Origin of the sequence: Pseudactinotalea sp. Z1748, assembly GCF_049725185.1 — a bacterium.
Taxonomy (GTDB): domain Bacteria; phylum Actinomycetota; class Actinomycetes; order Actinomycetales; family Beutenbergiaceae; genus CALKWS01.
This window is the reverse complement of sequence record NZ_JBMPQB010000002.1, coordinates 1-56,251: the sequence shown is the minus strand read 5'-3', so window position 1 is coordinate 56,251 and position 56,251 is coordinate 1. Positions and strand designations below refer to the sequence as shown.

Below are 56,251 nucleotides of genomic sequence, written 5' to 3'. Positions count from 1 at the left end.
ACCTCTGCTGCTGGCCTATGGTGCGGCGGTGGTGGGGAACGCCGGTGCGGTGCTCATCGCGAGCCTCGCCGGGGGCGCCGTGGCCAACCGGCGGCACAACAAGCCTGCCGCATCCGACTCCCGCCGGGCCCGGGTCGTGGCCCGCACCGACAAGTACGGGGTACCGCTGGCCTCCCTGCTGGCCCCGACCGTCCTGGCCATCTCCCTGACCACGTTCATCATGGTCAGCGTCGGCTACGCCCGCACCCGTGTGGTGATCTGGCAGATCATCGCCGCGATCGTGTGGGGCGGTCTGGTTGCCGGCAGCCTGGCCGGCGTGGGATTCCTCACCGGGTGGGGGCCCCTGGCGGGGTGAGGCCGCCGTCGTCCAGCCGGACGCCGGGCGGCTACTCCTTCACCGCACCCGCTGTCAGCCCGCCCCGCCAGTAGCGCTGCAGCACGATCATGGCGATAGCCAGGGGAATCACCGACAGCAGCACCCCACCGGTGGTGAGTTCATAGAACTCCGGCAGTCGATCCACCTGCGCCAGCCAGTTGTTCAGCCCCAACGTGATCGGGTAGAGGTCCTGGTCGGCCAGCATCACCAGCGGCAGGAAGTAGTTGTTCCAGATACCCACGAGCTGGAACAGGAACACGGTGACCAGTGCCGGCACCATGGCCCGCAACCCGATCACGTGGAAGATCCGCAGTTCCCCCGCACCGTCCATCCGGGCGGCCTCCATCAGGGAATCCGGCACCGTGGCCGTGGAGTAGATCCGGCACAGGAACAGCCCGAACGGAGAGACCAGGGAGGGGATGAGCACACTGGCGTAGGTGTTAGCCATCCCCAGTTGGCTGAACAGCAGGAAAAGTGGCAGGGCGGTAGCCGTTGCCGGCACCAGCACCCCACCGAGCACGATCCCGAACACCAGTTCCCGGCCCGGGAAGACGTACTTGCCCAGGGCATACCCACCGGCGGCGGCGAAGTAGGTGGCGATCAGACCACCGACACCGGAGTAGAAGACCGAGTTCGCGAACCAGCGCACGAAGATGCCGCCGTCATAGGTGAGCACCTGGGTGATGTTGGACAGCAGGTTGATGTTCTCGGCGAACCAGAACCCGTTGGTAGCGAACAGGTCCTCGGTGCTCTTCGTGGCTGCCACGACCACCCAGTAGACCGGGACCAGGAAGTACAGTGCCGCCACCACGAGCAGGCCCGTGACGATGATGCGCGACTGCGGGGTGCCGCCGGGCTTGGCCTTGTTCTTGGCGCGGTCCTGGCGCCGGGCCGTGCGCGCGGAGGTCGGGGCGAGCGCGGTCATCAGAGCTTCTCCTTCCGGTTCACCAGGCGCAGGAAGGTGAAGGACAGCACGAATGCTGCCAGCGCGATGATGACTGACTGGGCCGCCGCCACCCCGTAGTCGTTGTAGTTGAACGCGGAGTTGTATGCCGACAGGTTCGGGGTGTAGTCGTTGTTGATCGCCGGGGAGACGCTCTGCAACACCTGAGGTTCGGCGAAGAGTTGCAGGGTGCCGATGATGGAGAAGACGGTGGCGAGCATCAGCGCCGGCCGGATCATCGGCAACTGGATGGACCCGGCGATCCGCCAGGTGCCGGCGCCGTCCATCCGGGCCGCCTCGTAGATATCACCCGGGATGGATTTGAGTTGGGCGACGATGATGAGCATGTTGTAGCCGGTGTAGGTCCAGGTCACGATGTTCGCGATCGACCACAACACCACTCCGGGGCCCAGGAAGTCGATGGAGATCCCCACCGCCTCGGCCACGTCCACGACCGGGCTCAGACCGGGCAAATACAGGAACGACCACAGGATTGTGGCGATCACCCCCGGCACCCCGTAAGGCATGAAGTACGTGGCCCGGAAGAAAGCCGGCCATCTCGCCGAGGCGGTCTCCAGCAGCAGCGCCAGCACCGTGGCGAACACGATCATCACAGGTACCTGCACCACGCCGAACAGCAACACCCGCCCGATTGAGGCGACGAACTCGGCGTTGTCCAGGGCCGCCGCGTAGTTGCCCACACCGGCGAAGGTGGAGCTGATGCCCTCCTCCCCGAACAGGCCCTGGCGCTCCACCCGGACGAAACTCTGCACCACCGCGTAGGCGATCGGGAGCAGGAACGCGAAGAAGAACACCACCACGAACGGGGCCAGCAACAACCACGGCGCACGCCGCATCTGGGCGTTGCGGTGGGTTCGTCCACCACGGGCCGGGCGCACACCTGCGCTCCGCTCACCGGCCGCGTCCTCGCGGGCGCTCGGGCGCTCCCCGGTCGCGGTGCCCGATCCGCCCGGCCCGGTGCGCCCCGGTTCGGCGCGCTTCATGCCGACCTCACATTCAGGCCGGTATCGGCGAGCACCTTCACGGTGGCTTCCTCGGCCTCGCGCATCGACGTCACGAAACTCTGCCCCGCCGTCAGTTTGCGCCGGAACCCGTCGCCGAGGATGTCGAAGACGCGCTGCGTCGTCGGTGCCCAGGTCCACTCCAGGTTCTGCTCATCGGAGGCCGGCACGAAGACCTCCTCGTTGTAGTTCTGCCCGCCGAAGAACTCCGACGGCTCCATCCGGGAGGAACCGATGAAGTCCGGAGACGGCGACCAGCCGATGCCGCAGTGCTCGATCATCGCGTCGATCCCCTCCTCGGATGTGGTCATCCAGATGCAGAAGTCCAGCGCCTCGGCCGGGTAGCGCGTATTGGCCATCACCGCCGCGGTGGACCCACCGAGGTAGGTCGACCCGAAGCCCTGGGCCCAGTTCGGCATCCGGGCCACCTGCCACAGTCCCTCGGTGGCGGCTACCCCTTGGATCAGGGCATCGGCCCACGAGGCGCCGGTGGCCGCGAAGATCTGATCGTTACCGGCCGCGGCGAACCATCCCGGGGAGTAGGGGCCGAAGCCGGTGTGCAGCAGGTCCTCGTCCACGGCACGGTCGAAGAAGTCCGCGACCTCCAGGGTGGCCTCATCGGTCATGTTCACCACCCAGGAATCGCCGTCGATCTGCCACCAGTTCGCTCCCGCCTGGGTGGCGTAGGCGGCGAACGGGGAGGTGTCCCCGACGTCGAAGGCCTCCAGGTACGCCCCGGTGGCGCGGACCTCGCGGGCCAGTTCCAACCATTCCTCCCAGGTGCCCGGTGGTTGCGCGCCGATGGAGTCGAACAGGTCGTGGCGGTAGTAGAAGCCGACGGGGCCCGAATCCTGGGGCACCCCGAACATTCCGTCGTTGAAGGTGATCTGGTTGATCAGGGCCTCGTCGTACCGGTTGGTGACCTCGCCCATGCCGTACCGCCCGATCTCCACCAGGCCGTTGACCAGGAGGAACGCGGGAATCTGACGGAACTCCACCTGCCCGATGTCCGGGCCGCCGCCGGAGGCGAGGGCGGAGAAGAGTTTCTGGTACCCACCGGCGTTGCCGCCCTGGATCCAGACCGCCTCCACCTGCACGTCCGGGTTGGCCTCGTTCCAGATGTCGCAGACCACCTGAAGGTCCTTCAGCCAGGACCAGTACGTCAACCGGATCGGACCGTCCGCGGGGGGCAGCGTCGGGCCGTCGTTCGGGTTGGACGTGGCGGGCGCGCACCCAGCCAGCCCCAGCGCTGTGCCGGCCCCGAGCCCCAGACCCAGTCCGAGGAGGTGTCGTCGAGAAATGTCAGGGGAGATCATGACCCGCCTCCGTCGCCTTCCGTGCCATGGCCGTCTGGTGGACGATATCGCCGGGCACTTCCTTACGCACGGCGAGCACCCGGCACCTCACTCGCCGCCCCGCAGCCGTAGGCTTTCGGCGTGAGCGACATGACGGACGAACTGGTGGACCTGCTGCGCGGCAGGCAGTGGACGGCTCTGACCGGTGCGGGGATGTCCACCGACTCCGGAATCCCCGACTACCGGGGCCCGGACTCCCCGCCGCGGACCCCGATGACCTACCAGCAGTTCGTGTCCGACGACGGCTTCCGCCGCCACTACTGGGCCCGGAACCACGTGGGCTGGCGGCACATGCGCACCACCGAACCGAACCGTGGGCACCGGGCACTGGCCGCCCTGGAGGCCACCGGACTGGTCAACGGGGTGATCACCCAGAATGTGGACCTACTGCACCAGGCCGCCGGCTCGAAGCGGGTGATCGACCTGCACGGTCACTACGACGCCGTCATCTGCCTCACCTGCGGCCATCGGATGACACGCACCGAACTGCACCGCGAACTGGAAAAACTCAACCCTGGTTTCGCCGATGACGTCAGCGTCGCCGACGTGGAGATCGCCCCGGACGCCGACGCGGTGATCGAGGCCACCGAGGGCTTCCGCGTGCTGCCCTGCCCGGTGTGCGGGGGGATCCTCAAGCCCGACATCGTCTACTTCGGGGAGAACGTCCCCAAGGACCGGGTCGCCCGTGCCTACGCGATGGTCGACGACGCCGAGGCCTTGGTGGTGCTCGGCTCCTCCCTGGCGGTGATGTCGGGTCTGCGGTTCGTGCGTCACGCCGCCAGGAACGGCCGACCGGTGGCGATCGTGAACCGCGGCAGCACCCGGGGTGATGCACTGGCCGACGTGCTGGTGCCCGCCGGCACCTCCGAGACACTCACGGCGCTGGTGGCCGCGCTACCGGCCCCCTTGTAGCGGACCGGACCGGCCCCATTGCTCGCCTCTGGGAAAGCGGGCCGCTCAGCGCCGCTCGGCGAAGAAGTCCCGCAGCAGTTGGGCGCACTCTGGGCCGAGCACGTCACCGGTCACCTCCGCTCGGTGCGGCAATCTGGAGTCGCGAACGATGTCACGGGTGGATCCGCACGCGCCCGCCTTTGGGTCCCAGGCCCCCAGCACCACCCGGGCCACCCGGGCCAGCACCGCCGCCCCGGCGCACATCGCGCACGGCTCGAGCGTCACCACCAGCGTGCACCCGGTCAGGCGCCAACTGCCCATCGCCCTCCCGGCCGCGCGCAGGGCGAGGACCTCGGCATGAGCCGTCGGGTCGGCACTGGCCTCCCTGGCGTTGTGCCCGACGGCGACCACCTCACCCTCGGGGTCGAGCACCACCGCCCCGATCGGCACGTCACCGGCGGCGCCGGCCGTGGCTGCCTCGCGCAGGGCCAGGCGCATCGCGGCCGCATCGCCGGGCCGGGGAATGGATGGATCGGCAGTGGGATCGGCACCCGGGCTGCGGCTGCGTCCCGCACCCCCACGCCTGCCGGCCGCACCCCCATCGCCGCGGTCGGCACCACCCCCACGACTGCGGTCGGCACCTGCACCCGCGGTCGGAGCGGTGCCGGTGTGATCCGAACCTGATTGCTGAGGGCCCGTTGTCATGGTGGCCAGTGTGCCTGGTCGGTAGGTTGGGCGTCATGCGCCTGCACGTAGTCGAGCACCCATTGATCGCCCACAAACTCACGGCCCTGCGGGATGAGCGCACGCCGTCTCCCACGTTCCGCCAACTCACCGAGGAGCTGGTCACCCTGCTGGCCTATGAGGCCACCCGGGAGGTGAGCACCGAGCCGGTGCGGATCTCCACCCCGGTCACCTCCACCATCGGTACCAGGATGGCCGATCCACAGCCGATCGTGGTGCCCATCCTGCGCGCCGGACTGGGCATGCTGGAGGGGATGACCCGGCTGCTGCCCACCGCGGAGGTCGGGTTCCTGGGCCTGCAGCGCGATGAGGACACCCTGGAGGCGATCACCTACGCCAACCGGCTGCCCGATGACCTCACCGGGCGGCAGTGCTTCGTGCTGGATCCGATGCTGGCAACCGGCGGCACCCTGGTGGCCTCGATCGAGTACCTGTTCGAACGCGGTGCCCGCGACGTGACCGCAATCTGTCTGCTCGCCGCACCCGAAGGGCTGGGCGCGGTGGAGGATGCTGTGGGGGATCGCGCGGACGTGACGATCGTGACTGCCGCGGTGGACGAGGGCTTGAACGAGAAGGCCTACATCGTGCCCGGCCTGGGCGACGCCGGCGACCGCCTCTACGGCGTCGTCTGACCCGAGAGCCCGCTGACTTCGCGGCATCCACCGTGATCGCGCGCCACCTCGCACCCGAGGTCAGGGCATCTGCCGCGAAGTCAGCGCAGGGCCTGGTCGAGGTCGGCGCGCAGGTCCGGCACGTCCTCGAGGCCTACCGACAGGCGCACGGTGGCGGGGGTGACCCCGATCGCGGCCTGACCGGCCGCACCCAGCTTGCGGTGCGTCGTCGTGGCCGGGTGGGTGGCCATCGACTTCACATCGCCCAGGTTGTTGGACAGGTCCACGATCCGCAGGGCGTCCAGGACCGCGAAGGTGCGCTCCTTGACCTGCTCGGCAGCACCGGCGCCGTCGGCGGCCACATCGAAGGTGACCACGGTCCCACCGCCGCTCATCTGTTCCTTGGCCAGCACCTGCTGGGGGTGGGAGTCCAGGAGCGGGTACCGCACCGAGGCCACCCCGGGATGCCCCTCCAGCCACGTGGCCAGTTCCCGCGCCGCCGCGCTCTGGGCCCGCACCCGCAGGGCGAGCGTCTCCAAGCCCTTCAGGAGCACCCAGGCATTGAACGGGCTGAGGGTGGGACCGGTGTTTCGAATGAAGTCCTGCACCGGGCCGCAGATGATCTCGCGCGGGCCCAGCACCGCCCCGCCCATCACCCGGCCCTGCCCGTCGATGTGCTTGGTGGCCGAGTACACGATGATGTCGGCGCCGAACTCCAGGGGCCGCTGCAGCACCGGAGTGGCGAACACGTTGTCCACGATCACCAGCGCACCGGCGCGGTGGGCCAGCCGTGAGACCGCAGCGATATCGACCAGGTCCATCATCGGGTTGGAGGGGGTCTCGAACAGCACCAGGTCAGCCGGGGTGGCCAGGGCCCGCTCCCAGTCCTCGATCCGGTGGACATCGACGTAGTCGGTGCTGACCCCCCACTGGCCCATGATCTGGTCCAGCACCACGAAGGTGGACCCGAACAGCGCCCTGCCGGCCACGATCCGCCCGCCCTGTTTCACCAGCGGGGCGATCGCGGCGAACAGCGCGGACATCCCGCTGGCGGTGGCGTAGCAGGCCTCCGCTCCCTCCAGCAGGCGCATCCGTTCCTCGAATGCGGCAACGGTGGGGTTGGAGTAGCGGGAGTAGGTGAAGATGTCGAGTTCACCGGCGAAGGCCGCCTCGGCGTCGGCGGCCCGTTCGTAGGCGTAGCCCTGGGTGAGGAACATCGGCTCAGCGATCTCGCCGAACTCGGTGCGCTGCTGGCCGCCGCGCACGCCCACGGTGGCCGCTCCCACACCCTCGGGCAGGGAACATCGGGGTTGTGGATCGCTCATGGCTGCCTCCATCGTTCCTGGCGGTAGCACCGTCCGTGCCGGCGGGGGTTGCTGCAGCGTCGTCGAGCCAGATCTCTCGGCTGCTCTGGATGGTCGCGCGCCACGCTACGTCCCGACACCGGGCCGGCCAACGTCGACCCCGGGCCGTCCCACACTGCGAGACGCCCAGAGTGCACGACGCCGGCAGGCCGCGACGCCGGCTGCGCGTCACCCCCGCAGCGCGCGTGAACCCCGCGTCAGCGCATCCCGCCGAAGAAGTCCTCGAACGGCATCGCCAGTGGCTCATCGTGGGCGATGATCCCGTACAGGTGGCGCAGCAGCGGGAACTCCGCGGCCCCGATCACCTCGCGCTCGGTGAGCTTCTCGATCGCCGCCCCGATCACCTCGATCGCGGCCGCCCCCTCCAAGGTGACGCCCTTCATGTGCTGGTCGCGCACCTCCGAGAACGGCACCCCCGACCCCACGTAGCGACCGGCCCGCACGTTCCGTCCACCCATGGAGGTGACGAACATGTCTCCCACACCGGCCAGACCGGTGGTGGTCTCCCGGTCCCCGCCGAGCAGTTCGATGAACCGCAGCATCTCCCGGGTGCCCTGGGCGAACACCGCGGCTCCGTAGTTGTACCGGCGGTATTGCGCGGCGCCCATGCCGGCGGCGTCGAGCAGCCCCTCCATGAACCCGGCCGCGAAGGCGTAGACATTCTTGGTGGCGGCGCCGACCTCATGCCCGATGAGGTCGGTGGACGTCCACACGTGATAGGAGTCGGTGCGGAACATACGCGCCAAGGAGTCCAGGGACTCCTGATCGGTTCCGGTGAACACCACGGCGGTGTCGTGCTCCACCGCGACCTCCCCGGCGATGGAGGGTCCCACGATCGCCGACCACGTCACCTGTCCGGACAACTCGGCGCCCACCTGCTCCATCAGCACCTCGGGGAGGATGCGCAGGTTCCCCGCCTCATCGGCGTCCATGCCCTTGGTGATCGAGAGCACCCGCATCCCGGGCCGCAGCAGAGCGCTCAGTTGCTGCCCGGCCCAGGCCACCCCGAAGGAGTTCACCCCGCTGATGGCCACCTCGGCCCCCTCGAACGCCTCCCGCGCCTGCTCCAGCTGGAAGGCCGTGACCCCCTCCGGTAACGCGATCCCCAGGTGCGGGTGCACGCCGGTGCGCTGGATGGAGTCGATGATCTCGGTGTCCAGGTGGGTGCCCACCAGGTGGACCCGATGCCCGTTGCGGGTCAGCGGCACGGTGAGGGCGGAGGCCATGATGCCGGCCCCCAGGATCGCCACAGCACTCATGCGTTATCTCCTCCTCGGTCGCGGCACTCGACCCCGCGTGCGCGTGCCGAGTTCTGGCTGGAACCAGCGTACTCACCACCCGCCCGCGGCTCAGGTGTGAGGATGGGGTGGTGAGCACCTCTCCCGATACCTCGTACCCGGCCGACGACGACGGGGCCTCCGGTGATGAAGGCACCTGGGTTCCCGACGTCCTCGGAGAGCCCTGGCGGGCGCGCACCCTCAGCCTGCGTCCCGACGGCTGCGGAACCCCGGTTGCCACCCTGGTGCGCCACCGGGCGGGGCCAACGGACCGTCGCCGTCACCCTGAGGCGGCGGTGCTGTATCTGCACGGGTTCGCCGACTACTTCTTCCAGGCCGAGCACGGCGCTGCCTGGGCCGCGCGTGGATACCACTTCTACGCCCTGGACCTGCGCGACCACGGCCGCTCCATCGGCACCGGGCGCCGGCCCGGCTGGTCCAACGGGATCGGCGTACACGCCGAGGAGATCACCGCCGCCGTGCGTACCATCCACGCCACCGGGGTTGCTCAGGTGGTGCTGGTAGGCCACTCCACCGGCGCCCTGATGGCCGCGCTGTACGCCGACCGCAACCCCGCCCTGATCGACGCGGTGGTGCTGAACAGCCCGTGGTTCGACCTCAACCGGCCGGCACCGGCGCGCCGTCTCCTGCGGCCGCTGGTGAGGATCCTGGGCCGGGTCGCCCCGCACCTGGTGGTCAGCACCCTGGACGAGGGTTACGGGCGCAGCGTGCACGCCGAATCCGATGGCGAGTTCGACTACAACCTCCACTGGAAACCGCTCGCGGCCTTCCCGGTGCGCGCCGGTTGGCTCGCGTCGGTGGTCCGGGCCCAGCACCGGGTCCGGCGCGGTCTGGACATCACTGCCCCGGTGCTGGTGTGCACCAGCGGCGCCTCCGGTCATCCCACACGCCCGAGCCCGGAGGACCTGGCCCGTACCGATGCGGTGCTGAAGGTGGAGGACATGACACGCTCCGCCCCGCTCCTGGGCACGCATGTGCGGGTGCACCAGTTCGAGGGCGGTCGGCACGACCTGGCGTTGTCCGCCGAACCCGTGCGGACCGAGTACACCCAAGCCGTCCTGGACTGGACCGACGACCAACTCCGCCGGCCACGCTGGACCCGCTCACCGCCGCAACGAACGGTGCGAGACGGTCGTGGTTCCGTGCGTCGCTAGAGTCACCCGCATGGCCCAGCACGCCGATCCCAGCGCAGATCGCTCGGCGCCCCACACCCGTGCCACGGTGCTGCTCGGGTTCGACCTGCTGCGCAACACCGGCGCGCTGCTGCGCCACCATTGGCTGCCGCTGACGCTGATCGCCCTGGCCGCGCACCTGGCCCAGCACTACCTGATGGAGTTGGTCATCCTGATCGCCCGCGCCGGAGCGGTGCCGGGGCTACTGGCGCTCTCACTGGTGCCATTCGTGCCGATGCTGGCGGTGGTGGGCATGTTGCTCGTGCTGCGCCGCCGGTCCGGCCACGCCTCTCCGCTGGCGGACCTGATGGCAGCGGTGGCCGCTGTCCTGGTGCCGTTCCTGGTGGTCTACCAGAGCGGCGGCGGCCTGGAGGACGACATGCGTGCCTACGTCAGCAGGGGATTCGACGACGATGTGGGCCGCACCGAGGATCTCGCCGATCTGGACACCGTCAGCCGTCTCCCGGTGGCGGAGTCGGTGACGGTGCTGCTGGTGGTCTTCACCGCCGTGCTGGTGCGGGTAACGGGGATCCGCCTGGTGCGGACCCGCACCCTGTGGCGCAGCAACAAGGACCGGCGCCGGATGGGCCTGCAGGTGGTGGTGGGCTACGCCGAGATCGTCTGGATCGTGCTGGGTGCCTACGTGGTGACCTACGTGGCCTCCGAGTTCCGGGCCTGGTGGAGCGGGCGCCAGGTAGCACAGTGGTTGCGCGATATCGGGGGCTGGATCGAGGGCTTCTGGCCGGCATTCGGTCTGGTGGCTCCCGCAGCGCTGGAGTGGACCCAACTCGTCCTCGCCGGGGCGGTCACCGCCATCCTGGTGCCGGTGTCGTGGCTGGCGATCGGCGTGATCGTCTACGGGGTGCAGGCCACCGACGTGGTCGGGGTCCAGGACCTCATCCGGCTGCGCCGCACCAGCGCCGCCTTCGCCAGGGTGGCTGCCCGGGTGGGGATGGCGCCGATCGTGCGGGCCTGGAAACTTCTCGGGGCCGCCGATGGACGGTTCACCGCCCTGATCGGTGCCACCGCAATGATCCTCAAGGCCGGATGGACGCCGGTGCTGACGTTCTGCCTGGCCTACGTGAGTATCTCTCAACTGCACTACCTGGTGTGGGGTGTGGCCGGACGAGTTGCTCCCCCCCTCGACGGTGCCCAGTGGCGCTCGCTGTCCGCGCCGATCGCCATGCTCAACGACACGCTGGTGCTGATCCTGTCCACCGCGCTGCTGGCCGCGAGCGCCGATGCGTTGCTGACCAAATTCGGGGCGCCCTCCTGGCTGCGGTTGCCGCCGCGCTCCCCCACCTGGGCCACCGACCTGGCCCGGCTTCCGCGGCCCGAACCGGCCGAACTCCTTTCCGGCGGTCCCCCGCGGCCGGTGCCACCACCCCCGCCGTCGGAGCCGGCGCGCCCGGAAATCCCACCACCGGCCACATCGGCGCCGTCCCCCGGCTAGCCCGCTGGTAACTCCACGTAGTCGGGGTTGAGGTGGAACTGGCTCTGCACCCGGATGTACCGGGGCTGGGCGTCATCGGGGATCAGGACCATGAAACGCTGAACGTCCTCGACCTCACTCGTGCCGTCCTCGTCCTGACAGGTCGGCACGGAGGTGTAGCCCTCCACCCCGGTGGGCACGTGCCGGCCGATCTCGTAGAGCCGGCCCTGCGTGTCCTCCACGTATACCCGGCAGTTGGCCACCTCGCTGTGCTCGATGTGCAGTCGCAGCGCGATGTGCCAGTAGTTGTGCCCGTCCATGGGGCTGACCTGTTCGGACCAGGTCTGCACCGACTCCAGCAGCGCCACATCGGCCACGGAGGCACGCAGCCCGTTGGCCTCGGCGACACCGTCCTCGTCGGGCACCACCGCCACGCGCGGCCGGGAGTCCCAGGCGGCCCGGAAGTGCGTACTGGTCTGCCACGCGGCAACGAGGGCGACGATCGCCAGCAGAGCACTCATGACGCCCACCGCCCGGCGCGACCACACCCGGCCCGCCCTCATCGCCGGCCCCCCGGCAGCAGCTCGCGGCGCGCCAGTTCCACCGGACCGGGCTCGACGTCACCGGGGTCCAGGTACACCTGCGCCCGGCCGAACCGGACCGGGGCATACAGCCAGCGCGACTCGACGTAGATCTCCAGGGCCATCTCCCCCAGGGCGTCGGCAGGCACCTCGAAAGCGACCTCACCGCGCTGCCACAGGTCCGGTTCGGCCAGCCACAACCCGGTGGGGGCTCGCCCGGATACCTCGAACTGGCGGCCCTGGTCATCCACCAGCACCATCGAGCTGACGAAGACCTCCCGCTCGTCGGTGGCATAGGACAGGTCCAGCACCACCCACAGCCCCGAGGTAGCGAGCGTCTCGCCCCCGGAGCCGGTCAGGGCGGCCACCGGGCGCGCCTCGTGCAGGTGCACCGTGACCGGGTGCACCCGGGAGTCCTGGCCGAACTCCACCGTCGTCGGGATCTGTGCGGTGGAGACGCGGCCCTCCTCCCACGCGTTCACGACCATCCCGGCGGCCACCACCGCGAGCGCCAGTAGGGCGGTGAGCAGCGCGCGTCTCACCGTTCCTCCTCCTCCACCAGCGCCGGGGGCACCGAGCCGGTGCGACTCAGGTGCACCTGACCAACGCGTTCGCGCTCGTACCAGGTCTCGGACTCCAGTAGGAAACTCCAGGCCGATTCCAGGTCGGTGAGCTGCACCGTGATCTCATCCGGGATCGCCTCGGCATCAGAGACCGCGATCAGGCTCACCACCTGAACCTCCAGCCCGGGCGCGAATCTGGTGGCCAGGCGGCCGTCGTCGACGCGCAACACCTCACTGTGATTGGGGTGGGCCACATCCTCATCGGGGGTGACCACGCCCAGACCCTCGGGCAAGGTGGTGACGCGGCGGTTCAACGAGACGGCCTCGGTGTGGGTACCGCGCACGGTGAGCACCAGCCCCAACCACGCGTCGGCACCCTCCGGCAGGTACCGGGAATGTACCTGGTCGGAGACGAAGTAGGTTTCCAGCGCCAGGTCATAGGGCCCCACCGCAATCGGCTCGCCGGGCGGGAGGGCGGGAAGGTCACGCACCGGGGCGGGGGCGAACCCGCCCACCAGGCCGGCCATCAGTGGCACCACCACGACCATCCCGATCAGCACACGCCGGGGCCACGTGGCCACCAACCACCCGATGAGTTGGCGCACCGAGATGTCCCCATCGATGGCGGCCAGATCCTGACCCGACACATAGTGCAGGGTAGAGGATCGCTCCGCTGCGCGGAGCCCTATGATGGGCGCACACACGACCATCTGGGACGAGGAACGTGAGCCGAAAAACCGTCGTTGAGTTCATCGACGACCTCGATGGCAGCCATGCCCACGCGACCGTGCGATTCGGGCTCGAGGACCAGGTCTATGAGATCGACCTGTCCGAGAAGAACCTGGCTGCGCTGAGGTCTTTCCTGGGCCCCTATATCGCCTCGGCCCGCAAGGTCCGCGACGGCGTCGCCGAGCCCGACCTGGTGCGCATCGAGACGAAGGTCGACCCGCAGGCGGTGCGCAAGTGGGCGCGCTCGCGCGGGATAGAGATCCCCTCCCGGGCCCGCATCCCGCAGGAGATCATCGATCAGTTCCGCGCCGCCGGGTACTAACACGCCCCGACTCCCTCAAGCCTGGGGCACTTCGGCGGGACCGGTGTAGGGCTCACCGGTCCACTCGGCCGGGCCGCTGCGCACCGACAGCACGGTGGTTGTTCCGCTGCCGAACCGGTAGGTGTGCCCGTCCGGATGGCGTCCGGTGAAGGCGATCCCGTCAGTGGAGTCCTGCTGGATCACCAGTTCGGTGAAACCGAACCGCTTCCCGGTCCTGGCCACCGTGTCAGCGGCCGAGCGCCGTAGCGAGGCCGGATACGCGCCGTCGAAGTAGATCGTGCCCAAGGAGACCGTCTCGGCTTCGGGGCGGTCGCCGTCGTCGGCCGCTGCCCGGGTGAAGGCGGGCACATTCGGTGCCACCTGCCAGTCCCTCGGGCCGAACCTGTGCCCCAACTCCTGCAGGATCGCGGCCCGAAAGCGGCTCAGGTGAGTGATGACCTGCTCCATCGAGTGCCCTTGCACCTTCGGTGTCCTCTCCGCGTCCGCGTGCCCGCCATCCATCGCTCTCACCACAACGGCCTACTGAACCAGTCACCGATGCCGCGGCCGTGATGCTGCACGGCGTGCTCGGATTGCCCGGCCAGGATCTGGGCCAGGTTGTACTGGCTGGTGGAGCCCTCGGCGAGGTAGGCGTTATGGCCCACCGACTCCGAATAGGTGGTGCCGCCGATCTCCTCCTCCAGCGCCGACAACCCGGTTACCCCGTCCATATGGGAGGGGTCGCGACCGAACCAGCCGGTGTCGGCGACCACGTCGCGACGGGCCTCGATCATGTAGGTGGAGCCCTCCGGCACGTCTAGGTCCCCCACATCGGAGGTGCCGATACCCGGGGAACCGAACATCACCGCCGCGTCGGCGCCGGTGGCCTCCTGCAGCGCGTACCCGGTGACCACCGACCCATAGGAATGGGCCATCGGCACCAGGTGCGCCGGAGTTTCCCGCGAGGCTTGCACACCGCGCATGAAGGACGCCAGGTCCTGCGCACCGGCCTGGGCCGGGCCGGCCGAGACCACGCTGCGGGAGGGCAGCAGCAACCCCAGGTCCGCCTGGGGTGCTTCATAGCCCAGCCAGGTGACGGTGGCGACGGAGTTCACGTTGCCCTGGCGCAGCGACTCGGTGGCGGCGACCTCGGCCAGGGAGGCCATCGAGGAGTCGTAGCCGGCCAGGGAGTCGCGCACGCTGGAGGTGAACCCGGGGGTGAAGACCCCCACGGAGTCGGCGGTGTCCACATCGCCCACGGCCACCGCCGCACGCAACTCATGATCACCGGTGATGTCGAGGGTGAGCAGTTGGCGCCGGCCCCGGGTCAGCACGGAGTCGATCGCGTCCACGCCGTCGAGCATCTTCTGCACCCGGGCCGCTTCGATGAAGAAGGCGGGGTTGGAGGGATTGGCCAGGGCCAGGTCCAGCAGCCGGTCATAGGAGGCGGCCAGTTCGCTCCGGTAGTGCGGCAGCAGCATCCGGTTGGCCTCGTCGCGGGCCCAGCCCGGGATCCCGTCCAGGTTGCCGACCCACGCCGGGTGTTCGACCAGGACGTGCTGCTGGGCAGCCGGATCCATCTCGTTCCACCACCGGGCCACCTCCCGCTCATTTGCCCCTGCCGGCGGCGGTGCGACCTGCGGGGCGCTCGCTTCCGGTCCGGAGGTCCCGAGCGAGGCGGCCGCGGCGTGCAGGGCCCGGGCCAGGGCCGCATCGGACTCCGCGGCGTTGCTGAGCACCTGGGTCAACCTGTCCGCGACCTGCTGCACCGGCGCCTCGTCGGTGTCGGGGTGCACCATCCCCGTCACCAGGTCCACCCGGCACCCACTCCCGGTGGCGTAGTCGAGGGTGTCGGACAGCTCACCCAGCACCGCAGTGACTTCATCGGCGGCAGCATCAAGCGCGGTGATGACACCGGAGAGTTCCTGCACCAGCTGCTCCAGGGTGTTCTCCAGTTCCCGCTGGGCGGTAGTGGCCGCGGCTGCGGCCCGGCCGGTCCAGGACGACGGCGGCGACGCAGCGGCAAGGTCATCCAGGCAGCCGAGCAGCATCCGACGCCGAGCGGTCAGCCCGTCAGCCACGCCGGCGAGGGCATCGGCCCGCCAGGTGCGCACCTGGCCCGGAGTCAGGCTCATTGCGGCATCGGGCCGGTGAGCCGGGCGCTCAGGTGCTGCTGGGTTTGTGCGCTGGCCCGGTCCACGTCGTCGTAGTCGCCTGCGGCATCGGTCAGGTTCTGGCTGTGGGCGGTGGCAGCCTCGGCCCACCGGGAGGTCGCATCCTCCCAGGTGGTGGCCAGTTCCCCGGCGACGTCGGCGGAGCGGCTGCCGGGCAGTGCCTGGGCGATGGCGGACAGGTGGTCGTGCACGCGGGCGACCCTCAGCATCTGGGCGACCTCGTGCACCTCGCCGGCGGTGCTGCGGACCTCACCGGCGTCCACCTGCACCTCGGTCACGACCAGCCTCCCTGGTAGCCGCCTAAGGGAAAAAGTGATCCTGGGCGGTCGGGGGGTCGCCCAGGATCAACTTGCTCCGAGAGTATGGAACACGTCCCGGAACGGGTATGGGTAGAACTACCCATGTGCCGCCGATTCCCTGGCTTTGCCTCAGTTCGGAGGTTCTCGAGGCGGCAGATACGGCTTGGCAGCACTCCCGTCGCGCCCTCGGGTGCCGTGGCACCACGCCACTTGGCATCAGTCCTGCACACGGCCGAGGGAGCCGTTAACGTGTTGGTGTGAGTACCGCACCCTTGGTCATCGCCCACCGCGGCAATAGTTCGGTGGCGCCGGAGAACACCCTGGCCGCATTCGAGGCGGCCTGGCGTGCCGGTGCCGACATGGTCGAACTCGACATCCACCTGTCGTCGGACGGGCAGGCGGTGGTGATCCACAACGACACCCTCGATGAGACCACCGACTCCACCGGTCCGGTCTCGGTCCGCACCGCCGACGAATTGCGCCAGACCGATGCCGGATCCTGGTTCTCCCCGGCCTTCGCGGGGCAGCGCCTGCCGCTGCTGGCCGATGTGCTGGCCTGGCTGGCCGAGCGCCCGCAGATCGGGCTCCTGCTGGAGTTCAAGGGTGAGTGGGATCCCGCGCCGGTCAGCACGGTGGTCGACCAGATCGAGCAGGAGCGGATCTCCGGACGCGTTGTGGCGCAGAGTTTCGCGGTGGACACCGTGAGAGCACTCGCGGATGTGGCGCCGGACCTGCCGCGTGGACTGCTGATCGATGCGCTGCAGGACTCCACCTTCACCACCTGCGCACAGTTGAAGGTCGCCCAGTGCAACCCTTCGGGCCGGATCCTGCTCGAGACGCCACAGGCTCTCGCCCAGATCCGCGAACGCGGGATGCAGGCCATGGTCTGGACCGCGAACGAACCCCAGCACTGGGACGGCCTGGTGCAACTGGGTGCCGATGGCATCATCACCGACCGGCCGGATCGCTTGCGCGGGTTCCTGGCCGGACGCGGCTGAGGGTTCGGCGCACCTGCACCACATCAGGCGAGACCGCGCCGCAGGTGGGCCGCTCCCGCGTGGGCAGGCGGCTCAGCCGACCGAGCGCACCGGGCTCGGGATTGCCTCCACCATCTGCTGCAGGAGCGAGCGCAGCGACTGGGTGCGGTCCGGGCCGAGTGCGTTCACCAGATGGTCCGCGATCCGGATCCGCATGGCATAGACCTGGTCGAGGATCACCAGCCCGTGCTCGGTGACCACGAAGCCCTGCCCGTCATCCCCGCGGGTCACCAACCCGCGCTGCTCCAGGTTCGCCGGCACCCCCTGTTCCAGGTCACCTGGCGTGCCCGTACCGGTGCTCCGGTGGTCATCGTCGGCTGCAGCCCCGGCCGAGCGGGGCCGGTCATCGGCGGCGGGGGCCTCAGCCAGCCGGGCCAGCACATGCAGGTCACGGTGGCTCAGCCCGAGGTGGCGCTCCAGGTACTCCACGACGAGGTCACCAACCTTGCCGAGTTGGCTCAGCTCCTCGGCCAGACCGAGCACGTCGTCATCGGTGCGATGCGGTGGGACATGGGCGGTGCGCGGCTGCGCAGAGTTACTCATATCGTGGTCAACCACGCACGCTTCCTTGATGTTCCCGTGAATCTGGACCACATGCGGGCAAGTACCACCCAAGAACAGCCCGCCCTACCGCTCGCTGCCGATGCTGTGGCTACCAAACACAGGGGCGCCGTCACCGGCGGACCAGGCCGCCAGCACCGCTGCCCGTGCCTCGTCGTCCTCGGTGCGCAGGGCCATGGCCAGCCCGTCGGTGAGGACGTCGGCGATCCGGACCCGTTGACGGGTCCTGGCCGAGCGCACGGCCGCTTCGACCATGGCCAGGGAGGCGATGTTCTCCCTGACCTCACCCAGCGGCTTCTGCCCGGACACCAGCGCGCTCAGGAAGACTTCCAGGGCCCCCTCGATCCCCTCGGCGGCCGGGGGAACCGGGACGGCCTCGCCGTCATCGGCGCCCTCCCCTGCCCCGGTGTGCACGGTGACCTGCGCCTGCCCGTCCCAGCGGATCGTGGAGCCCGCGCCGACGGAGCGCCACCGGGCGTTCCAGGAGGTCTCGGCGCCCGCTGCGATCCAACTGCCGGTGTACAGGTAGCGCGCTGCGCCGGTGAACTCGAAGATGGCGCTGGCACTGGCATCGTGGTCGAACCAGCTCCAGTCCTGGTTCGACTCATCGCAGTACACCGCCACCGGGTCCGCGCCGGTGAGCAGGCGCGCGGTATCGAAGGCGTGGATGGCCATGTCCACCAGCAGCACATGCCGCATCCGCTCCCGGAAGCCACCGAAGCGCGGCGCGCGGAAGAACTCACTCACCAACAGCCCGGGGCTGCCGCCCTGGTGGGCGCGGATCGCCTCGAAGAAGGCTGCCACGCCCGGGCCGTAGCGCCGGGACTGGGAGACCATGAGCAGCCGGCCGTGGACCTGGGCGGCGGCCGCCATCCGGATCGCCTCGGCGATGGTCGGTGCCGCAGGCTTCTCGCACAGCACCGCCATGCCGCGTTCCAGCGCGGCCACCGAGACCTCCAAGTGCGCCTGCGGAACCGTGGCATTCACGATCGCGTCCGCTCCGCCGTCGAACTCCGGGATCGTCCGTGCCACGGACACGTCGGCGCCGGCCGAGTGCGCCAGGTCGCGTGCTCGATCCAGGTCCAGGTCCACCACGCCGACCACCTGCACCTGCGGGTGGGCGGACAGCACCCGCAGCCAGGCACCGCCCATCCCACCGGCACCGACCAGCACGATCCGCGCCGGATCGGTGGCGCTCATCGCTGCATCGGCCCCCGGTAGCCGTGGCCGGTGTAGAAGTCCTCGGCGTCGTAACGCAGTAGCACGGGCAGTTCCCGCTGGGGAAGTTCGGCGGCAGCCCACTGCACACCGTTGGCGAGCACCCGCCGCACGTGCTCGTTGAAGTAGACCGGATAGTCCTGGTCACCGGGGCTGAAGAAGAAGATCTTGCCGCGCCCGCGCCGGTAGGTCATCCCGCTGCGGAACACCTCCCCGCCGGTGAAGGTGGAGAGGAAGATCAGTTCGTCCGGGGTGGGGACGTCGAAGAACTCCCCGTACATCTCCTGCTCGGGAATGATGAACGGGTGCGGTACACCCTGGGCGATCGGGTGGTCCGGAGCGAGTGTCCACACAAGTTCACGGTCCGCGGCGCTGCGCCAGCGCAAGGTGCAGGTGGTGCCCATCAGCGTGGTGAAGATCTTCGACCAGTGGCCCGAGTGCAGCACGATCAGACCCATCCCGGCCAGCACGTGCTGGTGCACCCGCTGCACCACCTCGTCGCTGACCTCGCCGTGGGCGGCGTGTCCCCACCAGAGCAACACATCGGTGTCCTGCAGTCGTTCGTCAGTCAGGCCGTGCTCGGGTTCGTCAAGGGTGGCGGTCGAAACGCTCACCGCGTCGCCGAGCAGTTCGGTCAGGCCGTCCTTGATGGTGTTGTGCATGCCGTCGGGGTAGATCGCACGGACCTTCTCCTCGACCTGCTCGTGCCTGTTCTCCCCCCACACGATGGCTCGGACCGGTTCGTTCTTCTCTGTCATGTCACGTCCTTCATCACTCATAGGTTCAATCATCATTCAATCGACTGGGGCTGGGCGTGCGAGCGCACGAAAATTGTGTGCTCGCGCTCAGTGTCCGGCAGTGTTTGGCAGTGTCACAGTCGGTCGGGGTTGACCCCGCACCCGCGCAGCGGCACGGCGCTGTCGTGGATCGGGCCGGGTGTGCAGATCGGGCCGTGGTCGTCAGAGCGGGTACACCTTCGTCTGTCACGACGCCGCAACGGTGACACCACCGGATGCCACCGAGCCGCTGCTAGCGTCAGAGCCTGACGACGACGGGCTGAGGTGGTACGTGGGCAGGCAGTGGGGCGCGGGCACAGCGGGAGGCGCCGGCCGGTGGGCCCCGTTGCTGGTGGCGTTGATCTTCCTGGTCGCAATGAACCTGCGTGCGCCGATCACCTCGGTGGGCCCCTTGCTCCCCCAGATCAGCGCCGACTATGGTCTGAGCGAGCCGATGGCCGGCCTCCTGGGCGCGATGCCCCTGGTGGCCTTCGCACTGATCTCCCCGCTGGTGCACCACGCCTCCGGCCGCCTCGGCGCGGACCGGCTGCTCGGGCTCGCGCTGGTGCTGCTGGCCGCCGGGATCCTGGTGCGTTCCTACGGGGCCGCCCCGGGGCTGTGGCTTGGCACCATCGCGCTGGGCTGCGCCATCGCGGTGGGCAACGTGCTCGTGCCCGTATTGATCAAGCGCGACTACCCGGGGCGGATCTCGGTGGCGACCGGGATCTTCTCGGCCTGCATGGGTACGGTCGCCGCCGTGGCTGCGGCGATGGCGGTTCCGGTGTCCAACGCCTCCGACTGGCCCACCTCCCTGGCGATCTGGGCGGTCCCGACAGCCCTGGTCGCACTGCTGTGGATACTCCGGCTACGACGTCCGGCCCACGCCGTCGACCCGGTTCCCACCCCGACCACGCCGCAGGTGAGCGTCTGGACGCAGCCGGGAGCATGGTTGGTCACGGCATTCATGGGCCTGCAGTCCACCTGCTTCTACATCCTGATCACCTGGCTACCGACGATCACCACCGCCGCCGGCTACACCCCCGAACGCAGCGGCTTGCACGTGTTCGGCCTGCAGATGACCGGGATCGTGGCCGGGGTCCTCATCCCGCGTCTGATGCGCCGACCGGACAGCCAGGTCGCAGCCGCCGTGACCGCCAGCGCACCGGTGATCATCGGCACGCTCGGGCTGCTGATCGCGCCGGGCCTGAGTGGGCTGTGGGCTCTGGTGGTGGGAGCGGGCACCGGCGCCTCACTGGTGGTGGCGCTGAGTCTGATCAGCCTGCGCGGGCGCACCCAGGCTGAGACCACGCAACTGTCCGGGATGGCGCAGTCGGTGGGTTACCTGGTGGCCTCGGTGGGCCCGGTGACGGCGGGTCTGCTGGCCGAGCGTACCGGCGGGTGGCAGGCCCCGCTGCTCCTCCTGGCGGCGTTGGCAACCGCCCAGACACTGGTCGCGATCGTGGCCGGCAAGGACCGAGGGATGCGCAGCGGGACGTGAGAGCGGCTCGGCGGGCCAGGGCGATCTCTTTGGGCCTAGGTTGGGAGGATCCGACCCCGACGTAGGGAGCCCAGATGAGGTTGACGCAGGCGGCCTACCAGTCCGATCCCGGAGGCCCGTTGGATGCCGACCGGGAGCTATACCGGCGCATCGGCGAGGAGCAGGACGGGCGCGAACTCGTGGACTCCTTCGTCGTCCCGATCCGCTCCGGCCGAGCCTGGCGGGTGCCCGCCGGTCACGTGTGCCGCATCGTGACCATCGAGGGCCCCCAGGTCGCGGACCTGAACCTGTGGAACGCCCACGACCCGAGGGAGCGGATGTGGGCCTCGCGCACCCGCCAACTCCAGGCCGCGCATGTGTCTGTGTTCGACCGACTGTGGTCCACCCTGCCGTTCCTTCGCCCGATGGCCACCATCACCGGCGACTCCCTGGCCGGGTACGGCACCGACGCCGAGGGCGGCCGGGTGCACGACCTGCTCGGCACCAGGTGCGATCCCTATGTGAGCCAGATGCTGAACGGCGTCGGGTTCGACTACCACTGCCACTCCAACCTGACCCGAGCGATCAGGCCCTGGCACCTGACCGAGTTCGACGTTCACGACGTGCTCAACGTCTTCCAGTGCACCGGACTGAACGACGACGACGAGTACTTCATGAAGTCATCTCCGGCCCGGAATGGGGACTACTTCGAGTTCTTCGCCGAGATCGACCTGCTCGCGGCCGTGTCCACCTGCCCCGGTGGCGACCTGTCGGTCCCGATGTTCGGGCCCGACGCCGGCGACGCCGAATCGGTGTGCCGGCCGTTGGGGATTGAGGTCCACAAGGCTCACACCGGGGTCCTGCAGGGGTGGGAGCCGCCGCAGCCGGCCGACTACGGAGGCGGTCACGGGCTGACCGCCCGGCCGCGGTCGTAGCCTCCAGCCCGGCAACCGGCCCGTGGCAGACTGTGCCGGTGCCACATGTCGCCGCGCTGTATCGGTACCCGGTCAAGGGATTCACTCCCGAGGCCCGGGAGCAGCTCACGATCCAGCCCGACGGACGGGTGGCCGGCGACCGGGTGCTCGCCTTCCGGTTCGCCGATGCCGCCGAGCCCGAGGACGCCGACGGCTTGGCGTACTGGCCCAAGCAGCAGGGTCTGGCGCTGGTCAACTTTCCGAGTCTGGCGCGGCTGCGGCTGACCTTCGACGGGCAGACGCTGCGTATCGACGACGGCGCCGAATCGCTCGTGACCGCTGGCCTGGACCGGCCGGGCAGGGCCCTGATCACCGCGCGGATCACCGAGTGGCTGCAGCAGTCCCCGGACGCACGGCGGCTGCGCCGGCCGGGCGTGCTTCCACTCGTCCTGGTAGGCGACGGCGGCACGTCACGGTTCCAGGACCGTCCACGCGGCTACGTCAGCGCACACGGTGCTGCCAGCACCCGGGCTCTGGGGCAGGTCCTGCCCGGTGGTGGGGACGATCGCCGCTTCCGCTCCAACATCGTGATCTCCGGTACGCAGGCCTGGGAGGAACTGGAGTGGACCGGTCGGGTCAGCATCGGCACCGTGCAGTTCGAGGTGTCCGGGCCGATCGGCCGCTGCCTGGCTACCCACGCCAACCCCGACAACGGGCGACGCGACGCCGAGGTCCTGACCGCGCTGGTCACCGGCGTCGGTCAGAGCGAACCGAGGCTCGGTGTGCTCCTGCTTCCGGCGGCCGGTGGCGGCACGATCAGCGTGGGCGATCCGGTGACGACCGGCTGATCACGCGCTTGCGCTGTCATACACGAGCGCGGCCAGGGCCAGGTCCTCCCAGGACATACCCACACCGGTGTACAGGGCCGGGCGGCCGAGTTCGCGCGTGAACTCCCCGGTCACCAGTTCGCGGATGTTGGGCGGAGCAATCTCGCGCCATTCGCTCTCACTGCGCACCTGGGCCAGGTTGCCCGACTCACGCCAGGAGGACTCCCGGCCCTCCACGAACACGTCGGCGCGCAGCACCAGCGTGGCATCGACCTCGCGTGCCTCGAGGCCGTGCTGGCCCACCGAGGCGATCACGGCGTGATCGGGAGGCAGGGAACCGTCGAAGACCGGCGTGGGTGAGGACGTGACGCACAGGATGATGTCGTGCCGGGCCGCATCTTCGGCCCTCGCGCGGGACACCTCGACATCCTGGGCGGCGAGTGCCTCGATCAGGTCATCCACGCGCGAGGGGGTGCGGCCCACCACCGAGAAGGTGGCGTCGGGGTAGACGCTGCGGGCCGCCAGGATGTGGTTGACCGCCTGGACACCGGCCCCGAAGACCAGCACCTTCGGCGCCGCCGGGAAGTCCGGGTCGGCTGCAGTCAAGTGCTTCACGGCCGTCAGTGTGGCCGCCGGGGTACGCACGGCAGTGAGCTCGGTGCCGTCCATCAGCGCGATCGGCGAGAGGGAGTCGGAGTCGAAGAGCACGTACAGGCCCTGGATCTTCTCCAGCCCCTTGGCCGGGTTGTCCGGGGCGATCGTGACCACCTTCAGGCCCGAGCGCGGGGTGGCGCTGGTGGGCATCAGCAGGAACTCACCACCGGGCGCGGGGCTGAACAGCCGCGGGCTGTCGTTCTCGGGGTCCACGCCGCCACGCAGGGCGCGCTCCATGCCGGCGATCGCGGCGTCGAACGGCAGCGCCGCCCGGACCTGCGCCTTGTCGAAGTAAGGAAGAGACACAGTAAGTGAGCCTTTCGTCACGAGGACTCTGTACCATATCACCGCGCACAGGTCGGCCACAGGCCCGCACGCGGCGCCACCACCCCGGTGGCGCTCGTGGCTACCGCATTGCCCCCGTCCCGCGCCCGGAACGCCCCCGGGGGCGACCCTGCGCTGGTAATCTCAAGAGTCCCAAAGGCGGGGACAATCGCGGCAATTCACGGAGGAATCGGATGGGCTTCATCAAGGCTTTCGCTGGTGCGCTCGGTGGCACCATGGCTGACCAGTGGAAGGACTTCCTCGTTCCGCCGCGCAGCCTGGCCCCCACGGCGGCAATCTTCCCCGCGGTCGCCCAAGGGCAGAACGCCGGGCGCGGATCGAACACCAAGGCCTCCGAACACATCATCACCAACGGCAGCAAGATCGTGGTGCCGGAGGGTTTCGGACTGGTCACGCTGCAGGACGGTCAGATCACCGGTTTCGTGGCCGAGCCCGGTGGGTTCATCTACTCCTCCGATGATCAGAACTCGAAGTCGGTCTTCGCCGGGGACGGGATCGTCAGCCCCACCGTGACCACCTCCTGGGAGCGGTTCAAGTTCGGCGGTCAGCCCGGCGCGCAGCAACTCGCGTTCTACGTCAACCTCAAGGAGATCCCGAACAACAGGTTCGGCACCCAGTCGGAGATCTACTGGGACGATGCCTATCTGGGCGCGCAGGTGGGGGCGATCACCCGTGGCTCCTACACGATGCGGATCGTGGACCCGATCCTGCTGATCAAGCAGTTCGTGCCGCAGACCTACCTGGGCACCTCCCCGCGTGTGTTCGACTTCTCCGACCTCGACAACGACGCAGCCAGCCAACTCTTCAACGAGGTGGTCGGCTCGCTCGCGCAAGCCTTCTCCCTCTACACCAACGATCCCAGCCAGGGGAACCGGATCAGCCGGATCCAGTCGGACTCGGTGGGCTTCGCCCAGTCGCTGAGCCTTGCGGTGGAGCAGGGTTACCAGTGGACCTCCGACCGCGGTCTGGCGATCGTCAAGGTCGCGATCCAGTCGATCGAGTACGACGAGGACACCCGCAAACTGCTCAGCGACGTCAAGAAGGCGGACGCCCTCGGCGGCGCCCGCGGCAACGCCTTCATGCAGCAGGCCGCTGCTCGCGGGTTCCAGGCCGCCGGTGAGAGCGGCGGCGGTGGTGGTGCCGGCATGGCCTTCCTCGGGATGGGCATGAACGCGGCCGGCGGCGCTGCCTCCGGTTTGCAGCAGCCGGTCGCTCCGGGCCATCAGCAGGGCTACCAGCAGGTGCCACCCCAACAGGGCTACGGGCAGCCGCCCCAGCAGGGTTATGGCCAGCCGCCCCAGGCTCCGTCCGCACCCGAGGCGCCCGCCCCGGCCCAGGAGGACCCGGTGGCCAAGCTCGGCCAACTCAAGGCGATGCTCGACCAGGACCTGATCACCCAGGCCGACTACGACGCCGCCAAGGCGAAAGTGCTCGGGCTCTAAATGACTGTGCCGCAGAACCCGAACCCCGGGCCGGGCGGCCCGGGGCCGGGTGTCCCGCCGCCGCCTCCACCCGGCCCTGCGCAGGGGGCACCCCAGGCAGCGGTCCCGCCGCCGGTGGCACCTCCCGATGGCCCTCAGATCATCGCCACGGACTCCTCCGCGAAGGATGGCCTGGTCAAGTGCCCCCGTTGCGGCGCCACCGAGATCGCCCTCAACACCGCCAGCGGCCTGCTCCGGTGCGGATTCTGCCGGCACGAGTGGACCGGCCAGGGCGGTGACGAGGAACTATTCATCAACCAGGACATCCCCTCCCTGAGCGGCATGGTCCTGGGCTCCGGCTCGCAGGACATCGTCGCCTCCACCGAGGATGTGCTGACCTTCAAGTGCAGCGCGTGCGGAGCCGAGGTGGTCATCAACACCGCCGAGACCACCCAGGCGCGCTGCCACTGGTGCCGGAACAAGTTGTCGATGAACCAGCAGATTCCCAACGGCGCCGTTCCGGACATCGTCCTCCCGTTCACCATGAAGAAGGAGGACGCCGTCGAGAAGATCCGGGCGTTCGTGAAGAAGCGGCGGGGTTTCGCACACCCCCGCTTCCTCAAGGAGTTCGCCCCGGAGAACGTGATGGGGGTCTACCTGCCCTACATGGTGGTCGACATCAACGCCCACGCCCGGTTCGCCGGTGAAGGTGAGCACCGCACCCGGACCTACACGATCGGCAGCGGTGACAACAAGCGCCAGGTCCATGACGCCGACGTCTATTCGGTACGGCGCGAACTCGATGTCTACATCAACGACCTCACGGTCGAGTCCTCGTCCGAACGCCGGGATCAGGATGCACGTCGCAACACCAACAACATCATCAACGCGGTCATGCCGTTCGACGTCGAGAACTCGGTTGGGTACGACTCCAACTACATCGCCGGGTTCACCTCCGAGCGGCGCGACACCAACATCGATCAGGTTGCCCCGCTCGTGCAGCGTCAGGCCGGAGACATCGCCCGCCACAAAGTGGCGGAGGAGACCTTGGGCTTCTACGACCGTGGCGTGCGCTGGGAGGACCAGCAGGTCGACATCCGCGGGCAGCGCTGGGCGGCGGCGTACCTACCCGTCTGGCTCTACAGTTACCACCAGCAGCGCTCCAACGGGAAGTCGTTCCTGCACTACGTCGCGGTCAACGCCCGGACCGGCAAGACGATGGGCAGTGTCCCGGTCAACCAGCCGAAACTCCTTGCGGTGGCGGCGGCCGTGCAGGTGGTCGGGATGATCATCGGCACCATCCTCATGGTGGTGCTCTGATGTTCACCTCCATGATGGCCGCTGCGAGCGGCGGGCCCTTCCTGGCGATCGGTTCCAACGGAGACGGCAGCTCGATCGGGCTGCTGTTCTTCCTCTCCGGGTTCATCTTCTACGGGTTGATGTACCTGCGGTATCGCAACGTCGACAAGCGTCACATGCACGCCCGCGAGACCGAGGCCGAGATCGACAACGTTCGCGCCGCCGACGACTTCGTCGGCCGGCGCACCCGGCAGCGCAACCGGCGCATCGCCGGTGCGAACGAACGACATGTCGAAGGCGCCCAGAACGGCGGTTTGGCCGCCGGGCTCCTCAATAGCACCTCCGGGCACTCAGTTCGCAACATCCTGAACGCCTTCGACAAACGCTGACCCCTGCGCTCCACTGAGAACTGAGCACCGACCGGACCAGGCATCGCATCGACGAGGCACGCTGGTTGGTCGCGAGGTCCGGGGGGACGCCGGGTCAGGCCATTGGCAGGAACACCGAGGTCTCTTCTCCGTCGTCACGGATGAGCGCCGCGGGCGGGAGTTTGACGAAGGCATGAGCCTGCAGCACGTCCCCGACAGAACCGGCGACATTGAGCACCAGGACAACGTAGATCGTGAGGAAGAAGCTGGTCGGCAGGGTCCTGAGTAGGTCAAGCAGGACCAAGGTGTAGAGCACAAGGGGCGTCAGGGCGACGACGACGGCCGTGCTCCGGGTGAGGACCGCCTGGCTCCCGGTGACGAGGTAGGGAAAGCGGACGGCGACGGTCGGGGGTTCCCGCGTCAGCCACCAGTGGAGGACGGCGTGGGTCAGTTCGTGCGCGACGATGTAGGCCAGGCATGCGGCCACGGTGATCGCTGTGAGCACGCCGGCGTTGAAGGCACTCTCGAACGGCAGGTCCAGGACGAGGGCCAGGACGATCATGGCGGCGACAATCAGGGCGAACGAGACCTTTGATGGTGGTGGCGGCCCGTGCATCCTTCTTGAGGTCGAGGGTCGAGTGCAGACGATAGTTGTCGGGAAGGTCGGTCCCTCGCGGCCTTACGCTGCGGTACGCCATGGTGTCCACCTCGTTTGGTCACTCCCACTCTCCCTCTTCGTGGATACGCCAGGAAGAGACGAAGGTCCCTCGGGTGTCGGCCCTATGCCCACCGCCGTCACCCCATTGACGTTCTGCTTGACGACGGCGGTCGGCTCACGGGGTTGCATCCTCGCGCACCTTGCGCGCCAACCTAGCCGGTGTAGCCGACGTCTCGCTGAGTTATGCGTCGTGGAAGTCCTCCGGCTCCGGAGCAATGCGTCTGGGCATGAGACAAGACTTGTTGCCCTCCGGGTCCGCGAGCACGTGCCAACTTCCCGACGGGACCACGTCAGTCGGCGTCGCCCCCAGCGCCAGGAGACGTTCCAACTCTTCCCTCTGGCCGCTGTCTGTCGGAAACTCGTCGCCGATCGTTCACTCTTGCAGTTCCCTCGGGGAGAGGCATACCTCAGCCACCTCTCTGATCTGGGTTGTCTTCACGAATCGCGGAGAGCCGTCAATGATCACGTTCCCCGTGTCCGCGGTCTGGTTGGAGGTGGTAGTCGTTGGGTTGGGTGCTTTGTCCGGGTTCGACGATGAGGAATTGGCCCATCATTCCCTGGTCTTCGTGTCTGAGGGTGTGGCAGTGGTACATGTAGGGCCATTGGGTGCTGGGGTAGTCGGTGAAGGTCATGATGAGCCGGATGTGTTGGCCTCCGGGTAGCCACACGGTGTCTTTCCAGCCGCGCAGATGCGGTGGCGGCTCCCTGCCGTCGATGTCGAGGATCTGGAACTGGACATCGTGGATGTGGAAGTTGTGCGTCTGGCCATCGAGGTTGGTCACGTTCCAGATTTCGGTGTCTCCCAGGGTGATGACCTCATCGATGCGTGCCATATCCATCTCCTGGCCGTTGATGGAAACCCCCGACAAGTCGAAGTCTCGTGTCCTGGCAGCAGTGGATTCATCGATGCGGGGCACCTCAACCAACTCCCTGGGGACCTGCTGGACTCCACCGAGGTGGTCCCCGGCACGGAACTGGAGGATGTCGAGGTGGTCGGCGCCCCCGGCGAGGCGATCCCCGGTGTCGCTGGGCCCGGATTGGAGGCGGACCTGTTCGCCGGGTTCGAACGCCACGACGATCTCGGCGCGTTCACCGGCGGAGAGTTGAACCTCGTGCAGGTCCACTGGGGCATCCAGTAGCCCGCCGTCGGTGCCGATCAGGGCGAAGGCCCGGTCGTCTTCGAAGGCGAAGTTGTAGGGGCGGGTGTTGGAACCGTTCAGGATCCGTAACCGGACCGTGTGCGTGGTGACGTCGAAGTAGGGCCCGGGGGTGCCGTTGACCAGCACCGTCTCCCCGGTGATCCCGGCCGACTGCATGAACGAGGTGGAGGAATCCAGGGTGGCGTCGTCGTGGAACTTCTTGTCCTGGACGATCAGCGGGAGGTCATCGACACCGTAATCGCGAGGCAGGTCAAGGCCCGCCTCGTCCTGGTCGTCGATGATAAACATCCCCGCGAGGCCCTGATAGACATGCCTGGCGGTCTGCCCGTGCAGGTGCGGGTGGTACCACAGGCTCGCCGCCGGTTGATCGATCCGCCAGTGCGGGGTCCAGGTCTGCCCCGGGGCGATCATCTGGTGCGGCCCACCATCCATCTGCGCGGGCAGGTGCATCCCGTGCCAATGCAACGTGCTGGCCTCATCCAGCCCATTACTCACCCGGACCTGGACATCCTCTCCCCGCTCGGCCCGCAGAGTAGGGGCCAGATGGGTGCCATTGATACCCCACGTCGGCGTCATCGAACCCTGCCCCAAGTCCGTCTCCCCAGCCTGCATCGTCAGATCGAAGGTGCGCACCCCGCCCTCCAGGTGAGACTCCGCTAACGGGGGAACGTCGAGAGCGCGATCGAAATCGACCTCACCGACGGTGTCGACAGCCATGTTGAAGTAGGACACCGCAAACCAAGCGAGAACCGCAGCGGCGGCCACGAGGCCGGCCGCTACGATCCCGGCGATCCACGTCAATGCCCTCTTCGTCGGAGATCGAGCGTTCTTGCTGGCAACGGCAGAGTTATTCATGAGCCTTCTCTCGTGGGGCCCGGAGAGCGGGCGGGGTGGGAACGCGATAGCCATACTGTTCTGCGGTGGCCTTGGCGCCCATGCGCAGGAACATCGGCAAGGTGAGGTCGCGGAATACGTTGCCTGCCGCCGAGGAGACCTTGCGGTCGCCAAGCTGACGGCCAAAACACGCGATCTTCTCCGTTCGCACCTTCCGTTCTTCGGTGAACCCGGCGAACGCGGCGCCGGGGCGGGTCTCGTGCTGCATCCAGCGGGCGAGGACCGCGGCGTCTTCGATCGCGAGGCTGGCGCCTTGTCCGGTGGATGGGCTGACCGCGTGTGCCGCGTCGCCGACGAGACACACGCCCTCGTCGTGCCAGGCGTCCACAGTGGGCATGTCGTAGAGCGGCCAGGCACCCAGCGTGTGTCGCGCAGCATTGAGGATCGCTTGCACCGGAGCGGGGTCGAGTTCGTGAAGTCGGCGGATGCTCGCTATCCAGTCGCCCTGGTCGAGGTCGGCGAGTTCGTACCGGCCCGGTTCGTCGTGCCGAGGCACATTGGTGAACCAGTAGGCGACCTTGTCGTTGACTGTGTATCCGAAGAACGCCCGATGTCCGAAATACATCTGCTGGCGGGCCGTGTCAGGCAAGTCGACTTCAGTCCAACTGCCGCAGTCCACCATTCCGGTGTAGGAGGGTCGAGGGGCTTCGGGCCAGGTGAGCCGTCGTACCGTCGACCAGATCCCGTCCGCCCCGATCACCGCGTCGGCGATCAGCGTGCGTCCGTCTGCGAATACTGCCTCGACTCCTTGCGGCACGGTGCGCAACTCAACCAGCCGGGCGTTGAACAGGAACGTCGCCCCGGCGGCCTGTGCTCGTTGGGCGACTTCGGCGTGCAACCGCGCCCGCCGCAGCACCACACCACGCGCGCCGTACCGGGCCAGGTCCTGTTCACCGGCAAGTTCGGCGATCTTGCGTCCGCGGGCGTTGTGGAAGTCCAGACCGTACGCCTCGAACCCCCCGGCGGCAGCAGGGGCGTCCCCGAGTCCGATCGCGGCCAAAGCGTTCACACCGTTCGGCGCGAGGTAGAGGAAGGCTCCGCCGGTGTCGCGCTGACTCCCCCGGGCTTCAGCGACCACGGCCTCACGTCCCGCGCGACGCAGAGCGAAGGCAAGTGACGATCCAGCGATGCCGCCGCCGATGATCAGGGTCTTCATGGGCCCTCCTCGTTTGGGTTCTTGCGTCAGTGAGGAGTGGGACGGGCGGAAGGTCCGCGTACTCCCTCTCTCGTTCGTTCGGACGAACGAACGACGGTGAAGGTAGCATGGGTTTCGTGAACCGGGCAAGATCGAAGGAAGCCAGCCGTGATGAGGTGCTCACCGTGCTGGCGGCTTCCGGCCGTGAACTCAGCACAGCGATGATCCAGTTCCACACGAACCTGTCTCGGCGCGTCGGTCTTGGACCCACGGAGGAGAAGGTTCTCGAACTCGTCCACAGACACCAGCACGCAACCGTCGGCGAGTTGGCCAAGCACGCCGCCATGCCCAAGAACTCCCTCAGCGACATCCTTGACCGGCTAGAAGAAAAGGCATTCATCCAACGGCAGCCGCACCCCAGCGATGGGCGCAAGGTCTCCATCGTCGGTACCGACGCTGGCGCCCGACGCATCGGTGCGCTCTTCGACGGTCTGATGTCCCGACTCGCCGAACTCAACGGCAACTACTCCACCGAAGAACTAGCGGTCGTCGCGGACTATCAACGTCGCGCCGCTGCGATCCAAGGGGCCGAAGCACGAGCCCTGGCCACCGACGCCGCCTCCCTCCGTGGTGGGGCGTGACACCGGACGAAGAAGCGGCCTCTGTCCGCTAAGGGCGTTGACGGGTGGGCACACACTGGGTGCACCTGCGCACCACCAACCCCATCGAGTCAGCCTTCGCAACCGTGCGGTTACGTCAGCGCGTGACCAAGGGTCCCGGTTCGCGGGCCGCCGGGGTGGCGATGGCCTTCAAACTCCTCCAAGCCGCCCAAGCCCGCTGGCGGGCCGTCAACGCCCCACACCTGGTCGTACTCGTGCGAGCCGGCGCGACATTCAAGAACGGCAAACTCCTCGAACGACCTGACGACCACGGCCCCGAGAGAACCGAGGAGGCAGCCTGAAGACTCACCATCCACAGGTCTCGACAATTCCTCCCGAATGAGGGAACGCGCGGATCAAGTGGACAACGGGGACGGGCAGAAGGCTCTCTGCCCGCCCCGAGGCCCGCTACGGGTACTCGATGATTGATTGGGCGCTCAGGTTTCCATGGGCAGACCGGCGTCGGCGGCCTCGTCGAACATCGCGTCGATGTGCACCACGTCCTTGCCGGCACGTTCCAGCAGGGAGGCCGCCACCCCCGAGCGGTAGCCGGTGGCACAGTGCACCCACAGCTTCACGGCCGGGACCTCGTCCATGCGGGGGATCAACTCGTGCAACGGGATGTGCACGGCACCGGCGATATGGGAGGACTCGTACTCCTCGGCTCGGCGCACGTCCAGGATCGTGTCCTGGTCCGGGCGGTCAGTGAGCACCTCGGCCCAGCCCGCCCGAGGGTAGGAGGACACGGTCGCCCCCGGGGCCAGCTGCTGAGGGTCCTCGCCAAGGCCCGCGTCCGGGGAGTCGATCCCGATCCGCGACAGGTCGCGGATCGCGTTCTCCACATCGTCCCGGGAGCCGACGAGGGTTAGTTGCCGGTCGTAGGGGAAGAGCCAGCCCAGGAAGGTGGTGAAGTTTCCGCCGTCGCCGTACTCGAAGCTGATCGTGCCCTTGAGGTGGTTGGCGGAATACGCCACCCGGTGGCGCAGGTCCACCACCCACTCCCCGGCCTCGAGGCGGGCCTCCAGTTCGGCCGCGTCCAGGGAGTCGGGCACCTCGAGGTTCGGCTCGGAGGGACCGGCCGCGTTGGCCGGGCCCATATGTGCGTAGTAGTTCGGGTAGGCGCTCAGGTTCGCGATCAGCTCGGAGACGAAGTGCTCCTCGTCCGGATCGGTGTAGACGTGGTTGGTGGCGAATTGCTCGCCCAGGGTGGACTCGGAAGCCCCGGTGGCCGGGCCGGAGGAGCAGAAGGAGCCGAACCCGTGGGTCGGGTACAGGGCGGCGTGCTCCTTGGCCTCCTTCGCCAGACGGCGGGCGGAGACCCACTGGTCGTGGGTCAGGCCCACCGTGTGCTCGGAGCCCAGCAGGTCGGTCCGTCCCACGGAGCCGTAGAGGACGCTTCCGCCGGAGAACACGGCCTGTTCCTGCCCGTGCTCGACGACGAAGGAGAGGTGGTGGTGGGTGTGCCCGGGAGTGGCCACGGCCTTCACACTGAGCTCGCCGACCTGCAGGGTCTGCCCGTCGGCAATCGAGGTGCGCTCGAAGGAGACCTCGTCGGCGGCGTTGACCAGGTAGGCGGCCCCGTGCTTCTGGGCTAGGACGAGTCCGCCGGTGATGTAGTCGTTGTGGATATGGGTCTCGGCCACGTGGGTGAGTTCCACGCCGGCCTCATCAAGCAGGGTCTCGACGCGGTCGATGTCGCGCTGGGCGTCGATGACCAGGGCCACCTGCCCGTCGTGGACGAGGTAGCTGCGGTCCCCGAGCTGCGGGGTGTCAATGACGGTAACGTCCATGGTGTTCCTCCTGAGGGGGTAGTGCGTTCTGCGCACCATTCGGGTTGGGATCGAAGTGGTGTCTGGTGCCGGTGGATGTGGGCCGCGGGTGCGGGCGGTCAGCGCGGCGCGGGGGCCTGCTGCGCAGCGAACTGGGCATGGACGGGGGCCATGTCTAGGTCCTTCACCGCGGTGAGGACCTGCTCCAGACCAGTGGCCGGCAGGGCACCGGGCTGTCAGCTTCGGTGAGGTCGGTGGTGGCCATGGGCATCTCCTTGTCGGTGATCGGGGACTCGATGGTGGTAGATGGTGCGGAAATCCGGTGACGGTCAGATCGTGGGTGTGCGCAGCGGGCACTTCGGCACGGCGAACCAACACACCGCAGCAGCCAAGGCCGCAGCAACGGCGGTGATCGCCACGGCGGTCCCGGCCGCGTCGGGCAGCTCCTGGATCAGGACGAACACGCCCATCGCCAGGACGAAGACTCCGAAGCCCTGACGCAGTGCGGCCTCGGGGAACCGCCCGGCCAGCCGCGCCCCGGCAACCGAACCCATCACCGCGGCTGTGGTGACGGCGGCGACCAGGGCCCAGTCCAGGGTCACGGTGGTGAGGTAGCCGGTCAGTCCGGCGAAGGACTTCATGGCGATGACCACCAAGGAGGTGCCAACGGCCACGGGCATCGACAGCCCGCCCAGCAGGGCCAGGGCCGGGACGACGAGGAATCCGCCACCGGCGCCGACCAGGCCTGTGACCAGCCCCACGACCAGGCCCTCGGCGATCACCTTGCCCACGGGCAGCTCGCCGTCGTGGGCTTTGGCGGAGTTGTTCTTGCGTCCGCGGATCATGGCCAGGGAGGTGGCCACCATCATCAGGGCGAAGGCGATCATCAGAACGGTGCCGGGGATGTGCCCGCCCAGGATCCCGCCCAGGAACGCCCCGGCCATGCCGGCCGCACCAAAGACCAGCCCGGTGCGCCACTTCACCCGCCGGTGGCGGGCGTGGGTGATGGCACTGAACGCGGAGGTTACCCCGACGACGAACAGGGAGGCGGCGATGGCCTCCTTAGGGTCCAGCCCGGCCACGTAGGTGAGGATCGGGACGGTAAGGATGGACCCGCCCCCGCCCAGCAGGCCGAGCGAAAGTCCGATCATCACCGACAGCAGCAGGGTCAGCGCGAGCGTGAGGGTTATGGGGGTGTCCTTGTCTTCCGGCTCAGCAGGCAGGTCTCAACGGGTGGTCAGGCCCCCGGCCATGGTGTCGGCGGTGCAGCCGGCGCCGTTGAGTGCATCAGCCACCCGGGCGCTGCGGTTGCCGCTGCGGCAGACCACGATGATCGGGCGGGCTTTCTCCACCTCAGGAGGCGGGTGTTCAGCTGGCCCATGGGGATGTGGAGGGCGCCGGGGCATCATGCCCTCGGCGACCTCGAAGTCCTACCGGACGTCGAGGACCTGGTCCTGGGTGCGGCGCTGATCGGCGTCGGCGATGGTGATCTCTGACATGACTGCTCCTTGGGCTGCTGAAGGTGCGGGGGTGCCAAACGGGCTGGCCCTGGGATCAGGCGGTGGGGATCTGGTTGATGGTCGTGGCGGCGGTGGGCTCCTCCGCCGTCTTGTTCCAGGGCATGGCCGCCAGGGCCCTGCCCATCGCGCAGGTGTTAGAGGCGGCAGAGAAGGTCAGCCCGATGCCGATGATCCCGGCCACGGTGCGCAGCTTCGGGGAGAGGAACCGGCCCCCCGCCAGCCCGGTGAGGACCAGGGAGCCGGCGACCATGCGCACCTGACGCTCCAAGTCCCAGCGCTGCGCCCCGCGCACGACGTCACCGCCGGCGTCGGCGAAACCTGGGGCTCCACCGGTGAGCACGTAGGCGGTGTCGATCCCGGCGCCGGACAGTTTCTGGCGGGCCTGCTCGGCCCTCACCCCGGACTGGCAGACCAGCACGACACGCTGACCCAGCCGGGCTGCCAGATCGGAGGTGTGCTCGGACAGCAGGGGCAGGGGCACGTTGTAGGACCCACGGATGTGCAGGGACTTGAACTCGGCCGCGGAGCGCACGTCGATGATCACCAGGTCCTGGTGCTCGGTCATCCACTGGCGCAGGGTCGTCGGCTCAAGGGTGGAGATGGTGGTGGAAGCGGTGGTCATGAATCTCTCTCCGAAGTGTTCTGAGAATCAGGGCGTCGCCAAGTCTTACAGATACCTCGGGGGGTATGCAAGGCACCCCCGCAGGTATAAGCTGGGGTCACGCCCCGCACCACCTCGGGAGACCCCCGTGCAACTGGACATCACCGAACTGACCCCCGTGATCAATCGACTCAAGCGCGCCCAGGGACAGTTCGGTGCAGTGGTGCGCATAATCGAGGAGGGCCGCGACTGCAAGGACGTCGTCACCCAACTCTCGGCGGTATCCAAGGCCCTGGATAGGGCCGGTTTCGCGATCATCGCCAGCGGCCTCGAACAGTGCCTGGCCAATCCGGACGAGACCATGGACAAGAAGGATCTGGAGAAGCTGTTCCTCTCCCTGACCTAAACCCACGGGGAGCCTGAAACCCTGAAGCCGCACGCCGTCGACGATCTGTCGAAGGAGTTGACCATGGCCTACACCCACACCGTCACCGTCCCCTGTCCTACGAGCAGGCCGTGGAACGCACCCGCACCGCTCTAGCAGACCAGGGTTTCGGCATCCTCACCGAGGTCGACGTCAAGGCGACCTTCACCACCAAGCTGGGTGAAGAGGCCGGCCAGGCCGTCGGGGACTACGTGATCTTGGGCGCCTGCAACCCCGGTCTGGCCAGCAAGGCCCTGGCAGCCGAACCGGAGCTCGGTGTCCTACTGCCCTGCAATGTCGTGGTCCGCCGCGGCAACGACGACGAGCAGACCACCGTGGAGGCGATCGACCCGCAGACCATGGTCCAGCTCAGCGACAGTCCCCAGGTGCGCGAAGTCGCTGACGACGCCGACGCGCGACTGCGCGCGGCGCTGTCCACGCTCAGGGACACCGGCCCCGCAACCCGCTGAGTTCCTCCGTCACGGCCAGTCACCAGCACCGTCATTCACAGGGGCAGTGAACGCCAGCATCGCCTCCAACCACTCCACCTGCGCCAACGCAGGGCGCGCGAAGGACTCCATCGCTTCGCGGCCGCGCTGCAAAGCACTGTCCCGATCGGCCGCTTCCCACGTTGGGTGCTCACCTACGCCCGGGTTCTGCCTGCCCATGTCTTGCATCGGCCCCCCGGGCCCCCGGTGATGGTGCCCCTGCCCGCCACCCTTGGCATCCTGGTGCTGCTTTCCCTCGCGGGGGCCCTCAGCGACCGCCGCGGACTGCTGGGCCAGCGACTCGGCGTGCTGCGAAGGCCCGTGATCGTCGCCGCTGCAACCGATCAGGATGGCTGCACCGACGAGCACCGCAACCGCGCCCCACCCCACACGTCCCTTCGGACCAGGCTTGGAGAGCCTCGATTCCCGCTGTGATCTCATCGTTCACCCCTTTCACCCTTCGGTTGACCCACCGCAGGACCCGATGACATGCGACCAGCAGCCCGGTGGCGCCCTGGTCGTTGCAGCCACGGGCCCGGTCCTTCGCCCGCCAGTAGCACTTCCAACGGGTCACTTACTGTGACACGGTCCTCGGCGACACCGGTAAACGCCCCCGGATCATCACGGTCTTGATTGGCGCCTCCGGTCGCGCCGACGGGCCGCGAACTGAGCCGCCGCCGTTGCTCAGCACCCCGGGCAGCCAGCCGTGCCCGGTGCCAACCGGTCACCTTCGCGGCGATATCGAACACGAACCCCCCAGGGCTGCCCAGGTCGCAGTCATAGCGGTACGCCGAGCGCCATCGGGATCCACCACTCGGCGGCGGACATACCCCGCCAGGTCATCAACCTCGCCCAGCAGCACGTCCACTACCGGGCTGGGGCTCTGGAGCATCCTCACCGCTGCTTCTCCTGCCGCCATCAGGCGACCTTGTCCGGCGGGCGGACCTCGGTCGGATCAGGTGGAGCGGACACATCCTCGGTCCGTTCACATTCCGGGCATTCCTCCACCCCGGTCTGCGGCTTCCCACCACAGCCACCCGTGGCCACACCCCGGCACGCCGATGCCACTCGTTTGCGAACCGCCGGACCCCGGCGCTCCGAGGCGCGTTCTGGTACGCCGGGTATGGGCGCACCACCGGCCGGAAGCGGCCAGCGCCAGGGCTCTCGGATGATTGCGCCGGCCAGATACGCCGTGCGGTTCCCAATCCGGTGACCCATCCGGACCCCGAGAAGCTCAGCCTTCGCTGCCTCAAGGTCGACCAGGCCAGCATCGATCCCAGCAGCGCGCACCCGGGCCTGCAAGTCGCTCGCAACCACTGCGCCCTGCACTGACTGCCCGCTCGCGGTGCCAGGCGAGTTGCCCGCTGAGTTCGGCAAGTCGCCTAGCGGGTGAACTCGCGCGTATGCTCGGCGACTCCCAACCCTATTGGGCGCGACGACTCTCCGGTCGAGTGGCCATGGACATCGATGACCTGGGCGCTCTTGCCGAGGTGCTCGGTGTGCCGATGACTCAGTTCGTGGCCACGGCGGGCACACAGAACCCCCGCCAGAGAATGTCTGACGGGGGTTCTGGTTCGCTGTCTCAAACGAAGCGCGCCCGGAGGGACTCGAACCCCCAACCTTCTGATCCGGAGTCTGAGGTCCACCTCGCACCCGTCATCGGCCTCGCCGACTACCGCGAACTTCGACAAGCGGCAGGAGCATGAGTCCCCCAACACGGCGCGAGGATGAAATCCGGGGCCGACAAGGTAGTCGGCCACCACATCTGGCCGCAGGCGTTCGTGCGGCTACTCCGCTGCACCCGCTTCTCGGAGGGCATCATGGGTCCGCAGCGCTACCGGATGTGGGCGTCGCGCCGGTGCGGAACGGAAACCACTAGCGAGGCCTATCCACAGATTTTGCCGAGGTGCATCCTTATCCACAGGTGCCCGTCCTGATGGATCTCTATCCACATTCCACCACCAGAAGACGCCGTGCATGCGCCCACCCAGCGATAGTGCGACGTGGCCCCCATTCCCAACCGGCCACACCAGACGCATGCATTCACTTCCACCAGTTTGGACAGACGCCCTCGCACAGTGGGTCACCGCTCTGCGAGCGGCAGGTCGTGCTGAAACTACGATCGGCTCCTACCTCGAGCGAGTAGCACTACTGGCCAAATGGGCCGCGCGATCGGGCCAGGGCCCCTGGTCCCTGAGTGCCGACGACCTGATCGGGTTCAGCGGATCACAGCGCTGGGCCACCGAGACCCGCCGCGGTAGTCGGAACGCCATCACCGGCTTCTACGCGTGGGGGCACGGCACGGGACGTATCGCGCACGACCCTTCCTCGGCACTACCGCGAGTGGTGGCAAGCCTGAACTCACGTCGACCTGCTCCAGACAGCGCAATCCTCAAGGCATGGGAGCACGCCAGCCTCCGGGAGCGGCTAATCTTACGGCTCGCCGGCGAACTCGGATTGCGACGTACCGAGATCGCGCTGGTGCACAGTCGTGACCTCGTCGAAGACCTCGACGGCTGGTCCCTTCTCGTACACGGCAAAGGGAACCGCAACCGCATACTCCCGCTCAGCGCGAGCCTGTCCGTTGCAATCCGCGAGGCCACCCTCAGCGGTGGCGGCTACGCCTTCCCCGGCAACGACAACGGCCACCTCAGTCCACGATGGGTCGGCACACTGATCTCCCGGATCCTGCCCCGCGACGTGACCTTGCACCAACTCCGCCACCGGTTCGCCACCCTCACCCACCAAGAAACCGGTGATGTGCGTCTTGTCCAAGCACTCTTGGGTCATTCATCGCTCGCGACCACACAGCGCTATATCGATATGCACTCTGACCAACTTCGTGCCGGTCTCGAGCGCGCTACCTCACGACTGACAATCAGTCCAGCGCTCAAACATCGGCATCACCACGCTGCCTGGAGATCTCATGCAACTCCCCAGCAGCGCTGAACCCTTCGCTCGATGCCCCAGTCCACGGGTCCACCAAGCCAACATCTCTTCCAATGCGGCTACTTCCACTCCTCCTCGGCCAGTGGGGACCCATTCAACTCGTCGCGCCGACCGCGCCAGTCGGGGAGGTGGGTGTCCATGAGTTTGATGAACTTCTCGGTGTGGTTGCGTTCGAAGTAGTGCGTCATCTCGTGTACGGCGATGTACTCCAGACAGTCAGGGTGCTTCTTGGCCAGTTCGACGTTGAACCAGATGTGTCTGGTTTCGCGGTTGCAGGATCCCCACTTGGTCTTCATCCGCCTGATTGTCCACCGTGGCACTGACACGGCGAGTTTGGCCTCCCACTTTGCGATGAGGTCGGGCAGGGTGGCTCGTAGTTGTTGCCGGTACCATTGGTCCAGGTGCTTGCGGCGCGTCTCGGGTGAGGCGTCGGGCGATACGTAAAGCACCAGGCGTTCGCCGTCGATCTCCAGGTGGGCGCGGCCTGGTCGTTCGACCACTTTCAGGCGTCGGCGAAGTCCCCAGACGTAGTGGGATTCACCGGTGACCATCTCACGCTCAGATTGGCGCGGAGCGTCCTGGAGTTCCTGGCGCTGACGCTTGATCCACGGTAGGCGCTGGATGATGGCAAGGCGTACTTGGTCATCATCGAGCCGTGATGGGGCTGCCACGCGCACTCGGCCCATGGGTGGGTAGACCCCGATGTGCAGGTTCTTGACGTCCTTGTAGATGACATCAACGTCGATCCCGCGGACGGTCATGTAGGCGCTAGCGGTACTCATCGCGGGCCTTTACGAGTTCAAAGAGTTCATCGAAGTTGTCGTAATCGGCAGGCAGGGTCCTCTTGATCGCATTGCGTACCAAGCGCTCCTTCATCGGGTTCCCGACCCAGCCGTGCGGCTTGGTGTGCCGCACCACTTCATCGACCTCGACGGCAAGATCGCCTTGCGGATGGAAGAAGTCCACCAGCGCGCGCTTGGCGCCATTGTCGGCCCAACTTGGGTACTTGGCATCGGATTCTTTGGTGCCGAGTTGCTTCGCGGCGTCGAGCAGTTTCTCGAGGTACTTCTGGTACTCAAGGGCACCCTTACGGCGTTCTTCGATGATGGCGTCGAGCAGTTCGCTCATGCGGTCGTAGTACTTCGGGTTCATGGCGCGTTCGTCGATGATCACCTTGCGCATGTTGTTGGTGATCGTCTCGGCGACGGCCTCGGGATCCTTCTTGACGCCCTCGGGCAGTTTGTCGATGGCGCCAGAGCCGAGATTGACGATGAGGTCGATAAGTCCGGCATCTTCGAAGTTCGACACAGTCTGCGAAGCGCTGGCCTGGATGTAGGTATCGAGCAGAAACCGCATCCCGGCTTCGTACTGCTTGAAATCCACATCCTCGCCAGCGCCGAGTTTCACCTCAGCGCGCACATCGAGGTAATGGGCAATCTCAGACCTGATGGCTTCGGCCTCGGTCTCGGTGTATCCGGCGTCGGTCATCTCGTTGCCGAGGTTGGCGTAGGCGCGGGAAACGGCTGCCACGGCTTTATACAGTTCAACTCGCTTGGGTTCATTGGCCTTGAGTTGCTCGGCGTTACCTGACTCAGCGGCGCAGAAGTACTGCTGATACTGCAGCGTGCCTCGGGGTGGGGTGACGGGCTCGCAGAGGGCGCGGATGCGCTCCAGCGCGTCGTCCAGGTCCTCGCGGGCCTTGTCGATCCGGTCGGTCAAAAGGCCATCGATGTCACTCTTCTCATAGCCATCCAGGGCACCGGATGTGTAGTCGGTGATGGCATCTTCCAGGGAGTTGAACAGGTCCTGGTAGTCGATGATGTAGCCGTAGTCCTTGTCCTCACCATCAAGGCGGTTGACTCGGCAGATGGCCTGGAACAGGCCATGATCGCGCATCTTCTTATCGATATAGAGATAGGTCGCAGACGGAGCGTCAAAACCGGTCAGGAGTTTGTCGACCACAATCAGTAGCCGCATCTGGCCGGGGTTCTCGATGAACTGCTTCTTGACGGCCTGCTCGAACTCCTCGACCTTACCCACGGCGACATCCTCAGGCTCGTCGAAGTAGTCGGCCAGCATCTTGCGGTAGGTATCGTACTGACGGATCTTCTCAGTCTTGCCTTCGCCGGAGTCCTCTTTGGAAATATCGCCAGCGTGAGGCTGGTAACTGGTGACAATGGCGCACTTGCCCTTGAAGCCAGCCGCCACGAACAGGTCATAGAGTTTGCAGGCTTGGTAGATCGATGAGGCCACCAACATGGCGTTGCCGCGACCATTCATCAGGCGCGGCTTGGTCTCCATGTCGATCAGGATGTCGTTGACGATCTGCTTGGAACGCGGCTCGCTGGAAACGACCTTCTGCATCGTGCCCCAGCGCTTCTTCAACTCCGCCTTGGACAGATCGGTCATTCCCTGGGTCTTGACCTCAAACCACTTGTCCACGTTGGCCGGAGACGTCAGGTGCTGATCGATATTGCGGGCCTCGTAGCGCAGGTCCAGCACCACGCCATCAGAGACGGCCTCATCAAACTTGTAGGTATGAATGAAAGAGCCGAAGGTCTCGATACTGGTGGCTTTGTCGGCCTCCAGCAGGGGAGTGCCAGTGAAGCCGATGAACATCGCTTCGGGCAGGAGTTGCTTCATCGCCCGATGCATTTTGCCCGATTGAGTGCGATGGGCCTCATCGACGAACACGAAGATGTTGCCCTTAGCCTTGAAATCCTTAGGCATGGTCGTGTTGAGTTCGGCGATGAAGTCCTCGCTCGCGGCGTCAAGTTCCTGCTCGTCATCCGAGCCGCGGAACTTGTGCACCAACGAGCCGATCAGCCACTCCGACGACGTATTCAGCGTGCTGAGCAGGTCGGCGCCGCTCTTGGTGCGGTAGATCTGCTCATTGACGCCCTTGAAGACGCTCTCGATCTGCTCATCGAGTTCCGTGCGATCAGTGATGAGCAACACCCGCGCGTCCGGCTGATGCTCTCGAATCCACTTGGCTAGCCAGACCATCGTCAGGCTTTTGCCTGATCCTTGGGTGTGCCAGATGATGCCGCCCTCTCGCTTGGCGATGCGTTCCTGGGCGGCCTTCACGCCGAAGTACTGGTTGTGACGCGGTCCCTTCTTCGTACCGGCGTCAAAGACGATGAAGTCATGGATCAGTTCAAGGAAGCGCGACTTGTTGCACATCTGCTGCAACGAGCGCTCCAGTGGGGCCTCAACATCGGAGGGTTCTTTCCACTCCAGCCAGTACTTCTCTTTGGTGCCAGTAACGCCGTAGCGCAGACCTTCGACGTCATTACCCGCAAAGACGAACTGCACAGTAGAGAAGAAGGGGCGGATGAACTCCTGTCGCTGATTGCCGATCGTCTGCCGGATGCCTTCAGTGACGGACACCTTTGAACGCTTCAGTTCTAGCGTCGCCAGCGCCAGCCCGTTGACATAGAGCACGACATCCGGCCGCTTGTTGTGCTGCCCCAGGACAGTCACTTCCTCCGCAATAGCGAAGTGATTGGCCTCGGGCCTGCTCCAGTCGATCAGCCAGACCGTCTCGGTCTGCTCGCCGATGCCGGGCTTGACCTTCACGCCGTAACGCAGCAACTGGTAAACGTCGCGGTTTGCTTCATACAGATCGTGGCCAGCGCCGACCGCAACGGCTTTGGCGAGTTGATCGAGAGCACGAGTGATCAGGTTGTCGTCGTAGCCCCGAGCCCGCAGGTTCTGCTTCAGTAGATCTTCCTCCACGTTCGAGTTGCCCTCGCGGTATCCCCAGTCGCCCAGGTAGTCGTAGCCGAGTTGCTCACGGAACAGGTCGACTACTCGTTGCTGCGTCATGCGTTCAATCTGACCGACGTCGCTCATGAGGCGGTCTCCACTGTCGCAAGATCGACCCATCGGGCCAGCACGCTGAGCGCTGCCAGATACTCCAGTGCCTCCTGCTCGGAAAGTTCCTGGTCAGCCTCATGACTCAGCGGGTTGCGGATCCCCGCGAAGACCCCTTCGGCTAGCGTCATCGCGCCGCGCTGCACTGACTTGTAGGTGTCACTGCCGTCGTCCTCCATGCGGCGGAGGCGCGACTTATCAACCCTCGGCGCGTCCATCGAAAAGGCTTGTTTAAACAGATTTGCCTCGCTTGCGTCGCGACGTCCAACCTTGTTCTGCGTCTCCGCGTTGAGTTTCTTAATCGCACCCTCGACGGCCTCACGATAGTGGCCCGACTTCCATAACGACCGCGCACCGCTCCAGATCCACGCGTGCAACTCCGCTGCCGACAACTCTGGCGCGTCTTCACCGAGGTTCTGACGCACTTCATCTGCGCGAAGAAGCGCCTCCCGCGCCCTGACCGATGCCTCGTAATGCACTGACCACTTCTGTCGATCCTTCTTCTTAATCTCACTTCGCCAACTCGGAACTACTCGGTCGAGAATCTGCTCAACAATCTGTGCACGTTTGACAACCTCATCTTCGGCTGCCTCCGTCCTATAACTGTGAAAGCCGATCGTGTTGGGCGGCGAGGCCACATAGGTCACCGTCGTAGCCTTAATGAAGTCGTCGAGTTTCTCAATTGCCCACTCGGTGTTCATGCCGCGCCCTCCTCGACTGGCAGGCGAGTGCGGCCAGTGAGCAATTCTTGCATCATGCCGGTCTTGATGGCGCGGGCCTTGGTGAGTCGAGCGTTCAGCCCTTCGATCTCGGCCTCAACGTCGGACAGAACAGTGACGATCGCCCGCTGCTCATCGATGGACGGCAACAACGGAGCCACGTCCAACAGTTTGGTCTTCGCGATGTTGTACCTGGTCGCGCCCTGGGCGAGTACGGACACAGCCTCGCGACCCTGATGAGATCTGAAGAAGTGAGCCAAGTAGGTCGGATCGATCTGATCATGGGTCTTCAGACGGTAACCAAAGCAGAAACTGTTGAGGTAGGTCGCCGGGTTCGGGTCGTAGTCCACGACGGCCGCGAGTGCCACCTCCTCGGGAGTCTCAGACGAGCCGTTGAATAGAACGTCCCCACGCAGCACGCGGTTCTGACGCTCAGTTGGGCGCACCCTTACCGGTGCGAGACGACGTCCGCGTAGCCGTACGCCTTGCATGACCTCCATAAACGTCACGAACGTCGCTGAACCGGTTCCGAAGTCCTCCTTGGTCTTGCCGACAAGCCCACCGTATGTGCCACCCGCGTCTCGCAGCCTCACTGGTGACCACCTATCCATAAACCCAGGCAGGCGGGTGCGGCCGGTCAGGAGTTGCTGCATCATGCCCTGCTTTATCGCCTGCTTCTTGGCGATCACGAGTTCAAGCGTGGCGATCAGATCATCGGCCTCGTCCGCTACTGCAGCGATCCGTTGCTGCTCGGACAACGCAGGCAAGAGGATCTCTAGACGTGCCAGAGGTCCGCGCACAATCTGCGGTTGCCCTGATCCAGTTATTAGGCCCGTCAGATCCTGCCCGTTCAGGTAGTGGAACAGAAAACGCTTATCAACGTCGCTTCGGCCATCGACGTTGACGACCATCGCATTACCCGTAATCCAACTCCGCGGCGGCACAAAATTGACACGGCCGCAAGTGTTACCACGGCACGTCACGGCAATTTGTGACTGATAATGGTTGAAGTTTGAGTAGTAGCCGATGTGACCATTGGCGCCGTAGACGGGGTAACCATGAGGCGTCAACTCATGACCAGATATCGTCCTCGATTGGTACAGTTTCGCAATCTCACCCAAGGTGATTGCACGCTGGCCAGAAGCGGGGTGCGCGGAGTGTTTCATTCCTCAACTCCCATGACTGCGAGGTGGCGGAATACCCTGGCTTCCAGTTTCTTGAGTTCGTCATCAAGATCGTCCACAGTCTCGGCGTAGCGCTCACCGAGTACTTGGAGACGGTCGACGAGGTCAAGCGTCAGGGCGGTCACTTCGCCGTCGATCCGGTTGGCGATCGTGGTGTGCCACTTGTCCTCAAGCACGAGCGTCTGAGCGTCAGTCTCAGAAAGGTCGCCATACTTCTTCAGCGTTGCGAGGTCCAGTTCGGCCTGAGCGTCCTTGACGGACTTCTTGGCAGTGGCTTCGGCGTTGTACAGGCTGGTGGCGTGCCGGAGGGCTTTGACTTCCTCAGGGTCGCCGTCGGTCTTGATCGCCTTGAGTCGTGCTGCGACGAGCGCCTTGGTGATCTTGTCGTCGTCCATTGCCTCGGCGAGCAGTCCGTCCTCGACGGTGTGCTCTTCGATGCACTCCTCGACGGCGCGCGTGGCGACTTCGGCTGTAGCAAGGCGGTCTTCGACCGTGCTCTGCGCTTTAGGGAAGTAGCGCGCCACGATGAGCGCCGGTGGGATGAGATCCATCTTGTACTTGGTCGCCTTGCGGCCAGTGCCGACCACCAGATCGGGCGTCTCGGAGAGTTTGCGCTCCTTGTCCTCGATGGTCTTGCGGGGCTTGCTGGCAGTGACCCATCCCTCGTTCATGAGCAGAAAAATGTCGTCGTGCATGACGTCGTGCCAGTAGGTCATGAGTTCCTGGTAGGCGTCGTACTCATCGAGCAGTGGCACCGATCGGAACCGTGCGAGGAAGTCATCGCTCATTTCGCCGATGAGGTCGACTGGCTTGGTGTCGGCGTCGATCGCTACCAGTCGCGGGCGCCAGTGGATGAACCAGTCCGCGACAATGCCGCTGACTTGGTCGCGGAGTTTGTGGAAGCCGGGTGCATCCAGGATGGTCTGCTGCACTTGGTCGACTTCGACGGCGAGGTCGCTGTAGCCGGGGCGATTCGGCGTGAACAGTTGATCACGCAACTGCGGGAAGGGCTCCCAGTACTCGGATAGCGCATCGAGGTCGCGGTCTGGGATGCCGCCGTGCAGATGAGCGGAGAGGTCCTGGATATCCTCCGGCTCGGAGGAGTCGATATAGCGGGGGATGTTGAGGTTGTAGTCGTTCTTGGGGTCGGCGATCTCGCTCATCGGGACCATGCGCGAGTAGCGGTCGATCTCGATCTGCTGGTTGAAGGTATCGACTACTCGATGGATGTCTTGGTCGCGTAGCCGGTTCTTGGCACCGTCCTTGGTGAAGCCCTTGGAGGCGTCGATCATGAAGACGCCCGTGCGGCCGACTGCATTCTCCTTGTCGAGGATGACGATGCAGGCGGGGATGCCGGTGCCATAAAACAGATTGGCGGGCAGTCCGATGATCCCCTTGATAAAGCCCTGCTTCAACAACCGGGTGCGGATGCTGGCTTCGGCGTTGCCGCGAAACAGCACGCCGTGCGGGAGGATGATGGCTGCCTTGCCGGTGCTCTTGAGGGACTTGAGGGCGTGCAGTAGAAAGGCGTAGTCGCCGTTCTTCTCCGGCGGGCGACCGTATTCGAAGCGGCCGAAGTCGTTCTCCAGACCGTTGTTCCATGACTTCACGGAGAACGGCGGGTTCATCACGACGTAGTCGAAGGTCTTGAGTTGGTTGCCGCTGACGAACTGCGGACTGGTGATGGTGTCGCCCTTGGCAATGTCGGCGATCTCGTTGCCGTGCAGGATCATGTTCATCCTGGCCAGCGCCCAGGTGGCGTTGTCCTTCTCCTGGCCGTAGATCGTCATACCTCGCGGTGCGTTGCTGGCTGCCTTGAGCAGGAGCGAGCCCGATCCGGCGGCGGGGTCGTAGACGGTCTGGTCCTGGCGAGTCTGGCGATTGATGCCGACGACATTGGCCAGGATGCGCGAGACCTCAGCAGGGGTGTAGAACTGCCCCTTGCTTTTACCCGACTCGGTAGCGAAGTGGCGCATTAGGTATTCGTAGGCGTCGCCCAGCAGGTCATCGCCTTCTGCGCGGGAGCCGCCGAAGTCGAGGTCGTTGAAGATCGTGACGAGTTTGGAGAGGCGGTCCTGCATCTCCTTACCTCGACCAAGTTTCTCTTCATCGTTGAAGTCAGCCAAGTCAATAACGTTGCGCAAGTCGTTGGCTTCAGCGAGTTTACCGATGATCTTGTTGAACCGGTCACCGATCTCCTTGTCGCCCTTAGCGGCGAGCATATCGTCGAACGATCCACCCTCGGGAATAACGATTAGACCGTTCGTGTCGGCTTTCGCTTTATCGGAGACGTATTTAACGAATAGTAGGGTAAGTATGTAATCTTTATACTGACTCGCATCCATGCCCCCTCGAAGTTGGTCACAACTCGCCCACAAAGACGCGTAAAGGTCTGACTTCTTAAGCGCCACGTTTCGTTTTCCTGTTCTGTCGCTAGGCATAATCTATATGCCATTTTAACATCGAGTAAATATGCGAAGATCGTTACTTAGGCCTGCTACCTACATACGCCCAGCATGCCAGGCTGGTCCGACCGTTGAGGCTGAAGCCGACCCTGAAAGCGGCCACGTCGCCCAAGAGACGATGGTTAGGTCACGGAAAACTCACCGCATGCCCCTGGCGTCGGAGGGACCCGGATACAGCGCAGTGGGCAAGGTTGGATAGGTCGCCGCCTCTCGATGGAGGCTCTGCCTCAGTTCACAGGGAGCAGAGAGTTGATTCTGCCAAAGAGATCAGCGGCTCGCTGGAGTGTTCCCGCATCGAGTTTCGGAAGTTTTACCTCGGCGCGAAGGAGCACCCCTGCAGGAGAGAAATGATTGAACTTTCCACCGTTGATTCCCTCGGCCTCGAAGTATGCGGCAACACGCTTCACCATCCGGACGCCCTTCGGCAGTTCCTTCACCGTGAGTTTCCGGCTTTGCAGCGCGCCCGCGTACGCAGGGTTCACCAGGGAAAGATAGAAGCTCGCGGAGAACAGATCCTCGATGTCTGCCTCGTCACTGTTCACCACATCACCCACTGCCACGAGGCCTCCCTCGAACACCTTGCCTGCGGTCCGCAACTTCGCCATCTCGGCACCGTTGCCCGCTGAGGAGTCGACTAGGACCGCAGTTGTGATGTCGTTGGCGCCGAACAGGTTCAGAAAGACAGGCAACTTTGACAGGCCTCCGCCAGGCACGACGGCCCACCGGGAATCGAGGCCAGTGCCACCGTCCGCTTTGACTGCCTCCGATAAGAAGTTGATGTACACAAGGTCAGACGGACCCTCGACGAACAGCACGTTCGGTCCGACGAAGAGGGTCTGCGTCAATTCGACACCCATCGCGGCGTGCAGCGGGAATGCCGACTCGGCATCCGCACGCAGCACATCGGCAGAGACCACAGTCCCCGTCTCCCTGGAGTCGATGACCGTGCGGACCTGGCCAAACTTCTGCGCGTCGACCATGAAGGGCGAATGCGTGGTGAACAACACCCGGTGCTCGGTAGCGAGACGTTCCTGGATGAATCGGAGGAGGTCATGCTGAGCCGTGGCATGCAAACTGAGGCCTGGCTCGTCGAGTAGCAAGATTAGCGGGTAGGAGGACTCGTCCTCGATCTGAGAGAAATAGGCTAGGAACGAGAAGAACCAGACGAAGCCGCGCGAGCGCTCATCAAAGGGGACAGTGACGCGGTGCCGGTCGTTCTGGACTCGGACCTGCAGGAATGGCCCCTGTTCCCTCGTCGCCCGAGACGCTGATGGCCCCGGCCCTGGGATGAGCGTGAGCCTAACGCTTAGATCGGCGTTCTGGCTCCAATAGTGGAAGACCTCGTCACTGATGGTGTTGGAGGCGTTCTCGAGTTTGCGGATCTGGTACTCAGCGTCCTCAGAGTCGGTCGCCGCAGAGAGATCTTCGGGCTTCACCCCGGCGATCGACAGGAGCGCCATCAGCGCTTTCTCGCCCCTGCTGAGGGAGCCATCCTCACGCCGTTCGATGAGGTCGGGGATCGACACTTTGCCGGGCATAACGTCGTAATCCCCGAAGTAGACGAAGCGAGGACGACGTCCATCCAGAATGTCGATCGCTTTGAGAGTGGCGCACGATTCCCGCCACTTGGCAACCTTCGCTATCACCGCGTCGGCAGCCGGGCTAGACCCATCCATCTCTTTGAGCACAGCGACCAAGTCCGCTGCAGTTTCCGCATCGCGCGCAGTCTCTGCCACGCTCGGAGGCAGTTCGACCCCGTCTAGGAGGTGCTGGACGACCACGGTCTCGTCGACCTTCACTACGACGGTCTTCTTTCCGTCGTAGCGTGTTGTGTACGTGACGGTTCGGCCTGTCAACGCTCCCTGACCAAGGACTTCTTCTACCGCCTGGACGTCGTCATCATCTAGTTCATAACTGAGGTAAGTCACCTCTGGCGGCACCTTGGCTGCGGTTGCCTCACGCGTGCGATGTGATGGATAGTCCATCGTCAGATCGAAGGCGGCGTCGTCGTCAACAGGCAGCGACTTATAGAGCGCCTGGAGGGTGGCTGTCTTACCAGATTCGTTCTTCCCCACTAAGCATGTGATGCCGCGCTCCACGTCGAAGGAGGTGCTGTCATCGATGCTGCGATACCGCCGTACGCGCGCTGTCACGAGATCCATAGTTGGAGGCTACCGGGGCGCACCGACACGGCGGGCGGGTTCGCAGCGCGGAGGCCTCGGTCCGATGCTGCATAGGCCGGGATGGCGCAGGGCCGAGCGATGCGGTGCAGCCTATCCAACAGATCTGTTCCGAAAGGCTCAGACCTTGCGCTGGGCCGTTTCATCAGGGCCATCCGCCCACGTCGGAGCGTCCCGTAAGCCGAGCCTTCACCGGGACGGAGTGCCGCGTCAGATCGGGCACGCTGCTGTCACAACTTGAGCGACGGGGCCCTTCGCAAGACATAGAATAGATGACGGGTTAAGTGGCTCTCCGTGGTTCGTAGTGAAGGTGTCCAGCGCGTCATAGACGTGTGAGGGCTCGTGGCCCTGCTGTGATGGGTGTTGTCGAGACATCCACGAGACAGAGGACCACGAGCCTGTGAACGAGCCTACGGGCTCGCAGCGTGATGCTGCGAGCACGATCTTCAACCTGCCCGACTACCGCGTCATCGAGGCCCTCGACGTGCCCGAGGGCGGGCGCCGGGTGGTGATCGAGTCAACCTACCCACCGGGCTGCCCGGACTGCGGGGTGGTGGCCCAGCGGGTCCACTCCCGCCAGTTGCAGCGTCTCCGGGACATCCCGGTGGCCGGGGCCGTGGAGGTGGTGTGGGCCAAGCGGCGCTGGTTCTGCGAGGAGGGCCTCTGCGCCCGAGGCACGTTCGCCGAGGCCACCGACCAGGTCCCCCGGTTCGCCCGCTCGACGGGGCGGCTGAAGGACCAGCTCGTGGCAGCGGTGATCGACTCGGGCCGGGCGGCGGCGGAGGTGGCCCGTGCTCACCGGGTCTCGTGGTGGCTGGTGCAGTCGGCACTGACAGCGGCCGCGGCGGTGTGGCTGCCCGACGTGGACCAGCTGGTGGTGCGCCGGCTGGGTATCGATGAGCACCGCTACCGCTCGGTGCGCTGGTTCCGCACCGAGACCGGTGCCTGGCGGCGGTTCGAGCCGTGGATGACCACGCTCGTCGACCTCGCCACTGGCCAGGTTCTGGGCATCGTGGACGGCCGCGACTCCGCGGCAGTTGGCCAGTGGCTGGCCGACCGCTCCCCGCAGTGGCGCGAGGGAGTGGAGGTGGTGGCGATCGACCCCTCGGCCGCGTTCCGCAAGGCGCTGCGCACCCACCTGCCGCGCGCGGCGGTGTCGGTGGACAAGTTCCACCTCGTGAAGCTCGCAAACGACATGGTGACCTCGGTTCGTCAGCGCCTGGCGCGTGAGCAGCACGGTCGCCGTGGCCGCAAGAGCGATGCGTCCTGGGCTCACCGCGCCCTGCTGCTGCGCGGGGCCGACTCGCTCTCCCCCCGGGCCTGGGCACGCCTGCAGCGGGTGTTCCGCGAGGACGACCCCACCGATGAGCTCGGCGCCGCCTGGGGCGTCAAGGAGCAGCTGCGCCGGCTGCTGGACGCCGAGACATTGGCTGAGGCCTGGGAGGAGCGGATGCGGCTGGGTCACTACGTCCAGGTCGCCCGTATGCCCGAGACCGACCGGCTCTACGACACCGTCGTGGCCTGGTGGGAGGCCATCGAGGTGCTCGTCGTCACTGGCGCCACGACCGCGAAGGTCGAGAGTGCGAACACCGGCATCAAGAACATCAAACGCACCGGCCGCGGGTTCACGAACTCCGCCAACTACAGGGTCCGTATACTCCTGGCCAGCGCCGCGCGAGCCGCAGCGTGAACGCCGATCACAACAGGCCGTTCACCACGAACCGCGAAGAGCCGGTTAAGTGACACGAGTTCCAGGGACTGCCTTTCCGCCTTTTGTCATTTTCAGAAGGCATCTGCACGAATGGCAGAAGTCGTTTGCATGGCACGGCATCCAGTTGCCTCATCAATCGTTCGTTTGACGAGACACTCCCATGCCGCCGAACAGGCGCCCCGACTCTGCTGCGGTTCCAACGATTTCCCGGACACGGCATTCGGCGAGCCGTCTCAATACACTGTCTCGTTCGCTAGAGTCTCAACTAGGCGGAATGGATCGGGTTTTTGAGAAGGAGTGCAGATGGCAGGCCTCGGGTACGCGCGAGTGAGCACGCTCGAGCAGCACCCGGAACCGCAGATCCGAGCCCTCGAAGGCGCGGGATGCCTGAGGGTATACACGGACCACGGCGTCAGCGGTATGCAGGCCAATCGCCCACAACTGGAGAAGTTGCTGGAGAACGCCCGGGCCGGGGACGAGTTGGTCGTGTGGAAACTCGATCGGCTAGGCCGGAGCACCCGCCAGTTGCTCGAACTCGTGGACTCTCTCGAGTCTCGGGGCATCCACTTCCGATCACTGACCGAAGGCGTGGCGACGACCGGCCCGATGGGCAAGGCCATGCTCACAGTCATGTCCGCCTTCGCCCAACTGGAGCGGGACCAACTGGCCGAACGCACTCGGGCTGGACTGGCGGCGGCCGCCGCCCGCGGCCGCAAGGGCGGTCGGCCGAGCGTTACCCCCGACAGCGACAAGGTCAGACAAGCCAGCCAGTACCGGCAAGCAGGACTTACCCCGCCGGAGATCGGCAAACTGCTGGGCGTCAGCCGGGCCACCGTGTACCGCTACCTGGCCCTCCTGGCGGACCAAGACACCGGATAGGCCCATCCTTCTGGGTCAGTAGGTCCTGCTGATCAGTCCAATACCTCCACGATCTCCACTTATGTGTCCACATGTGGCCCCGTCACCGGTCAGATCACCGGACCACCTCTACGGGACAGGGTCGGCCGCGCCACTTCAACAGTGCTGATCAGCGGTAAGAGTGACCGGAGGAGGTTCCTCGTACGGAACGTGCCCATCCGGACCATCGAAGAGCCGCTGCCTTCCGCCCAGGAGGACGTTCCAGACGAATGGTTGCAACGCTGTTCGCCTCGGTTGTCGGCGACACTGGCTCGTCAGCCAGATCGTCGTCCCTCCGCAGGACGGCGGCGAGTTGGTGCGATTCGCCCACCCGCCTGCCAGCGTCAAGTATGGTCGCGGCCAAGGCTCATGGATGGCCCTGCGGAGGAAAAGCGATGACCGACACGTTCGATCTGCGGGGAAAGTGGTGGCTCCCGGACAGTGAAGACCACCAAGTCTTCGGGACACTGACCTGGAGTGCCGATAGTGGAGGGGAACTCCATCTCCACGACGAACTGCGCCCCGTGGCCTGGCTCGACAAGGTGCTCGCCGACGGGTCGGTTCAGAAGTACCGGGTGCACCGAGGCGGGTTCCAGCAGACCTATCCGCTCATCTTCGGCAGGGTCGGTGACCGCGCCTACACCTTGCTCGACTCCTTCCGGCTCAGCGCGCGCGAGTACGGTAGCGACCTACGCGCCGAGAAGGTCCACGTCAACCGCTTCCTGGAAGGGGCTTGGTTCGAGGACCCCGATGAACTCAGCGTTGACCGAATTGTCATCGACATACGCCACCTCACCGGCTGGGTCGGCCACTCTGGCCTTGAAGTCGAGTATCCGCGCATCGAAGGAACGGACAAAGACCTGTTCGCCGTCATCACCGCGAAGACTCTCCCTGCGCTGTCCATTGAGGAGGAGGACCTCACCTTTCGACTGACGCAGGGACTCCGCGGCACGGGTGACTATGTGCACGATCTGGGGGTAGCCCAGGAGTGGTCACTGCAGATCCAAACGCCGGAGCCGCAGCCGCTCGCTACCTTTCTGGCTACGGCCAGTGACTTTCAAGACCTCGTGTCCATCGCGACCGGGAAGACTGCCCAGTTCGAGAAGGTGGTCCTCCATCATCCGGACATTCCGCTCCTATCCGTGGCGGGAACACCCATCGGGGATGCGCGAGACGACATCACCTACTACATCCGCTGGTCCAACCGGACTGCTCCGTGCGACCCGATCAAGCGCCACGAGATGTACTTCAGTTTCGCGGACCTCGGAGGAATCGAAGGTCTCGGACGGTGGCTCGCAGTCGCCGCCGATTACCGCACCGAACTCGGACGGGTGATGGCGACTCGCTACCGCGAAGCCATGGTCATCGAAGATCGCATCTTCAACGTCAGCGCCGCACTCGACTCCTTCGACAAACACCGTCGAACAACCGGCAAGCACGTAAAGTACGCCAAGCGCATCAAGCAATGCGTGGACCTCGCCGGTCAACCATTCCTCGACCTCATCGTCATCGACCCCCACCTCTGGGTGGAACGAGTCGTCACCACCCGCGACGACCTCGCACACCATCGCCAACAGATTAGAACCGACGGCACCGTCGGAGACCACCTCCTCGCCGAGCAACTCTTCTGGCTCTTCGCGCTCTGCATGCTCCGCCTATCGGACGCCCCCGATGTGGTCTACGACGGCATCAGCAAGCACCGAAAGGTCCGCTGGCTCACCGAACGAGCGAACGCATCCAGGACCGAACCGGCGTGAATAGGCCACCACGACAGCGAGTCGTCCGGAAGTGCCGAACAGACCCACTTAGGGATCCCTATACCGGAGCGTCGAGCCTGGCGACCTCTCTCGTTCGCTTTGGCTCCGTCAGAGACCGAACGCTCCTCCGCTGACGAGGATGACGATGCCGAGGCCGATCAGGACGATGGGGAACAGGATGTGTTCCCAGCGCTCGAGGACTTCAGCGATCGGCGGCCGGGTGGCAACGAACTTGGCGACTACGACCAGGACCGCGACGAGCGCGAGGAAGACGAGGCAGTAGGCGACCACTGCGATGGGTTCCACGCTGAGGAAGACGGGGACATAGACGCCGATGTTGTCTCCGCCGTTGGCGAAGGTGACTCCTGCGACGGTCCACGCGCTGACCTTCGTGCCCGTGACCTTGGCGTCATCGTCGTCATCGTCTCCGCGCCAGGCTTGCCATGCAGCCCAGAGACCGAGGGCCAGGGGGATGAGCCCGAAGTACGGGATAGCTGCTGAGGGCAGGAATGCTCCGGCTCCGATAGTCACCAGCACAGCGGCACCGAGGATGCAGGCGAACCCCACGTACTGGCCGACCAAGATGCGGGTGGTCGTCCCGCGTTGGCCCGCGCCGCGGGCGAAGAACAAGGAGAGCACGATGATGTCGTCGATGTTGGTCGCGATGAACAGGCCGATTGCCTGCAGGACCGCAGCCAGGATCACGCGCCCGCCTCTGCTGCGTCGCATCCGTGCACCGAGCAGGCAGGATCGATGCACGGGGCGTTCTCGTCAACCGCGAGGGTGACGTCAACCAGGGCGGTCAGCGCCTGCGTCAGGTGGGGATCGGCGATCTCGTAGCGCGTCTTGCGGCCCTCGGGTTCGGCAGCAACGATGCCGCAGTCGCGCAGGCACGCCAGATGATTGGACACGTTGGAGCGTGTGAGGTCCAGATCGCGGGCCAGCTCTGCCGGGTAGGCCGGCCGGTCGAGCAGCGTCAGGATGATCCGGGACCTGGTCGGGTCGGCCAGCGCGCGGCCCAACCGGTTCATCACGTCCAGGCGAGAAGCAATGGTCAGCATGCGCTGAACTATACAGCGAGGACTGAAGTGGTTTTACGCAGCCCGGAGTCGCTAAGCGTGCGAACGAGGCTGTGTCAGTTGGGGATCCCTCACCGGGACGGGATCCGCATGCGGGGACGAAGGTCTAGCGCGTCCTTCGGTGACTCGGTCATGCCCAGTAGCGGGTGTCGATTCCAGCCCCCGTGGCGAGAACATCGCTGACTACTCTCGTCACATGGCTTCGCGCATCGTCGTGCATTTCCAACCGGGATGGCGGTTCGGCGACGGCACGGTGCTCGATGCGATCGCGGCCAGCGGCGTGTATCGCAGCCAGTGGGAGACGGGCACCTCAAACGGTGGGTTGACAGCTCACGTGGGTGGAGACCGCTGGCGGTGGGAGAGCAGACTTTTCAAGGGTCGGTACGACGAGGCGCCGGCCAATGAGCGGCCCGTGTACGGGGCCTGGAATCGACGCGATGACAGCTACGGCGCGTCCCCGAGGTTCGGTTCGGCGTACTTGAGGCTTCGTCCTGAAGTGATCGACCGCGCCACCTTCTGTTGGCCTGACAGCGTCTACGAGCCGACGGCCGTCGGCGGACCTGAGCGGCTGGAGGAACTACTGCGTCTGGCCGACGCAGGGATCACTGATCCGAGCCTGCTGCCAGAGTCTGCTGCCGACCTGCCGCTGGATGATCCGCTCAACGATTACGTAGAAGCGCAGATCCATGGAGGTCTGACGCTTCAGAGGGACGTGGAGGCAATCGTTCTCGATCCGACTGACTACCAAGCACACGCCCAAGTGCTCGGTCGACTCTGCTTGCCCGTGGAGGTGCATCCCGGCTACCGGGTGGCTGTAGAGCAGATTGACCCGACCTACCGCAGCGACGTCCCGGTCATGTTGGCCCGCACGCTTGGTGGCGAGATCACACCGGCCAGTCTCGCTATCGCGTCACGGTCGGGAAACTACGACCCCCAAGCGGTCAAATGGCTGTGGCACTGCCTGGCCCGATTCGGTCGACAGCGTTGACACTCAATCAGGGTGCGGACTCCGCACCCGGCGACGCACATATACACGCACGGCGAGGTTCCGCCGACAACTGCCCGTGGCCTCGGTCGCTTCGAGTTGATGCTGACGGAGGCTGCTGTGCTGCGTGATGTTCCGTAAGCTGAACGTGCCGCGCCGCAGTGCTAGCAGATCGGCAAGGGCGATGGCGGCGTCCCGCTGGGGATCCTCATGCGGGTGCTCAACCGGGTCGATGGAGTGCTCATCGCGACTCGGGTTGTGATCCTTACACTCCTACTTATGGACCTTCTAGACCTGGGGCGGATCATTGTCGGGTTGGTGCTGCTGGT

52 protein-coding genes, 3 pseudogenes and 1 riboswitch (1 of these 56 cut by a window edge) are annotated in these 56,251 nt (G+C 66.2%); of the genes and pseudogenes, 22 read left to right on the top strand and 33 right to left on the bottom strand.

What is annotated here, in order from left to right; all coding sequences use genetic code 11:
* Positions 1-355, top strand: the 3' portion of a protein-coding gene (locus ACO0LU_RS04545) for a hypothetical protein (RefSeq protein ID WP_424790240.1). Its footprint begins 140 nt before the window's first position; the window shows 355 of its 495 coding nt (coding positions 141-495); the start codon falls outside the window, past its left edge; its stop codon occupies positions 353-355.
* 31 nt (positions 356-386) lie between these two features.
* Here the strand turns inward: ACO0LU_RS04545 and ACO0LU_RS04540 are convergent, their stop codons facing one another.
* From ACO0LU_RS04540 to ACO0LU_RS04530, 3 genes are read right to left on the bottom strand one after another with little or no spacing between them, the layout of a single operon-like run.
* Positions 387-1,301, bottom strand: coding sequence for a carbohydrate ABC transporter permease (locus ACO0LU_RS04540; protein ID WP_424790239.1), 915 nt, complete (start codon positions 1,299-1,301; stop codon positions 387-389).
* A complete protein-coding gene (locus ACO0LU_RS04535) occupies positions 1,301-2,323 on the bottom strand; it encodes a carbohydrate ABC transporter permease (RefSeq protein ID WP_424790238.1) in 1,023 nt (340 codons plus the stop codon). Before ACO0LU_RS04535 ends, ACO0LU_RS04540 begins: the two co-directional genes overlap by 1 nt.
* Positions 2,320-3,657 (bottom strand): ABC transporter substrate-binding protein, encoded by a 1,338-nt coding sequence (locus ACO0LU_RS04530; RefSeq protein ID WP_424790237.1) that lies wholly within the window; start codon positions 3,655-3,657, stop codon positions 2,320-2,322. The genes ACO0LU_RS04535 and ACO0LU_RS04530 overlap by 4 nt, the downstream gene beginning before the upstream one ends.
* 129 nt (positions 3,658-3,786) lie before the next feature.
* On the opposite strand from ACO0LU_RS04530, the gene ACO0LU_RS04525 reads away from it, so the two are divergent.
* On the top strand, positions 3,787-4,608 hold the full coding sequence (locus ACO0LU_RS04525) for an NAD-dependent protein deacetylase (protein WP_424790743.1): 822 nt from the start codon (positions 3,787-3,789) through the stop codon (positions 4,606-4,608).
* A 45-nt stretch (positions 4,609-4,653) separates the two neighbouring features.
* Here the strand turns inward: ACO0LU_RS04525 and ACO0LU_RS04520 are convergent, their stop codons facing one another.
* Positions 4,654-5,085 carry a nucleoside deaminase gene (locus ACO0LU_RS04520; RefSeq protein WP_424790236.1) on the bottom strand — a complete coding sequence of 144 codons (432 nt, stop codon included), beginning with the start codon at positions 5,083-5,085 and terminating at the stop codon, positions 4,654-4,656.
* A gap of 242 nt (positions 5,086-5,327) precedes the next feature.
* Between ACO0LU_RS04520 and upp the strand changes: the two genes are divergently transcribed.
* Positions 5,328-5,963, top strand: coding sequence for a uracil phosphoribosyltransferase (gene upp, locus ACO0LU_RS04515; protein ID WP_424790235.1), 636 nt, complete (start codon positions 5,328-5,330; stop codon positions 5,961-5,963).
* Positions 5,964-6,043: 80 nt separating this feature from the next.
* On the opposite strand, the gene ACO0LU_RS04510 is transcribed toward upp, so the two are convergent.
* Together ACO0LU_RS04510 and ACO0LU_RS04505 are read right to left on the bottom strand one after the other, a co-directional pair.
* Positions 6,044-7,267, bottom strand: a complete 1,224-nt coding sequence (locus tag ACO0LU_RS04510; RefSeq protein WP_424790234.1) for an O-succinylhomoserine sulfhydrylase — start codon at positions 7,265-7,267, stop codon at positions 6,044-6,046.
* 5 nt (positions 7,268-7,272) lie between these two features.
* Positions 7,273-7,363: riboswitch (SAM riboswitch) on the bottom strand.
* Positions 7,364-7,503: 140 nt separating this feature from the next.
* On the bottom strand, positions 7,504-8,565 hold the full coding sequence (locus ACO0LU_RS04505; RefSeq protein WP_424790233.1) for an NAD(P)H-dependent glycerol-3-phosphate dehydrogenase: 1,062 nt from the start codon (positions 8,563-8,565) through the stop codon (positions 7,504-7,506).
* A 110-nt stretch (positions 8,566-8,675) separates the two neighbouring features.
* On the opposite strand from ACO0LU_RS04505, the gene ACO0LU_RS04500 reads away from it, so the two are divergent.
* Together ACO0LU_RS04500 and ACO0LU_RS04495 are read left to right on the top strand one after the other, a co-directional pair.
* Complete coding sequence (locus ACO0LU_RS04500; RefSeq protein WP_424790232.1) at positions 8,676-9,758, top strand: alpha/beta fold hydrolase; 1,083 nt, start codon at positions 8,676-8,678, stop codon at positions 9,756-9,758.
* A 10-nt stretch (positions 9,759-9,768) separates the two neighbouring features.
* The gene (locus ACO0LU_RS04495; protein ID WP_424790231.1) at positions 9,769-11,229 is read left to right on the top strand and encodes a hypothetical protein; all 1,461 of its coding nucleotides are present in this window, start codon (positions 9,769-9,771) and stop codon (positions 11,227-11,229) included.
* Here the strand turns inward: ACO0LU_RS04495 and ACO0LU_RS04490 are convergent.
* From ACO0LU_RS04490 to ACO0LU_RS04480, 3 genes are read right to left on the bottom strand one after another with little or no spacing between them, the layout of a single operon-like run.
* On the bottom strand, positions 11,226-11,729 hold the full coding sequence (locus ACO0LU_RS04490) for a hypothetical protein (protein ID WP_424790230.1): 504 nt from the start codon (positions 11,727-11,729) through the stop codon (positions 11,226-11,228). The genes ACO0LU_RS04495 and ACO0LU_RS04490 overlap by 4 nt on opposite strands.
* Before the next feature lie 38 nt (positions 11,730-11,767).
* Complete coding sequence (locus ACO0LU_RS04485; protein ID WP_424790229.1) at positions 11,768-12,331, bottom strand: hypothetical protein; 564 nt, start codon at positions 12,329-12,331, stop codon at positions 11,768-11,770.
* Positions 12,328-12,999 (bottom strand): hypothetical protein, encoded by a 672-nt coding sequence (locus ACO0LU_RS04480; protein ID WP_424790228.1) that lies wholly within the window; start codon positions 12,997-12,999, stop codon positions 12,328-12,330. The genes ACO0LU_RS04485 and ACO0LU_RS04480 overlap by 4 nt, the downstream gene beginning before the upstream one ends.
* A gap of 77 nt (positions 13,000-13,076) precedes the next feature.
* Between ACO0LU_RS04480 and ACO0LU_RS04475 the strand changes: the two genes are divergently transcribed.
* Positions 13,077-13,403, top strand: coding sequence for a histone-like nucleoid-structuring protein Lsr2 (locus tag ACO0LU_RS04475; RefSeq protein WP_424790227.1), 327 nt, complete (start codon positions 13,077-13,079; stop codon positions 13,401-13,403).
* A 15-nt stretch (positions 13,404-13,418) separates the two neighbouring features.
* Here ACO0LU_RS04475 and ACO0LU_RS04470 read toward each other — a convergent pair whose 3' ends face one another.
* From ACO0LU_RS04470 to ACO0LU_RS04460, 3 genes are read right to left on the bottom strand one after another with little or no spacing between them, the layout of a single operon-like run.
* Positions 13,419-13,850 (bottom strand): hypothetical protein, encoded by a 432-nt coding sequence (locus tag ACO0LU_RS04470; RefSeq protein WP_424790226.1) that lies wholly within the window; start codon positions 13,848-13,850, stop codon positions 13,419-13,421.
* 59 nt (positions 13,851-13,909) lie between these two features.
* Entirely contained in the window at positions 13,910-15,517 is a 1,608-nt protein-coding gene (locus tag ACO0LU_RS04465; protein ID WP_424790225.1) for an alpha/beta hydrolase, read from the bottom strand.
* The gene (locus ACO0LU_RS04460; RefSeq protein ID WP_424790224.1) at positions 15,514-15,834 is read right to left on the bottom strand and encodes a hypothetical protein; all 321 of its coding nucleotides are present in this window, start codon (positions 15,832-15,834) and stop codon (positions 15,514-15,516) included. The genes ACO0LU_RS04465 and ACO0LU_RS04460 overlap by 4 nt, the downstream gene beginning before the upstream one ends.
* Positions 15,835-16,112: 278 nt before the next feature.
* Here ACO0LU_RS04460 and ACO0LU_RS04455 point away from each other — a divergent pair, with 278 nt between their 5' ends.
* Positions 16,113-16,853, top strand: a complete 741-nt coding sequence (locus ACO0LU_RS04455) for a glycerophosphodiester phosphodiesterase (protein WP_424790223.1) — start codon at positions 16,113-16,115, stop codon at positions 16,851-16,853.
* A gap of 72 nt (positions 16,854-16,925) precedes the next feature.
* On the opposite strand, the gene ACO0LU_RS04450 is transcribed toward ACO0LU_RS04455, so the two are convergent.
* The 3 genes from ACO0LU_RS04450 to ACO0LU_RS04440 all read right to left on the bottom strand — a co-directional run bounded on the left by ACO0LU_RS04450 (position 16,926) and on the right by ACO0LU_RS04440 (position 19,429).
* The gene (locus ACO0LU_RS04450; protein ID WP_424790222.1) at positions 16,926-17,450 is read right to left on the bottom strand and encodes a hypothetical protein; all 525 of its coding nucleotides are present in this window, start codon (positions 17,448-17,450) and stop codon (positions 16,926-16,928) included.
* Positions 17,451-17,519: 69 nt separating this feature from the next.
* Positions 17,520-18,653 carry a Gfo/Idh/MocA family protein gene (locus tag ACO0LU_RS04445; RefSeq protein WP_424790221.1) on the bottom strand — a complete coding sequence of 378 codons (1,134 nt, stop codon included), beginning with the start codon at positions 18,651-18,653 and terminating at the stop codon, positions 17,520-17,522.
* A complete protein-coding gene (locus ACO0LU_RS04440; protein WP_424790220.1) occupies positions 18,650-19,429 on the bottom strand; it encodes a ThuA domain-containing protein in 780 nt (259 codons plus the stop codon). Before ACO0LU_RS04440 ends, ACO0LU_RS04445 begins: the two co-directional genes overlap by 4 nt.
* Before the next feature lie 310 nt (positions 19,430-19,739).
* Here ACO0LU_RS04440 and ACO0LU_RS04435 point away from each other — a divergent pair, with 310 nt between their 5' ends.
* The 3 genes from ACO0LU_RS04435 to ACO0LU_RS04425 all read left to right on the top strand — a co-directional run bounded on the left by ACO0LU_RS04435 (position 19,740) and on the right by ACO0LU_RS04425 (position 22,686).
* A complete protein-coding gene (locus tag ACO0LU_RS04435; RefSeq protein WP_424790219.1) occupies positions 19,740-20,945 on the top strand; it encodes an MFS transporter in 1,206 nt (401 codons plus the stop codon).
* A gap of 74 nt (positions 20,946-21,019) precedes the next feature.
* Positions 21,020-21,859, top strand: a complete 840-nt coding sequence (locus tag ACO0LU_RS04430) for an urea carboxylase-associated family protein (RefSeq protein ID WP_424790218.1) — start codon at positions 21,020-21,022, stop codon at positions 21,857-21,859.
* A gap of 38 nt (positions 21,860-21,897) precedes the next feature.
* Positions 21,898-22,686, top strand: a complete 789-nt coding sequence (locus tag ACO0LU_RS04425; protein WP_424790217.1) for an MOSC domain-containing protein — start codon at positions 21,898-21,900, stop codon at positions 22,684-22,686.
* Here ACO0LU_RS04425 and ACO0LU_RS04420 read toward each other — a convergent pair whose 3' ends face one another.
* On the bottom strand, positions 22,687-23,625 hold the full coding sequence (locus ACO0LU_RS04420; protein WP_424790216.1) for an ornithine cyclodeaminase family protein: 939 nt from the start codon (positions 23,623-23,625) through the stop codon (positions 22,687-22,689).
* 212 nt (positions 23,626-23,837) lie between these two features.
* Between ACO0LU_RS04420 and ACO0LU_RS04415 the strand changes: the two genes are divergently transcribed.
* The 3 genes from ACO0LU_RS04415 to ACO0LU_RS04405 all read left to right on the top strand — a co-directional run bounded on the left by ACO0LU_RS04415 (position 23,838) and on the right by ACO0LU_RS04405 (position 26,773).
* A complete protein-coding gene (locus ACO0LU_RS04415) occupies positions 23,838-25,106 on the top strand; it encodes an SPFH domain-containing protein (RefSeq protein WP_424790215.1) in 1,269 nt (422 codons plus the stop codon).
* Between the two features lie 114 nt (positions 25,107-25,220).
* Positions 25,221-26,405 carry a TFIIB-type zinc ribbon-containing protein gene (locus ACO0LU_RS04410; protein ID WP_424790214.1) on the top strand — a complete coding sequence of 395 codons (1,185 nt, stop codon included), beginning with the start codon at positions 25,221-25,223 and terminating at the stop codon, positions 26,403-26,405.
* On the top strand, positions 26,405-26,773 hold the full coding sequence (locus ACO0LU_RS04405) for a hypothetical protein (protein ID WP_424790213.1): 369 nt from the start codon (positions 26,405-26,407) through the stop codon (positions 26,771-26,773). Before ACO0LU_RS04410 ends, ACO0LU_RS04405 begins: the two co-directional genes overlap by 1 nt.
* Before the next feature lie 94 nt (positions 26,774-26,867).
* Here the strand turns inward: ACO0LU_RS04405 and ACO0LU_RS04400 are convergent, their stop codons facing one another.
* The 4 genes from ACO0LU_RS04400 to ACO0LU_RS04385 form a co-directional block, all read right to left on the bottom strand.
* Entirely contained in the window at positions 26,868-27,314 is a 447-nt protein-coding gene (locus ACO0LU_RS04400; protein WP_424790212.1) for a DUF3267 domain-containing protein, read from the bottom strand.
* Between the two features lie 337 nt (positions 27,315-27,651).
* On the bottom strand, positions 27,652-27,798 hold the full coding sequence (locus ACO0LU_RS04395) for a VOC family protein (protein ID WP_424790211.1): 147 nt from the start codon (positions 27,796-27,798) through the stop codon (positions 27,652-27,654).
* Positions 27,799-27,925: 127 nt separating this feature from the next.
* The gene (locus ACO0LU_RS04390; protein WP_424790210.1) at positions 27,926-29,347 is read right to left on the bottom strand and encodes a multicopper oxidase family protein; all 1,422 of its coding nucleotides are present in this window, start codon (positions 29,345-29,347) and stop codon (positions 27,926-27,928) included.
* Positions 29,348-29,477: 130 nt separating this feature from the next.
* The gene (locus ACO0LU_RS04385) at positions 29,478-30,680 is read right to left on the bottom strand and encodes an FAD-dependent monooxygenase (protein WP_424790209.1); all 1,203 of its coding nucleotides are present in this window, start codon (positions 30,678-30,680) and stop codon (positions 29,478-29,480) included.
* Positions 30,681-30,796: 116 nt separating this feature from the next.
* On the opposite strand from ACO0LU_RS04385, the gene ACO0LU_RS04380 reads away from it, so the two are divergent.
* Positions 30,797-31,300, top strand: coding sequence for a MarR family winged helix-turn-helix transcriptional regulator (locus ACO0LU_RS04380; protein ID WP_424790208.1), 504 nt, complete (start codon positions 30,797-30,799; stop codon positions 31,298-31,300).
* 53 nt (positions 31,301-31,353) lie between these two features.
* Positions 31,354-31,620 (top strand): annotated as a pseudogene (locus ACO0LU_RS04375) (IS256 family transposase); the annotation flags it as partial.
* A 135-nt stretch (positions 31,621-31,755) separates the two neighbouring features.
* Here ACO0LU_RS04375 and ACO0LU_RS04370 read toward each other — a convergent pair.
* The 4 genes and pseudogenes from ACO0LU_RS04370 to ACO0LU_RS04355 form a co-directional block, all read right to left on the bottom strand.
* Entirely contained in the window at positions 31,756-33,108 is a 1,353-nt protein-coding gene (locus tag ACO0LU_RS04370; protein ID WP_424790207.1) for an MBL fold metallo-hydrolase, read from the bottom strand.
* A gap of 308 nt (positions 33,109-33,416) precedes the next feature.
* Positions 33,417-34,277, bottom strand: coding sequence for a sulfite exporter TauE/SafE family protein (locus ACO0LU_RS04365; RefSeq protein WP_424790742.1), 861 nt, complete (start codon positions 34,275-34,277; stop codon positions 33,417-33,419).
* A gap of 36 nt (positions 34,278-34,313) precedes the next feature.
* Positions 34,314-34,586, bottom strand: a pseudogene (locus tag ACO0LU_RS04360) (rhodanese-like domain-containing protein).
* 55 nt (positions 34,587-34,641) lie between these two features.
* Positions 34,642-35,229 carry a rhodanese-like domain-containing protein gene (locus ACO0LU_RS04355; protein ID WP_424790206.1) on the bottom strand — a complete coding sequence of 196 codons (588 nt, stop codon included), beginning with the start codon at positions 35,227-35,229 and terminating at the stop codon, positions 34,642-34,644.
* Between the two features lie 127 nt (positions 35,230-35,356).
* Between ACO0LU_RS04355 and ACO0LU_RS04350 the strand changes: the two genes are divergently transcribed.
* Together ACO0LU_RS04350 and ACO0LU_RS04345 are read left to right on the top strand one after the other, a co-directional pair.
* Entirely contained in the window at positions 35,357-35,614 is a 258-nt protein-coding gene (locus tag ACO0LU_RS04350; RefSeq protein ID WP_424790205.1) for a metal-sensitive transcriptional regulator, read from the top strand.
* Between the two features lie 63 nt (positions 35,615-35,677).
* Positions 35,678-36,102: pseudogene (locus tag ACO0LU_RS04345) on the top strand (DUF302 domain-containing protein).
* Positions 36,103-36,111: 9 nt separating this feature from the next.
* Here ACO0LU_RS04345 and ACO0LU_RS04340 read toward each other — a convergent pair.
* Positions 36,112-36,561 carry a hypothetical protein gene (locus ACO0LU_RS04340; RefSeq protein ID WP_424790204.1) on the bottom strand — a complete coding sequence of 150 codons (450 nt, stop codon included), beginning with the start codon at positions 36,559-36,561 and terminating at the stop codon, positions 36,112-36,114.
* 1,905 nt (positions 36,562-38,466) lie between these two features.
* Here ACO0LU_RS04340 and ACO0LU_RS04335 point away from each other — a divergent pair.
* Entirely contained in the window at positions 38,467-39,069 is a 603-nt protein-coding gene (locus ACO0LU_RS04335) for a tyrosine-type recombinase/integrase (RefSeq protein WP_424790203.1), read from the top strand.
* A gap of 59 nt (positions 39,070-39,128) precedes the next feature.
* Here ACO0LU_RS04335 and ACO0LU_RS04330 read toward each other — a convergent pair whose 3' ends face one another.
* From ACO0LU_RS04330 to ACO0LU_RS04305, 6 genes are all read right to left on the bottom strand, one after another.
* Positions 39,129-39,851 (bottom strand): M48 family metallopeptidase, encoded by a 723-nt coding sequence (locus tag ACO0LU_RS04330; RefSeq protein WP_424790202.1) that lies wholly within the window; start codon positions 39,849-39,851, stop codon positions 39,129-39,131.
* Complete coding sequence (locus ACO0LU_RS04325) at positions 39,838-42,924, bottom strand: type I restriction endonuclease subunit R (protein ID WP_424790201.1); 3,087 nt, start codon at positions 42,922-42,924, stop codon at positions 39,838-39,840. The genes ACO0LU_RS04330 and ACO0LU_RS04325 overlap by 14 nt, the downstream gene beginning before the upstream one ends.
* On the bottom strand, positions 42,921-43,646 hold the full coding sequence (locus ACO0LU_RS04320) for a TIGR02391 family protein (protein WP_424790200.1): 726 nt from the start codon (positions 43,644-43,646) through the stop codon (positions 42,921-42,923). Before ACO0LU_RS04320 ends, ACO0LU_RS04325 begins: the two co-directional genes overlap by 4 nt.
* Positions 43,643-44,830 carry a restriction endonuclease subunit S gene (locus ACO0LU_RS04315; RefSeq protein WP_424790199.1) on the bottom strand — a complete coding sequence of 396 codons (1,188 nt, stop codon included), beginning with the start codon at positions 44,828-44,830 and terminating at the stop codon, positions 43,643-43,645. Before ACO0LU_RS04315 ends, ACO0LU_RS04320 begins: the two co-directional genes overlap by 4 nt.
* On the bottom strand, positions 44,827-47,289 hold the full coding sequence (locus tag ACO0LU_RS04310) for a type I restriction-modification system subunit M (RefSeq protein WP_424790198.1): 2,463 nt from the start codon (positions 47,287-47,289) through the stop codon (positions 44,827-44,829). The genes ACO0LU_RS04315 and ACO0LU_RS04310 overlap by 4 nt, the downstream gene beginning before the upstream one ends.
* Positions 47,290-47,540: 251 nt before the next feature.
* Complete coding sequence (locus ACO0LU_RS04305; RefSeq protein ID WP_424790197.1) at positions 47,541-49,475, bottom strand: AAA family ATPase; 1,935 nt, start codon at positions 49,473-49,475, stop codon at positions 47,541-47,543.
* Positions 49,476-49,893: 418 nt separating this feature from the next.
* On the opposite strand from ACO0LU_RS04305, the gene ACO0LU_RS04300 reads away from it, so the two are divergent.
* From ACO0LU_RS04300 to ACO0LU_RS04290, 3 genes are all read left to right on the top strand, one after another.
* A complete protein-coding gene (locus ACO0LU_RS04300) occupies positions 49,894-51,183 on the top strand; it encodes an ISL3 family transposase (RefSeq protein ID WP_424790196.1) in 1,290 nt (429 codons plus the stop codon).
* 324 nt (positions 51,184-51,507) lie between these two features.
* Entirely contained in the window at positions 51,508-52,083 is a 576-nt protein-coding gene (locus ACO0LU_RS04295; protein WP_424790195.1) for a recombinase family protein, read from the top strand.
* 248 nt (positions 52,084-52,331) lie between these two features.
* On the top strand, positions 52,332-53,858 hold the full coding sequence (locus ACO0LU_RS04290) for a hypothetical protein (protein WP_424790194.1): 1,527 nt from the start codon (positions 52,332-52,334) through the stop codon (positions 53,856-53,858).
* A 108-nt stretch (positions 53,859-53,966) separates the two neighbouring features.
* Here ACO0LU_RS04290 and ACO0LU_RS04285 read toward each other — a convergent pair whose 3' ends face one another.
* Positions 53,967-54,563, bottom strand: a complete 597-nt coding sequence (locus ACO0LU_RS04285; RefSeq protein ID WP_030153505.1) for a cadmium resistance transporter — start codon at positions 54,561-54,563, stop codon at positions 53,967-53,969.
* Positions 54,560-54,919 carry a Cd(II)/Pb(II)-sensing metalloregulatory transcriptional regulator CmtR gene (cmtR, locus tag ACO0LU_RS04280; RefSeq protein WP_028708027.1) on the bottom strand — a complete coding sequence of 120 codons (360 nt, stop codon included), beginning with the start codon at positions 54,917-54,919 and terminating at the stop codon, positions 54,560-54,562. Before cmtR ends, ACO0LU_RS04285 begins: the two co-directional genes overlap by 4 nt.
* A gap of 214 nt (positions 54,920-55,133) precedes the next feature.
* Between cmtR and ACO0LU_RS04275 the strand changes: the two genes are divergently transcribed.
* Entirely contained in the window at positions 55,134-55,925 is a 792-nt protein-coding gene (locus ACO0LU_RS04275) for a DUF3626 domain-containing protein (protein WP_424788796.1), read from the top strand.
* Positions 55,926-56,251 lie beyond the last annotated feature (326 nt).

Coding starts and splice junctions, on each gene's coding strand:
- ACO0LU_RS04470 (WP_424790226.1), bottom strand. CDS start 13,850: ATGGAGCAGGTCATCACTCACCTGAGCCGCTTTCGGGCCGCGATCCTG.
- ACO0LU_RS04505 (WP_424790233.1), bottom strand. CDS start 8,565: ATGAGTGCTGTGGCGATCCTGGGGGCCGGCATCATGGCCTCCGCCCTC.
- ACO0LU_RS04465 (WP_424790225.1), bottom strand. CDS start 15,517: ATGAGCCTGACTCCGGGCCAGGTGCGCACCTGGCGGGCCGATGCCCTC.
- ACO0LU_RS04405 (WP_424790213.1), top strand. CDS start 26,405: ATGTTCACCTCCATGATGGCCGCTGCGAGCGGCGGGCCCTTCCTGGCG.
- ACO0LU_RS04330 (WP_424790202.1), bottom strand. CDS start 39,851: ATGAGTACCGCTAGCGCCTACATGACCGTCCGCGGGATCGACGTTGAT.
- ACO0LU_RS04290 (WP_424790194.1), top strand. CDS start 52,332: ATGGTTGCAACGCTGTTCGCCTCGGTTGTCGGCGACACTGGCTCGTCA.
- ACO0LU_RS04355 (WP_424790206.1), bottom strand. CDS start 35,229: ATGACCACCGCTTCCACCACCATCTCCACCCTTGAGCCGACGACCCTG.
- ACO0LU_RS04340 (WP_424790204.1), bottom strand. CDS start 36,561: ATGAGATCACAGCGGGAATCGAGGCTCTCCAAGCCTGGTCCGAAGGGA.
- ACO0LU_RS04530 (WP_424790237.1), bottom strand. CDS start 3,657: ATGATCTCCCCTGACATTTCTCGACGACACCTCCTCGGACTGGGTCTG.
- ACO0LU_RS04440 (WP_424790220.1), bottom strand. CDS start 19,429: ATGACAGAGAAGAACGAACCGGTCCGAGCCATCGTGTGGGGGGAGAAC.
- ACO0LU_RS04320 (WP_424790200.1), bottom strand. CDS start 43,646: ATGAACACCGAGTGGGCAATTGAGAAACTCGACGACTTCATTAAGGCT.
- ACO0LU_RS04445 (WP_424790221.1), bottom strand. CDS start 18,653: ATGAGCGCCACCGATCCGGCGCGGATCGTGCTGGTCGGTGCCGGTGGG.
- ACO0LU_RS04525 (WP_424790743.1), top strand. CDS start 3,787: ATGACGGACGAACTGGTGGACCTGCTGCGCGGCAGGCAGTGGACGGCT.
- ACO0LU_RS04510 (WP_424790234.1), bottom strand. CDS start 7,267: ATGAGCGATCCACAACCCCGATGTTCCCTGCCCGAGGGTGTGGGAGCG.
- ACO0LU_RS04415 (WP_424790215.1), top strand. CDS start 23,838: ATGGGCTTCATCAAGGCTTTCGCTGGTGCGCTCGGTGGCACCATGGCT.
- ACO0LU_RS04430 (WP_424790218.1), top strand. CDS start 21,020: ATGAGGTTGACGCAGGCGGCCTACCAGTCCGATCCCGGAGGCCCGTTG.
- ACO0LU_RS04390 (WP_424790210.1), bottom strand. CDS start 29,347: ATGGCTGTCGACACCGTCGGTGAGGTCGATTTCGATCGCGCTCTCGAC.
- cmtR (WP_028708027.1), bottom strand. CDS start 54,919: ATGCTGACCATTGCTTCTCGCCTGGACGTGATGAACCGGTTGGGCCGC.
- ACO0LU_RS04495 (WP_424790231.1), top strand. CDS start 9,769: ATGGCCCAGCACGCCGATCCCAGCGCAGATCGCTCGGCGCCCCACACC.
- ACO0LU_RS04490 (WP_424790230.1), bottom strand. CDS start 11,729: ATGAGTGCTCTGCTGGCGATCGTCGCCCTCGTTGCCGCGTGGCAGACC.
- ACO0LU_RS04305 (WP_424790197.1), bottom strand. CDS start 49,475: ATGGATCTCGTGACAGCGCGCGTACGGCGGTATCGCAGCATCGATGAC.
- upp (WP_424790235.1), top strand. CDS start 5,328: ATGCGCCTGCACGTAGTCGAGCACCCATTGATCGCCCACAAACTCACG.
- ACO0LU_RS04520 (WP_424790236.1), bottom strand. CDS start 5,085: ATGCGCCTGGCCCTGCGCGAGGCAGCCACGGCCGGCGCCGCCGGTGAC.
- ACO0LU_RS04385 (WP_424790209.1), bottom strand. CDS start 30,680: ATGAAGACCCTGATCATCGGCGGCGGCATCGCTGGATCGTCACTTGCC.
- ACO0LU_RS04535 (WP_424790238.1), bottom strand. CDS start 2,323: ATGAAGCGCGCCGAACCGGGGCGCACCGGGCCGGGCGGATCGGGCACC.
- ACO0LU_RS04275 (WP_424788796.1), top strand. CDS start 55,134: ATGGCTTCGCGCATCGTCGTGCATTTCCAACCGGGATGGCGGTTCGGC.
- ACO0LU_RS04400 (WP_424790212.1), bottom strand. CDS start 27,314: ATGATCGTCCTGGCCCTCGTCCTGGACCTGCCGTTCGAGAGTGCCTTC.
- ACO0LU_RS04325 (WP_424790201.1), bottom strand. CDS start 42,924: ATGAGCGACGTCGGTCAGATTGAACGCATGACGCAGCAACGAGTAGTC.
- ACO0LU_RS04295 (WP_424790195.1), top strand. CDS start 51,508: ATGGCAGGCCTCGGGTACGCGCGAGTGAGCACGCTCGAGCAGCACCCG.
- ACO0LU_RS04315 (WP_424790199.1), bottom strand. CDS start 44,830: ATGAAACACTCCGCGCACCCCGCTTCTGGCCAGCGTGCAATCACCTTG.
- ACO0LU_RS04370 (WP_424790207.1), bottom strand. CDS start 33,108: ATGGACGTTACCGTCATTGACACCCCGCAGCTCGGGGACCGCAGCTAC.
- ACO0LU_RS04310 (WP_424790198.1), bottom strand. CDS start 47,289: ATGCCTAGCGACAGAACAGGAAAACGAAACGTGGCGCTTAAGAAGTCA.
- ACO0LU_RS04540 (WP_424790239.1), bottom strand. CDS start 1,301: ATGACCGCGCTCGCCCCGACCTCCGCGCGCACGGCCCGGCGCCAGGAC.